The sequence below is a fragment of the Kribbella sp. VKM Ac-2566 genome (assembly GCF_004366005.1).
Classification (GTDB): Bacteria; Actinomycetota; Actinomycetes; order Propionibacteriales; family Kribbellaceae; genus Kribbella; species Kribbella pratensis.
Window position 1 is genome coordinate 567,342 of record NZ_SODT01000012.1, and the last position, 55,023, is coordinate 622,364.

The window sequence follows — 55,023 nt, forward strand, 5'->3', positions numbered from 1 at the left end:
TCACCCGCGCCGAGGAGCGGTTCGTCCCGAAGGGTGTCGTCGGCATCATCTCGCCGTGGAACTACCCGCTGACGATGGCGATCTCCGACGGTCTGCCCGCGATCCTGGCCGGCAACACCGTCGTCCACAAACCCGACAGCCAGACCCCGCTCACCGCACTGCGCGGCATCGAACTGCTGTACGAGGCCGGCCTGCCGCGGGAGGCCTGGCTCGCGGTGAACGGCGACGGCCCGACGGTCGGCGGCGCGCTCATCCAGAACGCCGACTACATCTGCTTCACCGGGTCGACCAAGACCGGCCGGCTGGTGGCGAAGCAGGCCGGCGAGCGGTTGATCGGCTGCAGCCTCGAACTCGGCGGCAAGAACCCGATGCTGGTACTGCGGGACGCCGACATCAACCGAGCGGCAGAGGGCGCCGTACGGGCGTGTTTCGCGAACGCCGGCCAGCTGTGCGTCTCGATGGAGCGGCTGTACGTCGCCGACCAGGTGTACGACGCCTTCGTCACGGCGTTCGTGGACCGGGTGAAGAAGCTCCGCCTCTCGGCCGGCACCGGCTGGGACGTCGACATGGGCTCGCTGATCTCGAAGGCGCAGCTGGAGACGGTGACCCGGCACGTCGAGGACGCCCGTGAGCAGGGCGCCACGGTGCTTGCCGGCGGCAAGGCTCGCCCGGACATCGGCCCGCTCTTCTACGAGCCGACCGTACTGTCCGGTGTCACCCCCGCGATGGAGTGCTTCGACAACGAGACCTTCGGGCCGGTCGTCTCGATCTACCGGTTCTCCGACGAGTCCGAGGCGATCCAGCGCGCGAACGAGGGCGAGTACGGCCTGAACGCGAGCGTCTGGACCCGCGACGGCCGCCGAGGTCGCGCGGTCGCCGCGCAACTGATGGCCGGCACGGTCAACGTCAACGAGGGGTACGGCGCCACGTTCGGCTCGATCGACACGCCGATGGGCGGCATGCGGTCGTCCGGTCTCGGCCGGCGGCAGGGTGTCGAGGGCATCCGCCGGTACGTCGAACCGCAGGCGATCGCCACCCAACGGCTGATCCCGATCGCCGCCTCGCACGGCCTCTCCGACGAGAAGTTCGCGGAACTGATGACCGGTGCCCTGCGGATCCTCAAGAAGATCGGTCGTCCATGACGTTCGACTACGACGTCGTCGTCATCGGGTCCGGCTTCGGCGGGTCGGTTTCGGCCTTGCGGCTGACCGAGAAGGGCTATCGGGTCGCCGTACTCGAGGCCGGTGCCCGGTTCGACGACGCGGGGTTCGCGAAGAACTCGTGGGACAAGAAACGGTTCCTGTTCGCGCCGAAGCTCGGCTGGTACGGCATCCAGCGGATCAGCGCGCTGCGCGACGTGATCATCCTGTCCGGCGCCGGGGTCGGCGGCGGCAGCCTGGTCTACGCGAACACGTTGTACGAACCGCTGCCCGCGTTCTACACCGATCGCCAGTGGGCGCACATCACCGACTGGCAGTCCGAGCTGGCGCCGTACTACGACCAGGCGAAGCGGATGCTCGGCGTCACGACGTACCCCGGATTCACGCCGGCCGACAAGGTGATGAAGCAGGTCGCCGAGGACATGGGCGTGGGGGAGACGTTCCACCCGACACCGGTCGGTGTCTTCTTCGGTGAGCCGGGTGTCGAGGTCGACGACCCGTACTTCGGTGGCGCGGGCCCCCGCCGTACCGGCTGTATCGACTGCGGCGAGTGCATGACGGGCTGCCGGCACAACGCGAAGAACACCCTGACGAAGAACTACCTCTACCTGGCCGAGAAGGCCGGAGCCGAGGTCTACTCGCTGACCACGGTCACGTCGGTCGAGCCGCTGCCGGACGGCGGGTACGCGATCGACACCCGGCGTACGTCGAACAAGAAGGCCACCCGCCGCTTCACCGCGGGACAGGTGATCTTCGCCGCGTCGGCTCTCGGTACGGCGAAGTTGCTGCACCGGCTGCGTGACGAGGGCAAACTGCCCCGGCTGTCGGACCGGCTCGGGGTGCTTACCAGGACGAACTCGGAGTCGCTGCTCGGCGCGATCTCCCGCGACACCGACGTCGACTACAGCCGCGGGGTCGCGATCACGTCGTCGTTCCACCCCGACGACATCACCCACATCGAGCCGGTGCGGTACGGGAAGGGCAGCAACGTGATGTCGCTGCTGCAGACCGTGCTGACCGACGGCGACGGTGACAGGCCGCGCTGGCGGACGTGGTTGCGCGAGCTCGGCGTCCAACGGAAGAACATCCGGAAGCTGTACGACCTGAAGCACTGGTCCGAGCGGACCGTGATCGCGCTGGTGATGCAGACCGCGGACAACTCGATCACGACGTACGGCAAGCGTGACCGGCTGGGCCGGTGGAAGCTCACGTCGAAGCAGGGGCACGGCGCGCCGAACCCGTCCTGGATCCCGGTCGCGAACCAGGTGGTCCGGCGGATGGCGAAGCTGATGAACGGTACGCCGGGCGGCACGATCGGGGAGCCGTTCAACGTACCGATGACCGCGCACTTCATCGGCGGCTGCGCGATCGGCGACTCACCGTCGTCGGGGGTCGTGGATCCGTACCACCGGGTCTACGGGTACGACGGCCTGCACATCGTCGACGGCTCGACCATCTCCGCGAACCTCGGCGTCAACCCGTCCTTGACGATCACCGCCCAGGCCGAGCGGGCGCTCTCGTTCTGGCCGAACAAGGGTGCCGCGGACCCGCGCCCGGCGGTCGGTACGGCGTACCAGCGGATCCAGCCGGTGAAGCCCGAGCACCCGGTCGTCCCGACGGATGCCCCCGGTGCGCTGCGGCTTCCGATCTTCCCGAAGCAGGCTGTGACGGATTCGTAACAGAACAGCGAAGAATTGCGTAAATGAAAAAGCCTCAGCAGTAAGTTGCTGAGGCTTTGTGCAAAGGTCCGGAAAAGGGAGCAGGTCCCTCGGGAACGTTTCCGCCCAAATCGTTTCCCGAGGGACCCACTCAAGCCGGGGTGAGGCGCCCGGCGCTTTGGGATCGGATCGCCAACCATGGCTGGCGACCCGAGCTCTTGGTTACTACCTTACATCCGATTTCCAGGGGCTTCAGGGCTTGTGACCACTCTGCGTGCTGATCGTAATGATCAGCATTTGTAGCTCCTGGTAACCGGGTGGCGGTCTTCCTTGCGGTAACCGCCTCTGCACACATCAACGAGCCCATCTACAGGGGGTTACGAGGTTCCGCAGAAAAACCCAGAAACTTTTTCCGGGAGTGCGGAGAGTGGCGGTGAGGCACTTCGGCCGCAGGTGTTCCACGTGACGCCCGCCGCAGCCCCGCCGTACCTGTCTGACCTACTGTGAGGCCGACCGTCGAGATGAGGCAGGAGAACCATGAGCAAGATCCTGGACGTGGCACGTGAGCAGGTTCTGGAGCAGGGCACGGGGCTGAGCCAGGAGCAATTGGTCGAGGTTCTCACCCTGCCCGACGACCGGCTGCCGGAACTGCTCGCGCTCGCGCACGACGTCCGGGTGAAGTGGTGCGGCGAGGAGGTCGAGGTCGAGGGGATCATCTCGCTGAAGACGGGCGGCTGCCCCGAGGACTGCCACTTCTGCTCCCAGTCCGGCCAGTTCACCTCGCCGGTGCGCGCGGTCTGGCTGAACATCCCCGAGCTCGTCGAGGCCGCCAAGGAGACCGCGAAGACCGGCGCCACCGAGTTCTGCATCGTCGCCGCGGTCCGCGGGCCGGACGAGCGGCTGATGTCGCAGGTGAAGGCCGGCATCGAGGCGATCAACGCCGAGGTCGACATCAACATCGCCTGCTCACTCGGCATGCTGACGCAGGACCAGGTCGACGAGCTGAAGTCGTGGGGCGTGCACCGCTACAACCACAACCTCGAGTCGGCCCGGTCCTACTTCGGCGACGTCGTCACCACGCACTCCTTCGAGGAGCGCTGGGAGACCTGCCTGATGGTGCGCGAGTCCGGGATGGAGCTGTGCTGCGGCGGTCTGGTCGGGATGGGCGAGTCGCTCGAGCAGCGCGCCGAACTCGCCGCGCAGCTCGCCGAGCTCGACCCGCACGAGGTTCCGCTGAACTTCCTCAACCCGCGACCGGGTACGCCGTTCGGCGACCTCGAGATCATGGACGGCAAGGACGCGCTGCGGACCATCGCCGCGTTCCGGCTCGCGATGCCGCGGACGGTCCTGCGGTACGCCGGCGGTCGCGAGCTGACCCTCGGCGACCTCGGCACCCGCGAAGGTCTGCTCGGCGGCATCAACGCGGTGATCGTCGGCAACTACCTGACCACCCTGGGCCGCCCGGCGACTGCCGACCTCGACCTGCTCGCCGAGCTGAAGATGCCGGTGAAGGAACTCCAGAAGACGCTATGAGCTACTGCGGGAGATGCGGGCGCGAGCTGACCGACGGCAGTCACGAGGATTGCCGGCGCGCGCTCGAACTCGAGCCGCCGAGGTACTGCGCGAGCTGCCGCCGCCGCATGATCGTCCAGGTCCACCCCATGGGCTGGTCGGCCCGATGCTCCGTCCACGGGAACCTGACCGCAAGCTGATTGGAACGGTCGTTTGCCCCTGCATGGTCCTACCGTCGTTCCATCATTCGACGCGGGAGGGAAGTGAGCGCGATGGCTTTCGGAAGCAAGAAGGCGGCACGCAGCGATGCGGTGGCGAATGGCGGCAAGCTGACGGGGCGCCAGGCGAGGAAGGCCGCCAAGGAGGCCGTTGCCGGCCGTCTCGGTGAGGACGGGAAGGTTCGCGACACCCGGGGCAAGGTGATCGGCAACTTCGCGGGCCGGACCCCGAGGACGCCGAACGAGCACGGCGTTTGAGGACTGCGCCGGCGTCGGGCCCGGTCCGGCTAGGGTTGGGGGTATGTCCAACGTGCCCCGGCTCCTGGTCGCTCTGTACGGCCCGACGTCGGCGGGTAAGACCGCGGTGTCGGTCGATCTGTGCCTGCGGATCCGGGACGAGCTCGGGCTGCCGCCGATGGTCGTGTCGGCAGACTCGCGGCAGGTGTACCGGTACATGGACATCGGCACCAGCAAGACCACGCCGGAGGAGATGCGCGGGATCCCGCACACGATGATCGACGTCACCGAGCCGGTGCGGAAACTCGAGCTGGAGACGTTCGTCGCGCAGGCGCGGCAGCACATGGACGAGTGCTGGAAGGCGGGTGGCGTCCCGGTCGTGGTCGGCGGCACCAGCGTGTACGTGCGTTCGCTGCTGGAGGGCTGGGAGGTGGACGCGGTTGCCGAGGCGCGGAATGCCGTACGGCGTGACTTCCCGCGCAGCATGGCCGAGGACGCCTACGCGGTACTGAGCCGGCTGGACGCCAAGGCCGCCGCGAAGATCCACGAGAACAACTACGACGCGATCGTGAACGCGCTGGCGCGTGCCATGGGCAACGATCCGGAACGGGCCGTCGCCCCGGCGACCCGGCAGGTCGTGTTCTCCGTCGACCGTTCCGCCGCCGAGATCGACCAGCGGGTCGCCGCGACCTTCGACCGCCAGGTCGAGCTCGGGCTCCGCGACGAGGTCCTCGGACTCGACGAGCGGTACGACGTACTGACGCAGTACCGCCGCCTCGGCCAGAAGTCGCCGAACCAGGTCGTCCACACGCACGGCTACACCGAATGGTTCGACGTCGCGCTGGACCGCGGCAAACCGGTGGAGAACCTGACCGGCGCCGACCTGGACGAGGTCCGCACCCGCGTCGTCGAGCGCATCCAGACCCACACCCGCCGCCAGCGCTCCGCCATCCCCAAACTCACCGGCGTAAAGCCCGCCCGCAACGCCAACGACGCTTTCACCGCAGTCAAGAAGGCCCTCGAGGCCCGGCCGCCGGCCCCGACGGCGGAAAAGAACCCGAAGCAGAAGCCCGCACCGCGACGTCCGAAACCCCAACGCTCCGGAGCGAGCCCCGACGCGGCACGCCGCCGCCGAACATAAAGGGGCCGGGGGCAACCGATTGAACGGTTTCCCCGGCCGCCGGCACGTCGGGTCGGTTGCCCTAGCCCCGGCCGTTGCCCTTCTTCTTCTCGTTCTTCTTCTGGGCGGCGTTCTCGCGTCCGCGACGGGTGTTCGGGTTCGTGGACCGATTCTGGTCGGCCTGCTTCCGGGACGCGCCCCTCTCGTGCCGGGGCGCGTTGCTCGGGCTCTGGTTGTTGGTGTGTTCCTGCGGCTTGCCTTTTTTGCTGAAGGGCATGGTCCCGTTCCTCCTGTCGAAGCCGCCAGACGCGGCGCATGATCGGTTGTGTTTGCAGCAGACGTTCAGAACCGCAGGCTGGTTCCCCGCGGGTTCAAAGGTGTGGCAGGTCAGCGGCCCTGGCCCTGACCCCTCGGCTTGCGGGCCGGGGTCAAGATCGGGAGGTCCCTGGGCGGCGTCGCCTTCGAGCCCTTCTCCGGCTTGGCCTTGGGCTTCTCGTTCTTCGAGTCCTTGCTGCCGTACGGCACCCTGATGCTCCTGTCGACGAGAGCCGCGAAACGCGGCTGATCGGTGTTTGTTCTCCAGCAGACGCTGATCGACGCCGGCCGGTTCCCCGGTGGTTTGAAGCATCGGAAGGCTAACCACGGCTGGGGTTCATCGTGTGTTCGCACAGGGCCGGGGTCGTTCGGGTAGTGACCTGGCACGTCAGCTATCGTTTCGGCGTGGTTGATCTCCCCGCCGTGGACGTGTTGACCAAGCTCGGTAAGGCGAGCTGGTCGCGAACGGAAGCGATGGCGTACGAGATCGCGCAGGAGGGTGTGCGGCAGGCGATCGGGTTCTACGCCCGGCCGATCGAGGCCGAGGAAGCTGCTGCCGAGCCTGATGCCGCCGCGAGCCGGCGGACCGAGCAGGAGGCCTGGGCCGCGCGCGGTCAGGAGCTCACGCCACTGGACAGTCGCGCGATCAAGCGGATCCGCAAAGAAGCCGACGACCTCCTCATCATCGATGACGAAGACGACGATGAGGACGAAGACGACGAGGCCGGTGCGGACGACGACCTCGACGAGGACGACGAAGAAGACGACGAAGACGACGGGACGCTGGAGTAGTCGTGACGAGTCCGTGGGGGATCGGGCCGGCGGGGGCTGATCGGGAACCGCTGGATGCGGGGGAGAGCGCACAGATCTTCCGCGAGCGGATCGTGCCTGACCAGCTCGCCGGGAGGCCGCAGGAGCATCCGGTCGTGGTGTTCGTCGGGGGCCAGCCGGGCGACGGCAAGGCCACGATCACCGCGCTGGTGGCCGCGATCCTGCGCCACCGCGGCCGCCCCGTCGTCCTCAACCCGGCCGCCTACGAGCCGTACCATCCACGCTTCTACCAGCCGATCAGCGACGTACCTCCGACACCGAGCCCCGGCGTCGAGGCCGACGGCCGGCGCTGGTACGCGATGGCAGAGGCGCACGTGATCGAGCAGCGGTACGACGGGATCGTCGAGACCGAGCTCCTCGACCCCGACGCCTTCGCGGACTCGGCCCGGAGATTCAAGGCGGCCGGCTACCAGGTCGAGGTCGCGATCCTTGCGGTGCCCGAGGCCTTCAGTCGCCTCGGCGTGCTCGAGCGGCATCTACGCGCACTGGAGGCCTACGGCTTCGGCAGGCTCGCCCCGCAGAGCGTCCACGATGCCGGCTACGCAGGCGTACTGCGGGCCGCCGAGCTGATCGACGGCGGCGAGTGGGCCGACCGGATCGCCGTACTGCGTCCGGACGGCCAACTGCTCTACGGCAATCAGCGGGCCGCCGCCGGTGAGTGGCAGCGACCGGTCCGGACCGCCGAGGCGATCATGTACGAGCGGGACCGCCCGTGGACCGTGGTGGAGTCGCGGTACTTCCTGGACACCACTTCGCAGGTCGCCCGGATCGGGCTGGCGGCGCCGGTGCAGTGGATCCGGGACGAGTCGGTCGAGGGCGGGAAGACGGTCACTGCGCTGGCTCGCCCGCGATTGCATCCCGACGCGGTGACGTTGCACATCGCAACTGCCGGCACCCAGCAGTAGGAGATGTCGCCCACATCCTGACCACCCGCGCCGTCCTTCGCGGCAAGCAGCGATTACCGTTGGGGATCCTCAGGATGGAGGAGCGCGGTGTCACAGTCGGTCAATGGGTGGCTACAGCGGGACGCGGAGTTGCTTTGGCATCCGTACTCGTCGCTGGCCGAGCCCTCGCCGGTGCGGCTGGTCCGGAGCGCGGACGGCGTATGGCTGCAGCTTGACGACGGTACGGGCGGGACGATCGAGGCGATCGACGCGATGGCGTCCTGGTGGTGCATGATCCACGGCTACCGGAACCCGGTGCTGGACGCCGCATTGAAGCGCCAGGTGGACGAGTTCAGTCACGTGATGTTCGGTGGGCTGACCCACGAGCCGGCGGTCCGGCTGGGCGAGCGGCTCGTGGAGATCACGCCGGAGCCGTTGCGGCACGTGTTCTTCTGCGACTCGGGGTCGGTCTCGGTCGAGGTGGCGATCAAGCTCGCGCTGCAGTACCAGGTTGCGCGCGGCAACCATGGGCGTACGCGGATGCTGACCGTCCGCGGCGGGTACCACGGAGACACGTTCGCGCCGATGAGCGTGTGCGACCCGGTCAACGGGATGCATTCGCTGTTCACCGGCGCGCTCAAGGAGCAGGTGTTCGGACCGCAACCGCCGGCCGGCTTCGACCGGCCGGACACCGATCCGGCGCTGCAGGCCTGGGCCGGCGAGCTGGCGGCACTGGCCGAGCGACATGCGGGTGAGATCGCGGGCATCATCGTCGAGCCGGTCCTGCAGGGAGCCGGTGGGATGTACCCGTACAGCCCCGCCTGCCTGCGCGTTCTCCGCGAGCTCGCCGACCGGCACGGCTTCCTGCTGATCTTCGACGAGATCGCCACCGGGTTCGGCCGCACCGGCACGTTGTTCGCGTCCGAGCACGCGGGCGTCGACCCCGACATCCTGTGCGTCGGCAAGGCGCTGACCGGCGGCTACCTGACGCTGGCCGCGATGCTGTGTACGTCGGACGTCGCGCACACGGTCTCCAATGGACCTGGTGGTGCGTTGATGCACGGGCCCACGTTCATGGCGAACCCGCTCGCGTGTTCGGTCGCGCTCGCGTCGATCGATCTGCTGCTCTCACAGGATTGGGCTTCGCGGGTGGCTGCGATTTCCGCGGGGCTTTCGGCGGGGCTCGCTCCAGCGGCCGAGTTGCCTGCAGTGAAGGACGTACGGGTGCTCGGCGCGGTCGGCGTCGTACAGCTCGGTGGGCCGGTGGACCTGCCGCGGCTGACCGAGGCCGCGTTGCGTCGCGGGGTCTGGGTCCGGCCGTTCCGCGATCTCGTCTACACGATGCCGCCGTACGTCTGCACCGACGCCGACATCGCCACCATCGGCGCGGCAATCACAGGCGCGGTCGAGGAGGCCGGCTGATGTTGGAGGACTGGCTCGCCCCGAAGGCTGCCGCGCTGGAGGCCCGCGGTCTGACCCGGCGGCTCAGGGCGCGGGCCGCGGACGGTGACCTGATCGACCTCGCGGGCAACGACTACCTCGGCCTCGCTCGCGATCCGCGGGTGGTGACGGCCGCGGCCGACGCCGTACGCATCTGGGGAACAGGCTCGACCGCGTCCCGCCTCGTCACCGGTACGACGGAACTTCACGAGGAGCTCGAATCCGCTCTGGCGGCGTACGCCGGGCAAGAGTCCGCGCTGGTGTTCTCGTCCGGATACCTCGCCAACCTCGGCGTCGTCACCGCACTCGGCGGACCGGGAACCTTGCTGGTCTCCGACGAACACGTGCACGCGTCGCTGGTGGACGCCTGCCGCCTAGCGCGGTCCCGGGTCGAGATCGTTCCGCACAACGACGTCGAGGCCGTCGAGAAGATGCTTGCCGAGCGCAACGAGCCGCACGCGGTGGTGATGACGGAGTCGGTGTTCAGTGTGCTCAGCGACGAGGCGCCGCTGCTCGAACTGGCCGCGGTCGCCCGCGCGCACAACGCCGTACTGCTGGTCGACGAGGCCCACGGGTTGGGAGTCAGCGGCAACGGTCACGGCTCCGTGCATGGGGCGGGTCTGGCCGGGCTGGAGCATGTCGTCGTCACCATGACGCTGTCCAAGTCCTTGGCCTCGCAGGGCGGGGTCGTGCTGGGGCCGTCCGTGCTGCGCGAGCACCTCGTCAACCGGGCACGTCCCTTCATCTACGACACCGGTCTGAACCCAGCTGCCTGCGCCGCTGCTCTTGCGGCATTGCAGGTTCTACAGGCCGAGCCCGACCGCCCCGCGGCGATTCACGCGGCCGCGGCGCGGTTGGCGGCTGCGTGTGACGTGCCGCCGTCGCGTGGTGCGGTCGTCTCCGTCCCGATGCCGGGACCGCGCGAGACCGTCCGAGCGGCCGAGCTGTGCCTGCAGAACGGCGTACGCGTGGGGAGTTTCCGGCCGCCGACCGTCCCCGACGGCATCTCTCGGCTCCGGCTCACCGCGCACGCGGGACTGTCGGTCGCCGATCTCGATCGCGCCTGCGCCGTGATCGTCGATGCGATCGGGACGGTTTCATGATCACCTTCGTCACCGGGACCGACACCGAGATCGGCAAGACGATCGTCACGGCCGCGCTCGCGGTGCGCGCCGGCGCGTCGGTCGCGGTCGTCAAGCCGGCCCAGACCGGCGTCGGCCCCGACGAGCCGGGCGACCTCGCCGAGGTCGTCCGCCTCAGCGGCGTGACCGCACTGCATGAAGGCGTCCGGCTGCCCGAACCGCTCGCGCCCACCACCGCCGCCCGGCGTGCCGGGATCCCGCTGCCGTCGGTCGAGGAGTACGCCGCATCGATCGACGACCTGGCCCGGACCTACGACACCGTGCTGGTCGAGGGCGCCGGCGGACTGCTCGTCGGACTCGATGCTGATGGCAACAACCTGGCGGATCTCGCGGAGCACCTGACGTCACCGTTCAGGTTCGTGGTGGTGACACGCGCCGGACTCGGCACGCTGAACCACACCGGGCTGACCGTCGAGGCGCTGCGCGCGCGGGAACTGCCGGTCGAGGGGCTGGTGATCGGGTCGTGGCCGGCCGAGCCGGATCTCGCCGAGAGCTGCAACCTCGAGGATCTTCCGGCGACGACCGGCGTCCCGGTGATCGGGCGGATCCCGGCCGGGGCCGGCGCCTGGAGCCGAGAGGAGTTCCGGGCCGCCGCACCGGGATGGTTCGAGTGACGCCCTCCGCTTCCGGCGACGGGTCGACGGTGGCCGGCTGCCCCGCCCGGTACGACGAGGCGCTCGGGTACTGGGTCGTCGACGACCCGGCGCTGGCGCGGGAGGTGCTGCTCGACCCGCAGACGTTCCGCCCGGACAACGCCGTACTCGCCCACACGCCGCTGTCCGTGAAGGCGCTCCGCGTCCTGTCCGGTGTCGGCTTCGCGCTGCCGCCGACGCTGGCCAACAACGCGGGGGAGTCACACCGCCCGATCCGTGCCGCCGTCGCCCGCTTCTTCAGCCCCGCCCGCGTCGCCGCTGCGGAACCGCTGGCCCGAGAACTCAACGACTCACGAGTCGCGGTTGCCATGAAAGCCCTTGCTGCCGGCCAACAGGTTGACCTGGTGCAGGCGATCGCCGCGGAGCCGCCGGCCCTCGTCGTACTGCACCTGCTCGGCCTGACGGATGTCGACGTACCTGCGCTGAAGGCCTGGAGTCTCGACTCGCTGGAACTGTTCTGGGGCTGGCCCGATGAGGACCGGCAGCTGGAGTTGGCGCACAGCGCGGCCGAGTTCTACGCATGGTTGCGCGCGCGTACGACGGCCGCTCGGAAGGCGCCTGGTGACGACCTGTTTGGTGTGCTGGTCGGTCTGGGACTGACCGATGAAGAGGTGTGCGCGGTCGGCTACTTCTTGCTGATCGCGGGACAGGAAACCACGACCCAGCTCATCTCCACCGCTTTTCAGCGCTGCCTGGACGACCCCGGCACGACAGTGGAACAGGTTCTCCAAGAGGCGTCCTCGGTCCCCACCTGGCGCCGAATCACCGCCGAGCCAACCACCCTGGCGGACGTGGAGCTGCCGGCCGGCGCCCCCATCCTCCTCGGCCTGACCGGCCACGGCGGCCCACCCGACCTAGCTTTCGGCATAGGCATCCACCGCTGCCTGGGCGCCGCCCTAGCCCGAATGGAAACCCAAGTAGCCCTCAACTGCGCCCAGCACCTACTGATCACCGTGCACCTCGCCGAACCCCCACCAATGATCAACCTACTCTCGTTCCGCGCCCCGGCGCGGTTGCTGGTGGCTCCGCGCCACAAGGCGCCGTAAGTTCCGGCTGGCCTGGTCGAGTGGGGAGTTCTACTGGTCCTCTCAGGTAGGTAGGACTCCCCGAACCACCAAGCATCCCTGCGGAACGGTTGAAGTGTCTTCGGGTTGTAACTCTCCGTAACACGGCGGACAACTCGCGTCGCTAGCGTCGGGGTTTGTGAGCTTGTCGACTCGGTGTCGTGTGCGGTTGTGGTTCGGGGTGCATCTGATTTCCGACTACATCGGTGACCAGGCGGGTGCGGCTCGGTACGAGGCTGCGATGCGGCGACGGTTTCCGGGGCTGGAGGTGACCAGCGAGGTCTTGGCGGTGACTGGTCGAGCGGTGGATTACAGCCCTGCTGACCTGCACCGATAGGCTTTGCCAGGTGACGCAGCATGAGTTGGTCCTGGTCGTCGATTTCGGGGCGCAGTACGCGCAGTTGATCGCGCGCCGCGTGCGCGAGGCGAAGGTGTACTCCGAGATCGTGCCGCACTCGATGCCGGTCGAGGAGATGCTGGCGAAGGGGCCGAAGGCGATCATCCTGTCCGGCGGCCCGCAGTCGGTGTACGCCGAGGGCGCGCCGCGGGTCGACTCTGGGCTGTTCGAGGCCGGCGTACCGGCGTTCGGGATCTGCTACGGCTTCCAGGCGATGGCGCAGACGCTCGGCGGCGAGGTCCGGCGTACCGGACTGCGCGAGTTCGGCCGGACGCCGGTCACGGTGAGCGAGGCCGGGACGCTGCTCGCCGACATCCCCGAGGACCTCAACGTGTGGATGTCCCACGGTGACGCGGTGCACGCGCCGCCCGCCGGTTTCGCCGTACTCGCGGCGTCCGAGGGCGCGCCGGTGGCGGCGTTCGAGGATCTGGACCGGCGGCTGGCCGGCGTGCAGTGGCACCCGGAGGTCCTGCACTCGCAGGCCGGGCAGGCCGTGCTCGAGCACTTCCTGTACGAGATCGCCGGCTGCAAGGGCGACTGGACGACGAGCAACGTCGTCGAGGAGCAGGTCGAGCTGATCCGCGAGCAGGTCGGCGACAAGCAGGTGCTGTGCGCGCTGTCCGGCGGCGTCGACTCCGCGGTCGCGGCGGCCCTGGTGCACAAGGCGATCGGCGACCAGCTGACCTGCGTGTACGTCGACCACGGTCTGCAGCGGGCCGGTGAGTCGGAGCAGATCGAGAAGGACTTCGTCGCCGCGATCGGGATCCGGCTCGAGGCGATCGACGCCGAGGACCAGTTCCTGACCGCGCTGGCCGGGGTCACCGACCCGGAGCAGAAGCGGAAGATCGTCGGCCGTGAGTTCATCCGGACCTTCGAGGCGACCGCGCGCAAGGTGGACGCCGAGCGGCACATCGAGTTCCTGGTCCAGGGCACGCTGTACCCGGACGTGGTCGAGTCCGGCGGCGGCGCCGGCGCCGCGAACATCAAGTCGCACCACAACGTCGGCGGGCTGCCCGACGACCTGCAGTTCAGCCTGATCGAACCGCTGCGGACGCTGTTCAAGGACGAGGTCCGCGAGCTCGGCCTGGCGCTCGGCCTGCCGGAGACGATGGTCTACCGCCACCCGTTCCCGGGCCCCGGTCTGAGCATCCGGATCATCGGCGAGGTCACTCGCGAGCGGCTGGACATCCTGCGCGCCGCGGACCTGATCGCCCGCACCGAGCTCACCGCGGCCGGTCTCGACCGCGACATCTGGCAGTTCCCGGTGGTCCTGCTGGCCGACGTACGGTCGGTCGGCGTCCAGGGCGACGGCCGGACGTACGGCCACCCCGTCGTACTGCGTCCGGTCACCAGCGAGGACGCGATGACCGCCGACTGGGCCCGGCTGCCGTACGACGTGATCGAGCGCATCTCGACCCGTATCACCAACGAGGTCGACGAGGTCAACCGTGTGACGCTCGACGTCACCAGCAAGCCCCCGGGCACCATCGAGTGGGAGTAGTTCCGCGTCACGGTGAGTGACCCCGAGGGCTGTTACGGTAGTTCTGTTGCCCGTTGACCACGGCGGGTGACTTTCCTCGGGGGAGGAGTCCGTGGTGTTCCGCGTTCATTTCGAGTGTGCGGATCTGGCGAGGACGACGATCGCGCAGGAGCCCGATCCGTTGTGGGAGGTCCTGCTGGGTCTCCACGTCCTGCAGACCGACTACGAGCCGGAGACTTTCGGCACCTGGCGGGAGCGGGCGAGGGCCCGGCTGAGTGCGCTGGAGCAGGCGCTGCTCGCGGTCGCGCCGCCGGTGGGTTATTCACCGGATTTCCTGACACCGCGTGCCGCGGGTCAAGGGCTCGAGGCGGGACTGGTGGCGGTCGCCGCCACACCGCCCGGTCAGCTGAGATCCGAGCTGAGCAGGTTGTCGGACAGCGTGCGGTTGCCGGCCTGGAGCCGGCGGCTCGCGGCCGGTGAGAACAGCGTAATGACCCGGCTCGTGCACGGGCTGCGGTCGTTCCATCGGACCAAGATCGCGCCGCAGATGCCGATGATCACGCCGGTGATCGAGGCGACGGTTGCCAAGCACAACGGCACCGTCGCCGGCGACGGGTTCGAGTCGCTGATCCCGCAGCTGCACCCGACGCTGCGCTGGGAGGCGCCGGTGCTGTCGGTCGACCTGCCGCACATCGACCGGGATCTGTACCTGAACGGTCGTGGGCTGCGGCTGGTGCCGTCCTTCTTCTGCTGGAGGAAGTACCCGATGATGCTGCTCGATCCGGCGCTGCCACCGGTGCTGGTTTACCCGGTGCGGCACGCCGACCGGGCCGAGGCCGTCGTACGCCACGCTGACCGCGATCGCGCCGTTGCCGATCTGCTCGGGAAGACCAGGGCACGAGTGCTGAAGAGCATCTCGAGCGGCGCATGCTCGACCAGCGTGCTGGCGGCCCGGGCCGGGATCTCACTGGCCTCGGCCAGCGAGCACGCGCGGATCCTGCACAACACCGGCCTGGTCACCACACACCGCATCGGCAGCTCGGTCCGCCACATGCTCAACCCGATCGGCGCCGACGTCCTGACAGGCGCCCGGACCTAAAAATCCTGCAGCTCGACAGGATGTGTCGGCTGATTTCACCTGGTCGGCGGTGCTGCTGAGCGTGGCGGTGCCTGCGCCGGCCGGACACCTCCTGTCGAGCTGCCGATCTGGCTAGGGCTTCATCGCCTGGATGCCGTCGAGGAGGCGGTCGAGGCCGTAGCGGTAGGACTCGGCGGCGGCCTCGCGAGTGGACGACTGGTAGCCGTCCGCGTGCCAGATCGTGGTCATCGCGGGGTGCCGGTCGACGTCGAAGTACGTCTCCCACAGGTCGTTGCGCTCGTACCACCAGGCGTCGTTGGTCTGACCGGTCGCGCGCTCGACCAGTTGACTCTCCGCCTCGAGGCTCGCCGCGGAGTCGACGTACGTCGCGATTGCGAGCGCAGCCGTATTCGTCTCGAGCGCTCCGAGTCCGAGACCGAGCAACGCGGACAGGAGGTACTCGCGGCCGGCCAGCATGCCCGGACCGACCGGCGGGCGGATCGTCGAGACCTGTGACAACCACAGGTGCCGCTGGAACATCGCACGGGTCTGCTGGGAGTACAGCTCGACCTGCTCCCGCCAGTCGTCCGGCCGCGGCTCGCCTGGTCCGGGCAGCTCGCGCTCGCCGAGCACCTGGTCGACCATCAGGTCGAGCAGCTCGTCCTTCGACGGCACGTAGGTGTAGAGCGTCATCGTGCCGACGCCGAGCTCCTTCGCGAGCCCGCCCATGGACGCCGCCGCCAGCCCCTGGTCGTCGGCGAGCTGGATGCCTGTCCGGACGACGTCGTCGACGTTCAGGGACGGCCGCCGGCCGGCCCCCCGCTTCCTCGCTGGTTCGTCGGCGAGCGCGGTCGGCTGGCGGTGGTTGCGCCACAGCAACGCCAGCGTCTTGTCCGGCTGCCCCTCGCCACTCCGCCGCTCGCTCACGGGGCCAACGATAGGCGCTTCCTTGAATTCTCGTATACCCTACGGGAATTCATCGGTGAAAGGAGATGGGGATGACGATCCTGGTGACGGGCGCGACCGCGAGCGTCGGCCGGCTGTTGGTCGACGAGTTGGTGGCAGCGGGCGCGCCGGTGCGGGCGCTGACCAACAAGCCGGCCCGGGCCGCGCTGCCGGACGGCGTGGAGGTCGCCCGCGGGTACCTCGGCAAGCCGGAGACGCTGCCCGCGGCGCTCGCCGGTGTCGACACCGTGTACCTCGCGCCACTTCCGGCGTACGTCGACGACTTCGTCCGCTGCGCGCGGGACGCCGGCGTGCGGCGGGTCGTCGTACTGTCGGGGGAGCCTGCGGACTACGAGGCGCAAGGGGATCCGTCGACGTGGCACTACTACCGGATCGAGCGGGCGATCGAGGCCGGCGGCTTCGACTGGACGTTCCTGCGGCCGGGGCAGTTCATGAACAACACGCTCGACTGGGCTCCGTCGGTCAAGGCCGACGGGGTCGTGCGGGCGCCGTACGCCGGCGCGGTGCAGACGCCGATCGACCTCGCCGACATCGCGGCCGTCGCGCGGGTGGTGCTGCTGTCCGAGGAGTACGGCGGGCAGAAGATCACCATGAGCGGACCGGAGGGGATCACACCGCCGGAACAGGTCGCGTGGATCTCGGAGGCGATCGGGCGGAAGGTGCGGTTCGAGGAACTGACGCCGGACGAGTACGTCGAGGGGCTGGCGCCGGTGATCGGACGTGAGACGGCGCAGTGGCTCCTGGACGGTTTCCGGATGATGGCCGAACACCCGATGAAGCCGGAGCCGGCGGTGCGCGACCTCACCGGCCGGCCGGGTACGACGTACCGCGAATGGGCACGGGCCAACGCAGCGGTCTTCTCCTGAGGCATGATTCGCGATTGTGAAAGAAACTTTGCACGACTACCTCCGTAAGGCCCGCGAGGCGATGGTCTGGAAGCTCGACGGACTCGGCGAGTACGACATCCGCCGGCCGCTGACGCCCAGCGGGACCAACCTCCTCGGCCTGGTCAAGCACCTGTCGATCGTCGAGGCCTGGTACTTCGGGAAGACCTTCGACCGGCCGTTCGCCGAAGAACTGCCGTGGTGGGACGACGACGCCGAACCGAACGTCGAGATGTGGGCGACCGCCGACGAGACGCGCGCCGAGATCGTCGACCGGTACCAGCGGGCGTGCGCGCACGCCGACGCGACGATCGAGGCGCTCGACCTGGACGCGGAGGGCCAGGTGCCGTGGTGGCGCAACCCGACAGTGACGCTGCACGGCATCCTCGTCCACGTCCTCGCCGAAACCAGCCGTCACGCCGGCCATGCCGACATCCTCCGCGAACAACTGGACGGCACGGCAGGCCTGAGCCCGACCAACTCGAACCTCCCCGAACAGGACGTCGCCTGGTGGGCCAATTACCGCAACCGCGTCGAAGAGGCCGCCCGCGCCGCCGTTTGACGGTTGTGGGAACATGTGTTCGACTATGAGGCATGAGGTGGGCCGGGCAGCGGGTTGATGCCGAGACTCCGGGGACGTTACCGGGGCTCGGGTCGATCGCGGGGCTGGTTCGGTCGGTGACGACGCCAGAGTTCCAGGGGATCACGTTCCACGAGGTGCTGGCGCGGTCGGCGCTGAACTCGGTGCCTGGTACGGCGCTGCCGTTCAACTGGACCGTCAATCCGTACCGCGGGTGTTCGCACGCCTGCCGGTACTGCTTCGCGCGGCCGACGCACAAGTACCTCGAGCTCGACACCGGGCTGGACTTCGACCGGCAGATCGTCGTGAAGACGAACGTCGCCGACGTCCTGCGCCGCGAGCTGGCCCGTCCGTCCTGGCGTCACGAACAAGTTGCCCTGGGCACCAACACCGACCCGTACCAGCGCGCCGAGGGGCGCTACCGCCTGATGCCCGGCATCATCGAGGCCCTCGCCGGCTCGGGCACACCATTGTCGATCCTCACCAAGGGCACCCTGCTCCGCCGCGATCTGGCGTTGCTGTCGGCTGCCTCCGCCGAGGTCAATGTCGGCATCGGCCTCTCGCTCGCCCTCGGCGACGAAGCACTCCGGCGCCGCCTCGAACCCGGCGTCCCCTCGGTCCGCGGCCGCCTCGACCTGATCCGAGCCGTCCGCGAGGCCGGTCTCCCGTGCGGCGTGATGGTTGCCCCGGTCCTCCCGTGGCTCACCGATTCCCCTGACCAGCTCGACCACCTGTTGGAGCAACTGTCCGCGGCCGGCGCCACCGGTGTAACCCCTCTCGTCCTGCATCTACGCCCAGGCGTGAAGGACTGGTTCATGCAATGGCTGGCCCACGACCACCCCGACCTCGTCAGCCGCTACACCTCCCTCTACGCCCACGGCTCCAACGCCTCCCCGAGCTACCGCAAAGCCTTCGAAGAAAAGCTCCGCCCCCTACTGGCCAAACACGGCTTCGCCCGAGGCTCCACCCACCGCACCCGACCCATCAACGGCATGCACCCTCCGAAACCGTCCCAGGAGCCGTTGTTCTGATGTACAACCTGGCCTGGGGAGGGTTTCGTGCCGAATCGGGGACAAAATCCTCCCCAACCCGCCGGGGTTCGGCTACGGGAGGGTGAGGATCTGGGGGCCTTCGGGGGTGATGGCTATGGTGTGTTCGGCGTGGGCGCCGCGGGTTCGGTCGGCGGAGCGGAGGGTCCAGCCGTCCTCGTCGATGCTGTAGGTGGATCCGGGGCCGGACCAGAACCAGGGCTCGATCGCGAAGACGTGGCCGGCGCGGAGTTTGAGGCCTCGGCCGGGGCGGCCGCCGTTGGGGATGTGCGGATCCTCGTGCATGCGGCGGCCGACGCCGTGGCCGCCGAAGTCCAGGTTGGTGCCGACGCCGGCCCGGTTCCCGACCTCTCCGATAGCGGCGCCGATGTCGCCGATCCGGTTGCCCTCGACAGCGGCCGCGATCCCCGCGGCGAGCGCCTCTTCGGTCGTCGCGATCAGTTCCAGGTCCTCGGCCCGCGGCGTACCGACGCAGAAGCTGATCGCCGAGTCCGCACACCACCCGTCGACGGAAGCGCCGCAGTCCACGTTGAGCAGGTCGCCGTCGGCGAGCCGCTGATCGGACGGCAGCCCGTGCAGTACGGCGTCGTTCACCGACGTACAGATCACGCCGCTGAACGGCGAGGTCGCGAACCCGGGCTGGTACCCGTCGAACAACGACACCGCCCCGGCGGAACGCAGTACCTCGCGAGCCACCTCGTCGAGTTCACGCAAGGAGACGCCGACCGCGGCCTCCTTCTTCACCGTTGCGAGCGCGGTGCCGACAACCCGCCCGGCTGCGCGCATCTGCTCGATCTGCGCCGGCGTCTTCAACTCGACCATGATTCCTTCTACCACAACCCCAACCAACCGGACCTGCGCGGCGTCTTCAACGACAACAAGGGTTTTGGGGGACGGGAATGGCAGTACGACGACGCGCGGTGCTCGGGGGAATGCTCGCTGGAGCCGCGGCGGTGGCGACCAGCGGATGCATGGCGGACACGTTCGCGGATACGGGCGGTCAGCCTACGAAGAGTGCGCAACCGAAGCAGAGCAAGCCGACCGACAAGGTCACGGTCGTCGCGACCGGCGACGTACTGCTGCACGAACGTCTGTGGACCACCGCGAAACGCGACGGCGACAACGGCCACTGGGACTTCGCGCCGCTGATGAGCAGCGTGAAACCCCTTGTCCAGAAAGCGGATCTCGCGATCGCGCACCTGGAGACACCGCTGGCTCGCGATGGCGGTCCGTACCACGGCTACCCGCTCTTCCAGGGTCCGCCGCAGATCGCCACGGCGCTGAAGCAGACCGGCTACGACCTCTGCACGACCGCGAGCAACCACAGCTTCGACGGCGGCGCGGCCGGCATCGACCGGACGCTCGACACGTTGGACAAGGTCGGACTCAAGCATGCCGGTACGGCGCGATCGCGGGCCGAGGCGGAGCAGATCACGATCGTCGACGTCGGGAGAGTGAAGGTCGCATCGCTGAGTTTCACCTTCGGTTTCAACGGGCTGCTGTACCCGGACGGTGAGACCTGGCGGGCCGGCAAGATCAGCACGAAGACGATCAAGCTGAAGGCCCAGGAGGCTCGCGACCGCGGCGCCGACCTCGTGCTGGTCAGCTGCCACTGGGGTACGGAGTACTCGAACAAGCTCAACGACCAGCAGCGCGAGGTCGCTCCGCAACTGCTTGCCGACAGCAACATCGACCTGGTGATCGGCCACCACGCGCACGTCGTGCAGCCGATGGAGCAGATCGACGGCAAGTGGGTCGCGTACGGACTCGGCAACCTGGTCGCCGCGCATCGCGAACCGAACAGCACCAAGGCCGAAGGTCTGCTGGCCCGCTTCACGTTCACCCGCAGCGGCGACCGCTGGACGACCGCGGCCGAGTACGCACCGCTCCTGATGACCGACGACCTGCCGGTGCGAGTCCTCGATGTCCGACGGGAGCTCGCGAAGGACACACCTCGGCGTAGTCGCCTCGAACTGGCGCAGCGCCGTACGACGGAGACCGTGACAGCATTGGGCGCGACGCCGAAAATGCTTTGAGTCAAGGCGTCGCGGCGGTCTAGGGTCGGGCGCATGATTACGTACTTCGTGATGGTCCGTCGTGCCCGCCTCCGGGCAGGCGAGGGGTGCCTGGGGATGGCATCCGCTCGATAGTCGTTGGGCCCAACGGGTTGTGGACGCGGCCGGGATCACGCCCGGCGAGCTCGTCCTCGACGTCGGGGCCGGACTCGGCGCGCTGACCGCTCCGCTGGTCCGGGCCGGCGCCCGGGTGGTCGCTGTCGAACTCCATCCCGGTCGTGCCGATCGGTTGCGCCGGCGGTTCGCGGACGCGCCGGTGACGGTCGTCCGGGCCGATGCCGGTGATCTGCGCCTGCCGTCGCGGCCGTTCCGGGTGGTGTCGAGTCCGCCGTACAACATCTCTACCTTGTTGCTGAAGCGCTTGCTGTCGCCGGGTTCACGCCTGGTGTCGGCGGATCTGGTGCTGCAGCGGCAGGTGGCGAATCGGTGGGTTCGCGGTGACGCACCCGGGGCGAACCGGTGGTTCCGCCACTACGACCCGTCGCTCGGGCTTCGCCTTCCCCGCAAAGCTTTCACCCCACCGCCGCATGTCGATTCAGCAGTTCTCCTACTACGCAAGCGCTAGAAAGACACCCCGCCCCCTCGCTTCGCTCGGGGGCGGGGGAGGTGTTAGGACCGCCGCCAGCACGGTGGGTCGCCGCGACCGGTCCATCCGTTGCGGTGGGTTGTCGTGACCGGTCCAGGCGTTGCTGTGGCGTGACCGGTGCGTGCGTTGCGGTGGGTCGCCGCGACCGGTCCATCCGTTGCGGTGGGTTGTCGTGACCGGTCCAGGCGTTGCTGTGGCGTGACCGGTGCGTGTGTTGCGGTGGGTTGTCGTGACCGGTGCGTGCGTTGCTGTCAGCCGTGCCAGGAGTTCCACAGGGCGGCGTACGAGCCTTGGCGGGCGACCAACTCGTCGTGACTGCCCAGCTCCGAGATGCGGCCGTCCTCCACCACAGCGACCCGGTCGGCGTCGTGGGCGGTGTAGAGCCGGTGGGCGATCGCGATGACCGTCCGGCCTTCCAGTACGGCGGCCAGCGAGCGCTCCATGTGCCGCGCAGCCCGTGGGTCGATCAGCGACGTCGCCTCGTCGAGGACCAGCGTGTGCGGATCGGCCAGCACCAGCCGCGCCAGTGCCAACTGCTGAGCCTGCGCCGGCGTCAACGCAAGCTGTCCGGACCCGACGCGAGTGTCGAGCCCGTCCGGCAGCGCCTCTGCCCACTCACGTGCGTCCACTGCACCGAGCGCGTCGAGCAGCTGCGCGTCCGTCGCGGACGGACGAGCCATCGAGAGGTTGTCCCGCAGCGTTCCGACGAAGACGTGGTGCTCCTGGGTAACCAGGGCGACCCGCTTGCGCAGCTCGTCCAGCGGCAGCTCCGTCATCCCCACACCGCCGACCGTCACCGAACCGGTCCGCGGCGGATGGATGCCCGCGACCAACCGACCCAGCGTCGACTTGCCCGCACCGGACGGCCCGACCATCGCGATCCGTTCGCCCGGCTGGATCGTCAGGTCGACACCATGCAGCACGTCGCGGCCCTCGACGTACGAGAACCGAACGTCCTTCGCCTCGACCAGCTCACCGGAAGGCGCGCGCCCCGACGGCGTCCGGTCGTCCGGTACGTCGCTGATGCCGAGCAGCCGCGCGAACGCCGCACCGCCGGACTGGAGCTCGTCCAGCCAGGACAGCAACCGGTCGACCGGGTCGAGCAGCTGGTTCACGTACAGGACGGCGGCTGTCACGGCGCCGAGCGAGGCGTGACCGTTGAGGTGCATCCAGCCGCCGAACAGCAGCGTTACCACGAGCGGCACGAAGTACCCGAGCTCGGCGGCCGGGAAGTAGACCGTGCGCAGGAAGAGCGTGTACCGCTCGGCCAAATAGCTTCCGCGGATGTCCGCATCACCGCGCCGCACACGGTCGTCGTACCGGCGCAGAGCCTCGACCGTCCGCGCGCCTTCGACCGTCTCCGCGAGGGAGCTGGTCATCTGCGCGTACGCCGCGTTCTCGCGGAGGTACCCGTCCTTGGCGCGGCGCAGGTACCACTTCGTGCTCAGCCACAGCAGTGGGACCATCGCGACCATCGGCACCAGCACCCAGACGCCGACCAGCAGCGTGGCGACCACGGTGAAGATCACGGTGACGAACGCGATGATCGTCTCCGGTACGGCGAACCGCACGGTGCGGGACAGTGTGTCGACGTCCCGCGACGTCCGCGACAGCAGGTCGCCGGTGCCGGCCCGCTCGACCGTGCCGATCGGGAGCGCGAGCGCGTTGTCGACGAACTCCTCGCGCAGCTCGGCCAGCACCTGCTCGCCCAGCGCGAACGACCGGTACCGCGCCCAGCGGGTCAGCAGCGACTGCGCGACGATGAACCCGGCGATCACGATGATCACCAGGTCGACCTTGGCCGCGGTCGTGCCGTTCTGTACGCCCTGCACCAGGTTGCCGATCAGCCGTGGCGCCGCGAGCCCGCTCACCGCCGCGAGCCCGTGCAGCACCAGCGCGATCGTCAGGCTGCGCGGGTGCCGCCGGGCCAGTCGCCGGGCATGCCGCCGAACCTCGGCCGGCCCGGCCACGGGCAGGATCTGCCTCATCGGAGGGCCTCCTCTTCTTCGGTCTGGCGGGTGACGGTCGTGCGGTACTGCGGTGTGCTCTCGAGCAGCTCGCGGTGCTTGCCGGTGGCAACGACACGGCCGCCGGCGACGAAGATCACCTCGTCGACGCGGTCCAGCAGCAGCGGGCTCGCGGTCAGTACGACGGTGCTGCGGCCGGACCGGTGGTCGCGCAGCCGGTCCGCGATCCGCGCCTCGGTGTGCGCGTCCACGGCCGAGGTCGGCTCGACCAGGACGAGCACGGACGGATCCGCGAGCAGTGCGCGTACCAGAACCAGTCGCTGGCGCTGTCCGCCGGAGAACGAGCGGCCCTTCTCCTCCACCTCCGAGTCGAGCGCGTCCGGCAGCGCGTCGAGCACGTCCTCGGCGGACGCCGTACGGAGCGCGGCCATCAGTTCTTCGTCAGTACGGCGACCTGATGGGTCCAGTTCCGTGCGCAACACACCGGTGAACAGCTGGGAGCCCGTGTCACTCACCAGGATCCGCTCCCGGACGTCTGCCCGCGTAGCACTGGCCAGCGTCACACCGCCGTACCTGACCTCACTGGCGTCGTCGTACCGACCTAGGCGGTCTGCGAGCTTGTCGTAGCGTTCTGGCTCCGCGGAGACGATTGCGGTGAGCAGCCCGTCGCGTGCGCGGACGCCCGAGACCGGGTCGACCAGGTCGCCGTGGTCCGGCAGCCGCACCGGTGTCGCCGGGTCGACGATGTCGGTCTCCAGCTTCAGCACCCGGATGACCCGGCCCGCTGCGACGAGTCCACGCATCAACTGGTTGGCGAACTCGGTCGCCGTACGCAGTGGGAGCACGAGGAACGTCGCATACCCGTAGAACGCGACCAGTGAGCCGGCACTGAGGTCACCGCGCAGAGCGAAGTGCGCACCCAGGCCGACCACCAGCACGACGAAGATGCCAGGCAACAGGACCTGCGCCGCGTCCAGCACGGACTGGATGCCGGCCACCCGTACGCCGGCCTTCCGCACCTGCTGCGACTCGCTCCGGTAGCGCCGCGAGAACGACTCCTCGCCGCCGATGCCGCGCAGGACCCGCAGTCCGGCCACGATGTCCGAGCCCAGCGAGTTCAGCTCGCCGACGGCCTCGCGCTGCGCGGACTGCCGCTTGTGCAGCGGCCGCAGCATCGGACCCAGGCAGAACACCATGACCGGTACGCCGATGAGCACGACAAGGCCGAGCACGGTCGACGACGACAGCAGGATCACCGCGACCACCGCGAACGCGACGATCGCGCCCGCGAACCGGGCCGAGACCTCCATCAGGTTCCCGATGTACGCGAGGTCGCCCGCGCCGACGCTGACCACCTCGCCGGTGGCCAGGTGCTTGGGCAGCGTCGCGCCGAGATCGGCCGATTTCCGCGTCACCACCTGCACCGTCCGATACGCCGCGGTCAGCCAGTTGGTGACCGCGAACCGGTGCCGCATGATGCCTGCCGTCGCCTGCACCACGCCGACCGCGAACAGCAGCGCGGTCCAGCGCAGCAGCCGCTCGCCGTCGCGCGCCGCGATGCCCTCGTCGATCGCCCGCCCGAGAATCGCCGGGACGAAGGCCTGCGCCGCCATCCACAGGATGCCGAACGCCATCCCGCCCGCGAGCGTGCGTGCCTGACCGCCCGCGACCCACCACAGGTAGCGAGCCGGCGAGCGATGGTTCGGGACGCCGGGATCGGCGAGCGGCAGTTGTCTCATAGCCTTCTCAGGCTAGGTGCCGCCTCCGACAGTTGCATGCGAATTAATCGCACCTATGGACCCCCCGAACCGGCACCATCTACGCCATGACGAGGGGACGGGGCTGGCTGCTCGCGTACGGCGCGCTGACGGCGGCGCATCTGGTGACGATCGGGATCGGCGAGACGTGGTCCCAGGCGATCGCCAAGGTGCTGTTGATGCCGACGCTGGCCGTCTGGGCGCGGCTGAACGGCGGTCCGGTCACGTTGCTGGTCGCACTGGCCGCGTCACTCGCCGGTGACTTCCTGCTGCAGATCGACCACTTGCTACCGGGCATGCTGGCGTTCGGCGTGGCACATGCCTGTTACGTGGTGCTGTACGCACGTCGTGCGCGCCGACGGTCCCTGGTCGTGCTGGCGGCGTACGGCGTGGTCTGGGCGGGCGCACTGGTCCTGCTGTGGCCTGGTCTGGGGGACAACCGGATCCCAGTGGCGGTGTACTCGCTGCTGGTCACTGCCACGGCTGTCACGAGCGGGTGGAACGGTTGGCAGGCCGGACTGGGCGGTGCACTGTTCCTGATCTCGGACGGGCTCATCGGCGCGGGTCTGGCGGGGCATGACTTCGCGGCACGCGGCTATCTGGTGATGGCGACGTACTGCGTCGCGCAGTATCTGCTGGCCGGCAATCTGCTGCCGGGGGCGAAGCACACGCGGTGACGGTGACGGTCGGTAGACCTTCACCTTGCGTTGGGCAACGGGTTCCCGCCGGGTCATGTCCGGCCCCTGTCCTGGATCCATGTTGGTGATCGCGCATCGGGGAGCGAGTGGCTACCGCCCGGAACACACGCCGGCGGCCTACCGGCTGGCCGCGGCGCAGGGCGCCGACTACCTGGAACCCGACCTGGTCGCCACTCTCGACGGCGTCCTGGTCTGCCGGCACGAGAACGAGATCTCCGGTACGACGAACGTCGCGGAGCACCCGGTGTTCGCCGACCGGAGGATCACCAAGATCGTCGACGGGACCGCCGTCACCGGCTGGTTCGTCGAGGACTTCACGTTCGCCGAGCTGCGGACGCTCCGGGCCCGGGAGCGGATGCCCGCGCTCCGGGCGGGCAACACGGCGTACGACGGGCTGGAGGAGATCCCCACCTTCGACGAGGTGGTCGCGCTCGCGCGCCGGGAGTCGGCGCGGCTGGGACGGCCGATCGGGGTACTGCCGGAGATCAAGCATCCGACATACTTCCGGCGGCTCGGCCTGCCGCTGGAGGAGCTGCTCACCGAGCGCATCCTGGCGCTCGGGCTGCGTCCGGACGAGATCATGATCCAGTCGTTCGAGCCGACGAGCCTGCGGCGGCTGTCGGTGATGACGCGAGTGCCGCTGGTGCAGCTGGTCGACTCCGGGAGCGCGCCGAACGACTTCCTGCGGACCGGTGACGGGCGTACGTACGCCGACCTGATCGAGCCTCGGGGGCTCCGGGAGATCGCGACGTACGCGCAGGTGCTGGCGCCGTGCAAGGACCTGGTCGTGCCGCGGAGCGCGGACGGTTGCCTCGGGGAACCCACCCGCCTGGTCGACCACGCCCACCGCGCCGGTCTGGGCGTCCAGGTCTGGACGTTCCGCGCCGAGCGCCGCTTCCTGCCGACCGGGACCGACCTCCCGACCGAACTGACCCGCTTCGCCGCCCTGGGCCTCCAGGGCATCTTCGCCGACCACCCGGACCAGGCCGTCGCAGCACTCCGCACATCGGTGCTGAACGTCTAGCAAGCAGCAGCGGGGTGCCCGCTGCTTGCGGTCACCCCGCTGGGGGAGCTGCGCCCGGTGTGGGCGCAGGGACCGTCACGCTGCCGGGGGCTTGTTGTTGGTGTCGTCGTAGAGGCGGGAGGCGATGTCGTTCTCGGTGGTGTCCTGGGTCTGGTTCTGGTTGACCGACTGCTGGACGTTCTGCCAGACCGCCTTGCCGTCGGATTCCGGCATCACGATCCAGGCGACCGCGTAGCCGATCATTGCGGCGCCGCCGGTGATCAGGGTGAGGCCGACCCAGCCGAGGCGGACCAGGGTCACGTCGACGTTCAGGTAGTCGGCGATGCCGCCGGACACGCCGGAGAGCATCCGCTGGTTGGCGGAACGACGGAGGACCTTGCCGGACAGGTTCTGGAACGGTGCGTTGGAGTTCGTCATGGCTCTACTCTCCCGCTCCGGGGCCTTGCGCCACATCAGGATCGGTACCGACCGACCCCTGAGCCGACCCCGACGACTTTCGTGGAACCCACCGCGTCCCCCAGCCTGTCTCTAAGGGTGAGGAGGGGATGAGGAGGGGTATGGACGAGTTCACCGAGTACGTCACCGCACGCTGGCCCACGCTGGTGCGGTCCGCGGTTCTGCTCGGCTGTACGCCGTCCGAAGCCGAGGACCTCGTCCAGTCCGCGCTGGAGCGCTGCCTGCTCAAGTGGAACCGGGTACGGGCAGCCGAGGACCGTGACGCCTACGTGCACCGCGTACTGGTCAACTGCTTCCGCTCCTCCCGCAGACGTCGCTGGCACGGCGAGCTGCCGTCCGCGTCGCTCCCGGAGTCCCCGAGCGGTGACCAGACGGCAGGGGTCGACGACACGGACGCCGTGATGCGCGCACTCGACCGCCTGCCTGGCGACCAGCGCACAGCCGTCGTACTGCGGTACTACGCGCACCTGAGCGAGCAGCAGATGGCGTCCGTACTGGGTGTCGCCCCGGGAACGGTCAAGAGCCGACTGTCCCGCGCGGTGAAGGCCCTGGCACAGGACCCACACCTGACAGAACTGCGAGAACCCCGATGATCGAGACCAAACTGACCGAGTTGCTGGAAGACACCGCCGACCACACCCCGGTCGGCCCACCGCCACTGGCCGCCGTCCGGGCCGGAGCCGCCCGCCGACGCAGACGTCGTACTGCGGGAATCACCGGGGTGACCGTGGTAGCTGTGGGTGCAGTGATCGCCGGCTCGAGCCTGCTGACCTCGCCCACGCAGACTGCTCCGGTCACCTCACCGACCCCAGTCCCGCCACCGCCGGCGATGCGCCTGGTCGGCTTCGGCCACGCAGCCATCGCCATCCCGGCCGCCTGGCCGACCAACAAGAGCAGCTGCGGCACGCCGTACCAGGACACCGTTCAGATAGACGATCCCAGCGCAGTGCACCTCTGTAAGTCGGATCGGCCGAAGGGTGTCGAGAGCGTGCAGCTGACCGGTGTGCCGCCGAGCCTCGGCTACCACGCCGACGAGACGATCCTGGTCGACGGGGTGCGGGCTGAGCGTCAGCGAACGAGCTGCATGGGCGGCTGGCAGGGCACCAGGGTGTGCATCGGCGCCGTGGGTATTCCGTCGCTCAAGGTGTGGTTCTACGCCGAGTCGTCCACGAGCGCCGAGGACGTCGATCGGATCCTGGACCGGATCCAGATCCTGCGGGACCGGTCCGGTGTTCCCAGCTACTCGTCTCTCGGAGGCGCGCCAACGGGACCGCTCGCACGCAGCTACACGCCTTTGCTGACGGCCGCGGGACTGAAGGTGCAGTACAAGCGGGTGATGTCGCCCAGCTATCCGGACGGCACCATCCTCGGCGTCTCGCCCGCTGTCGGGACGCTGCTGCCCGTCGGCTCGACGGTGACGGTGACGGTTGCGGGCTGAGGAAAGTGTCGGTGGGGCCGCCTAGCGTGCTGGGTATGGACGTGCAGGCGGTGGTGAAGGTGATGGCGGGGTTGCCGGGCGCCGAGGAGCAGGAGGGGTGGGCGGGGCAGCCGGTCTTCAAGGTCCGCAACAAGAGCTTCGCGTACCTGTCCGAGGACCAGACCCGCCTGCACCTGAAGGCACTCCGCGAGGAGCAGGAGGCGCTCGTCGCGGAGAACCCCGAGGTCTACGCCCCGTCCTGGGCGAGCGGCCGCTTTGCCTGGCTCCTCATCCAGGTAGACCTCGCCGACGAGGAAGAGCTCCGCGAACTGGTCACAGAAGCCTGGCGCCTCACCGCCCCGAAGTACCTGATCGCCCAGCTAACCAGCTGAACCACGGCGGACCAGCACCCACTGCGGGCTGGTGCGGCTGACTTCGGTGAAGCCGGCGTCGAGGTAGACGGACAGCGGGCCGCGATACAAGTCGGCGGACGGGATGCGGCCGGCGATCGTGGTGTCGACGGCGCAGGCCTCGACCGTGCGGGCGCCGTGGGAGCGGGCCAGGTCGAGGGCGCCGTGGACCAGCTCTCCGGCGATGCCCTGGCGGCGGTGCCCTACCGGTACGACGAAGCACGTGATCACCCAGGCGTCCGGGTGGTCCGTGCGCCAGTTGGGTGAGGCGAGCACCCGCGGGTACGACGTACGCGGTCCGACGGCGCACCAGCCGACCGGGGCGTTCCCGTCGTACGCGAGAACGCCGGGCGGTTGCTCGTCGTCGCAGACCTGACTCCTGAGGGCCTCGCGGTTGTTCTCCGGGCTGCTGCCGGACCACGCCTTGCCGCGGAGGCGGAAGTACTGGCAGAAGCAGCGGGACGGGTCGCCGCGCTCGCCCATGACGGTCGCGACGTCGGGCCAGGAGTCCGGTCCGGCCGGGCGTACGTGCACCATAGGAGCACCGTAGCCCGGGGGCTGGCTTGCACTCGATTGGGTCGAGTGCTAATACTTGGTTAGCACTCCATGGGTGAGAGTGATAATGCTCGCGCCCGGTGGAGTGTGCAAGAAGACGGCCTCGATGAGGTGCCGGAGCGCGGCGGGACATGAGCGTCGCGGGTCGGTGCCGTCCGTCGCGGGCATCCCGGCCGGCTGAACCACCAATGACTCGACGCGGGAGGACTCGCGGAGAATGCCCAAGCTGATTGCTTTCGATGAAGAGGCGCGCCGCGGCCTCGAGCGGGGAATGAACACCCTCGCCGACGCCGTCAAGGTGACGCTCGGCCCGAAGGGCCGCAACGTCGTTCTGGAGAAGAAGTGGGGCGCCCCCACGATCACCAACGACGGCGTCTCCATCGCCAAGGAGATCGAGCTCGAGGACCCGTACGAGAAGATCGGGGCCGAGCTCGTCAAGGAAGTTGCCAAGAAGACCGACGACGTCGCGGGTGACGGTACGACCACCGCCACCGTGCTGGCTCAGGCTCTCGTCCGCGAGGGGCTGCGCAACGTCGCCGCCGGCGCCAACCCGATGGGCCTGAAGAAGGGCATCGAGAAGGCGACCGAGGCCGTCAGCGAGCAGTTGCTGGCGCTGGCCAAGCCGGTCGAGACCCGCGAGCAGATCGCGGCGACCGCGTCCATCTCGGCCGCGGACACCCAGGTCGGCTCGATCATCGCCGAGGCGATGGACAAGGTCGGCAAGGAAGGTGTCATCACCGTCGAGGAGAGCAACACCTTCGGCCTCGAGCTCGAGCTCACCGAGGGTATGCGCTTCGACAAGGGCTACATCTCGCCGTACTTCGTGACCGACACGGACCGGATGGAGGCCGTCCTCGACGACCCGTACATCCTGGTCGTGAACAGCAAGATCGGCAGCATCAAGGACCTGGTCCCGGTGCTGGAGAAGGTCATGCAGACCGGCAAGCCGCTGGCGATCATCGCCGAGGACGTCGAGGGCGAAGCCCTGGCCACCCTGGTCGTGAACAAGATCAAGGGCACCTTCAAGGCCGTCGCCGTCAAGGCGCCGGGCTTCGGTGACCGCCGCAAGGCCATGCTGGTCGACATCGCCGTCCTCACCGGCGGCGAGGTGATCTCCGAGGAGGTCGGCCTCAAGCTCGACACCGTCGACCTGGAGCTGCTCGGCCAGGCCCGCAAGATCGTCGTCACCAAGGACGAGACGACCATCGTCGAGGGCTCGGGCGACGCGGACCAGATCACCGGCCGGGTGAACCAGATCCGTGCCGAGATCGAGAAGTCGGACTCCGACTACGACCGCGAGAAGCTGCAGGAGCGCCTGGCCAAGCTGGCCGGCGGTGTTGCGGTCATCAAGGTCGGCGCGGCCACCGAGGTCGAGCTGAAGGAGCGCAAGCACCGCATCGAGGACGCCGTTCGCAACGCGAAGGCGGCCGTCGAGGAGGGCATCGTCGCCGGTGGCGGCGTGGCCCTGCTGCAGGCGTCCGTGGTGGCGTTCGAGAAGCTGGAGCTCGACGGTGACGAGGCGACCGGTGCGGAGATCGTGCGCAAGGCCGTCGAGGCGCCGCTGAAGCAGATCGCAGTGAACGCCGGCCTCGAGGGCGGCGTCGTGGTGGAGAAGGTTCGCAACCTCGAGCCGGGTCACGGTCTGAACGCCGCGACCGGTGAGTACGTCGACCTGATCGCCACCGGCATCATCGACCCGGCCAAGGTAACGCGCTCGGCGCTGCAGAACGCGGCGTCCATCGCGGCCCTGTTCCTCACCACCGAGGCCGTCATCGCCGACAAGCCGGAGAAGGCAGCAGCCGCTCCGGGCGGCGCGCCAGACATGGGCGGCATGGACTTCTGATTCAGAAGTAGTCCAACAGCACACAGCAAGAACAAAAGGTCCCGGGCCAACGCCCGGGACCTTTTGTGTTGTAGGGATGGGAGGCCAACAGCACGCAGTACGCCAAGAGGTCCCGGGGCCTCTTGCGTCTGTGCGGGCGTTGAAAAGGAACGGGTGGCGGTGCACCGGTTATTAGTTGTTCAACGGCACCGGCGCGCGGGCGCTGCCCCGACTCTCGGCGGTCAGGTGCCGGTGATCAGGTGGTGGGCGAGCACCGGAGAGAACGTGCGCGTTGGGAGGTCCGGGGTCAGGCCGCAGGGGCCGTCGGACTCGCCTGGCGTACGCAGCCACAGGTGGAGGTCCACGGGGGCGGAGGTGCGCGCTGGGGGAGTGCCGAGTTTGCGGGCGGGTGGGTTGCAGGAGCTGCCGTCGGAGCCGTTGCCGTTGCGGCTGGTGTCGATGACGTAGTGGGTGCCGCCGCCGAGGGCCTGCAGGATCTCGGTGCCGCGGGACACCGACTGCTCGGTGGTGAAGTAGTTCGCGGTGTTCAGGGCGAACCCGCGGACCTTGCCGATGTCCGCGAGCCGCAGCCTGCGCGCCATCTCCTTCGCGTCACCGGACGTCACGTTCCCGGCGTCGAGGTACGTCCACGTGTTCGGGTTCTTGGCCGCGAACACGCCGACGGCGTACTTCAGCAGCGCGAGCCGCCCGTCCCACTCCGGCGTCGGGTAGCAGTCGAGCCGCGCCAGCGCGTCCGGCTCGAGAACCACGACCGCCGGCCGCGTCCCGATCCCGGCCGACACAGCCGCGATCCAGGTCCGGTACGCCGCGTCCGTCGCGGCCCCGCCACCGATCCCGCACTGGCGTCCCGGGAGGTTGTCCGTCACCAGCACCGGCAACTTGTCCGCGGTGTCCGCTGCCGTCGTGTACGCCGTGACGCCCGCCTTCACGTCCCCGCTCCAGGCGCCGACCCACCGCGCCGACGCCTGCGCGGCGATCTTCGACGCAAGTTCGGTGTCCTCCGGATGCCGCCGTACGTAAGCGACCGCGGGCGAGGCCGGGTCGACGTAGAACCCGGTGGTGAGCTTCAACGGATCGCCGGTCGCCTCGGCCAGCCCGGAATCGGGCCGGCCGAAGACGAGCAGCGCGGCGGTCAGCACAAGGAAGGCAACAACCGGACGCGTGGTCGGCATCGTGAAGGATCCTCCTGATCACTCAACGTGCCGACGACATTACTCGCAGCCAGATCAACTGTCTTCGTCGACCTCGCAGAACGAGGAGTAGTGGTCGCCGGTGTAGTAGACGTGGTCGGGCGTGGTCATCGCGCCGCCGCCGACCAGCCGGCGGGCGCCGCGGTCGGGTGAGCCGGGCGTGATCACGGTGTACTCGTGGTAGTACCCGCTGGACTCGTCCGGGAGGATGCCCTCCCGGTTGGAGAAGACGGTGCCGTCCTGGTCGTACGGGAACGGTCCGCCCGAGTGGATGAGGTCGAGGGTGTCGGCGGCCTGCGACGGCAGCGAGCTGAGCGCGCAGGTGTCGATCGCGGTGACGTACGGCGAGGCGACGTACGACGACCTGTGCGAAGGGGTCGGGGCGGCGTAGGCCGTGGAGCCGAAGGCTGCGGTAGCAGCGAGGGTCACGGCGGCGATGAGGGTTCTCATGCCCGGAGGCTTCCCGCCCGCAACGACGCCGGTACATCCCAGCTGTGAATAACAGGTGGACTATGACCCCGCCGTACCCCTAAAGTCTGGCCCGGCGAGAGAGATCCCGGAGCGGAAGGAGCCACCGATGAACACACTGACTTGTTTCCCGGCGTGCCCGATCCGCTCGCACAGCTCGCACTGAGCGGAGTGGCGCGCCTCCTGCTGGAGGATCTGTGACCATCCGCAACACCGTCGAGGCAGACCTCGACACCATCCTTGCTCTGATCGAGCAGAAGTCCGTCAACACCGTCACCGTCGAGCGGTACCGCGAGTACGTTGCCCGCGGCTACTACAAGCACGACTGGAACTGGGTCGTCGAGGAGAACGGCACGATCCAGGCCCTCGTGATCTGGTGGGGCGTCCCGGGCGAGACCCACCCGTACAGCATCGACGGCCTCTACTACCGCGGTGACGGAGACCCCGTCCCGGTGTGGACCGAGCTGCTGAAGTACGCCGTCGCGTCCCGGCCGGCCGACGCGGAGCCGCCGGAGTACCACTTCTTCCTGGACAGCGACTGGCAAGACAATCCGGACGTCGTCGCTGCGCTGCAGGCCCGGAGCGCAGCGGCAGCCGCTGTCGGGATGACCGGGATCACCGATCGGCTGCGTTACGAGTGGAGGCCGGCGTACGGCCTGCCGGAACGGTCCACCCGGCTGAAGTTCGAGCCGGCCGACGACGAGGCGTTCGTCGACGTGTTCATGCGGGTCAGCCAGGGCAGCCTGGACTCCGGGACCGCGCGGGAGATCGCGCGACTCGGCGCCGAGGCCGCGGCGCGGGAAGAGCTGGCGATCTACAAGTCGATGCCGGGTGACCGGGACTGGTGGCGGCTCGCGTACAACGGTGACGGCGAGCTGGTCGGGTTCGAGATCCCGTCGGCCAACGCGGGCGGGCCGGTCGTCGGATACCTCGGAGTCGTGCCGGAGCACCGCGCGCAGGGGCTGAGCGACGACCTGCTGGCCGAGATCACGCATCAGCTGGCGGAGACCGGCGCCGAGGACATCCGGGCCGACACCGACTTCGGCAACGTGCCGATGGCGAAGAGTTTCGAGCGCCAGGGGTACCGCAAGTTCGCCGTACGCCGAGTTCTCGCCTTCCCGGCGAACTGAGCGCGAGGTAGAGACGCGCACGCCCCGAATCCCTATGCTCCCTGACATGTCAGAGAGGTTCGGGGGAGCGGGGCGATGCGTGACATCGCTTTGATCCTGCATGTCCTGGCCGGAGTCCTCGCGGTGGTGTTCGGCCCGGTGGCGATCGTGCTCACGCTGCGTCGCCGCGGGCTGAACTGGGCGGGCGAGGTCTACCACTGGACGCTCGCGCTGGTCTGCCTGACCGCGCTCGTGATGGTCCCGTACGACTGGGGCCGGCTCTGGTACTTCTGGCCGATCACGATCGCGACGTACCTGTTCGTGTACCTCGGCCAGCGCGCGGCCGAGGCGCCAGGAGGACTCTGGTACCGCGGCGTCCTGCGCGGGTACGGCGGCGGCTGGGTAGCCCTGTGGACCGCGATCACGGTCGTGTCCCTGCCGCACCAGTGGTGGGCCTGGCTGCTCCCGATCGTGATCGGTTCGGCTGTGATCGAGTGGCTGTGCTTCAACCCGTCGCCGAGCTGGACCCGACAGGCCCAGCCCGGCGCGACACCCTAGGCCTGCCCGGCCTGCTCTTCGGGGGTTGCCTTGCGGACCACGAGACGGGTCCAGGCACCGACGTAGACGCGGTCGTCGGGGTTCAGCTCCTGGCGCTGGCCCGGGACGATCGGGGTCTCCGGGAGCGGTCCGGCGGCGGACGCGACGTACGTGCCGTTGGAGGACTGCAGGTCCTCCACCCACCAGCGCTGGCCGTCGGTGGTCAGCTGGGCCTGCCGGCGGCTGACGCCGGTATCGTCGCCACAGTCGATCTCGGGTGAGATGCCGCGGCTACGGGACGGCCGGCCGATCAGCAGGCTCTTCTCGGTCAGCGGGATCACCGTCGGCAACCCCGGTGACGGACACGGGTCGTCGCTCTGCTGTACGGCGTACCAGTCCGGGTCGACCCAGCGCTCGACGACCCACTCGGCCAGCGCGGCCGGTGCCGACGGGGTCGCCGGGGGTGTCGCCGGAGCCGGACCGGAGGACAGGTCGAGCGACGAGGCCGGCCGCGGCATGGTGCCGGTGGTGAAGTCGTAGCCGCAGCTCTCGCAGAACAGAGCGTCCGCTGAGGCCGCATCGGAGCAGTTCGGGCACAACTGTCCCGCTGGAGCCGCACCGGAGGCAGCAGGTGTGGCCGAGGTATCGGGAGCAGCTGCGGCGGGCGCCGCCGACGCAGCGGGATCCGCGCTGCCCGCGGGTGTCCCGGCGGGGATCGGGAGGCCGCAGACGTCGCAGTAGTCGGTGGAGGTGGAGGGGTGTCCGCTAGGACAGTTCACGGTCATTTCCGCACCCGGGTGGTCTTGGTGGAGGCCGTGTCGAGCGCCATCTCATCGGCTTTCTCGACCGTCCGCTTCAGCCGCACCGTACCCGTATCCTGGTCGTCGATCTCGACAACCTTCCGCAGCCGCGTCGTCGCCTCTTCGTTGCCGGTCTGAGCCGCGAGCTGGACCGCGCGACCGAGCTTGGTGGTCGCCGTCGCCGTGTCGCCGACGGCCTTCGCGGCCAGACCGTCCTGGATCGCCTGCGCCAGCTCGGTCTGTCCGGTGTAGTGCGCGACCTCCGGGCTGATCCGGGTGGTGAGGGCCTCGTCCGCGGACCACAGCGCCTTCACCAGGCCCTGCGCGACGGTTTCGTTGCCCAGCACCAGCTGCACGCGCGCCGCGAGCTGCTCCTGCCCGACCGCCTTCGCGGCCAGCCGGATCGCCACGTGGTAGTCCCGGGACTCGTCACCCCACGACCCGGTCGGGTACGACCCCGTCAACGGGTTGATCGCCGTACGCCGGGACGTCAGGTCCTCGACCGTCGGAGCGACCTGCCGGACGAACAGCACCTCCGCACCCTGCGGCGCCCACACGCGCAGATCGGCCTGCGCGACACCACGGCCCATCGCGTTCTGGATCAGCTTGGAGAACTCGGCGGCCAGCTGGTCCGGCGCCGGGATGATGTCGACGGTGCCGAGCAGGGCCTGCGCGATCCGGCGTACCTCGTCGACCTGCCAGGCCACGCCGACGCCGCGGGTGTCGCACTGGAACTGGCCGGTCACCGCCTCGATCGTCTGGGTCAGCGCCTCCGGCGTCTCGTGCTGGTTCTCGCCGTCGGTCAGCAGGATGGCGTGCTTCTGCGTCAGCGACGGCACGGTGGCGAACACCCGCGACGCGAGCCGCAGCCACGTGCCCATCGCGGTCCCGCCGTCGGCGTAGAACCGGGACACGGCGTCCTTGGCGGCCTGCCGGGTGTACGGGTCCATCTTGACCATCACCGGCTCCGCGGACGGCGGGAACGCCAGCTGCGCGCGGTCGTTGCCGGAGATCACCGCGAACCAGACACCGTCGAGGATCTGGTCGAGCGCGGTCTGCGCGGCGTAGGCGGCCGCCTGGACACCGTCGCGACCCATCGAGCCGGAGGTGTCGACGATGATGATCTCGCCCGCGTCGCCGCTGCCGGACTGCCCTGCGGCGCCGGCACCGGTGCAGGTCACCGTGACGATGGCGTGCACGTCGGTCCCGCCGTCCGGCAGGAACTCGTTCTGGTAAACGGAGGCGGTGAAGTCAGCCATCTCGGGTCCCTCTCCTTAAATGCGTGCGAGCGCGACGGTGATGTTGTCCTGACCGCCCTGGGCGTTGGCCCAGTCAACCAGGGCGGACGCCGTGGCCAAGGGCTCGCCGCCCTTGTCCGCAGCAGTCTGACGTACGAGGTCGGCCAACGGTGCCGCCTCGGAGCAGTAGTTCCAGAGGCCGTCCGAGCAGACCAGCAGCCAGCCCGGCCCGCTCACCTGCTGCGTCGTGGTCCGTGGCGTGTGGTCCGGTGCGTCCTTGCCGAGCCAGCGGGTGATCGCGTGCGCGTGCGGACCGGACTCGGCCTCCTCACGGGAGACCCCGGTGGAGATCAGCTCGGCTGCCCACGAGTCGTCGACCGTCAGCGCGACCGGCTCGCCCGCGTCCGGGAACCAGTACGCGCGGCTGTCGCCGACACTGCCCGCCACCAGCATGCCGTTCTCCAGGACGGCTGCGACGAACGTGCAGGACGCCGGGTTCGGGCTGTCCGGACTCGTGTTCTCGAGTACGGCGTCACTCGCCGCGTCGGCCGCCGCCTTGAGCCGGGCGCCGATCGCGCTCGCCCGCGACGACTCGGTGCCCAGGCCCTGCGCGTGACCGGCTTCGAGCACCTCACGCGCTGCCCGGGCGGCCGCGAGCGAGGCGACGTCGGAGTCGAGTGACGAGCTGACGCCGTCGCACACCACCAGCAGTGCCCGGCTGCCCGGCTCGGCGTCCGCGGCGATCGCCATCGCGTCCTCGTTGCGGCTGTGCCGGATGCCGCGGTCGCAGACCCCGGCCACCCACGGAGCAGGCTGCTCCTCGAAGTGGTCGCGCGGCTTGGCCGCCTTGGTGCCACAGGTCTCGCAGTACCCGTCCGCGCCGACGGTGCCGCCGCACGACCTGCACGGGCCGGCGGCCGCAGCCTCCGGGCCGGCCACCGCGCCGATCTCCACGGTCGGCTCGGTGTCGGTGTCCAGTGCCGGTGAGGTCGGGGCGGTCCCCGGCTTCAGCTCGGCGCCGCAGGCCTCGCAGAACAGGTCCGCCTCGGACACCGCCCCGCCGCAGCTGGGGCAGACCGTGTCGGTCGTACTCGTCATCGCAACGTCCATCCTCGAACCTCGTTGGCCTGGTCGACCATGGCGATCCGTTCCCGCCGGGTCTGCGCCTGGTCGGCCAGCAGCCGGTAGGTGGCCTCGAGCCCGTCCCGCAGGGAGGTCTCGGTGGCTGCCCGTCCGTCGATCCGCAGAGCTTCCTGCGGACCGGACTGCTGGACCTCGGCGAGCGCGGTCCGGAACACGTTCGCGGCCAGGTTGGCCCGGTCGACCGGGTCGATGGTCAGCGTCGCGATGCTGTCCATCGCCTGGGCGAGCGCGGGAAGGCCACGCCCCGATCCTGCCAGCACACCGGCTCGCAGGCGACGGGCCCGCACGTACTCGCCGCTGGTCCGCGGCACCAGGTCGAGCGCGTTGAGCGCACCGTCCGCGTCGTTGCGCGAGGTCCTGATGTTGGTCAGGCCGAACGCCGAGGCCGCGATGTAGTTGGCATCGGTGCGCGCACAGGTGAGGTAGAGGCCCTCGGCAACGTCGAACTCACCACTGTGCTCACAGGCGATCGCCAGCGCCAGTTTCGGCGCCAGCTCACCCGGCACCTGGCCGTAGACGGCGTTGAACGCGGACTGCGCCGTTGCCGAGTCGCCACGGGCCAGGGCGACCAGTCCGGCCATCCAGACCGCACGCCACTCCCACGGGTCTTCGTTGAGCAGGTCGGCCACCGCGGTGTCGACCATGTCGTAGCGCTCCGGTCCGACCTCCAGCGCCGCCTCTGCGACCTCCAGCAGCGTCTGCGGCGACTGCTCCGGCGCGTCGACCAGCAACTCGAGCCGCTTCACGGGGTCCGGCACGCTGACCGTCTTGAGCCAGCCGGCCATCTTGTCGCTGTCGTCCGGTGCCAGCGACGGCAGCTGCTGCCACGGCTGGGCCGCCTCACCCAGTCCGGCGGCCCTGTCACCCGGCGTCCCGAACAGGAGCGACGACGCCGAGTGCTGTGCGGCCTTGACGCCCTGCTTGTCGGCGACGACCTCACGCAGTACGCCGAGCAGCTGCACGCGGAACTCGTCGGCGGACTGGAACCGGTCCGCGGGATCCTTCGCGCACGCCTTGGCCAGCAGGCGGTACACCGAGTCGTACTTCTGGAAGAGCGGTACCTCGGCCACCGGCGGCAGCGTGTCGACGTACCGGCTCTGGTAACCGCGGAACTCCATCGCGAGCACGCACAGCGTCCGGCCGAGCGTGTAGATGTCGGAGGCGACCGACGGTCCGACCTCGGCGATCTCGGGTGCCTGGAAGCCGACCGTGCCGTAGATCGCCGAGTCCGGGTCGTCGATCCGCCGGACACCGCCGAGGTCGATCAGCTTGACCGCGTCACCGACCTGGATGATGTTGTCCGGCTTGAAGTCGCAGTACACCAGTCCGAGATCGTGCAGGTAGGAGAACGCCGGCAGGATCTCCAGCAGGTACGCGATCGCCTGGTCGATCGGCAGCGCGTCGTACTGACCGTTGTTGGCGGCCATCCGCTCCTTGAGCAGGGTCTTCAGCGAGGTGCCGCCGACGTACTCCATGACGATGTAGCCGGCGCCGTCGTGGGTGACGAAGTTGTAGATCTCGACGATCAGCGGGTGCTCGACGCGGGCCAGGAACTGCTGCTCCGCGATCGCCGCCGCGACCGCGTCCGGGTCCTCGGAGTTCAGCAGGCCCTTCAGGACCACCCAGCGGTTGGACACGTTCTGGTCCTGGGCCAGGTAGATCCAGCCGAAGCCACCGTGCGCGAGGCAGCCGCGGACCAGGTACTGCCCGCCGACCAGGTCGCCGTCCTGCAGCTTCGGCGAGAACGAGAACCGGTTGCGGCAGTTCGGGCAGAAACCCTCGGTCCGGCCGGGCTGGCCGTTGCGGGAGCGGCCGACCGGGTGGCCGCAGTTCGGGCAGTTCCGGCGGTCCTCCGGGACCATCGGGTTGGCCAGGATCGCCTTGCTCGCGTCGATCGCCGGGATCGTCGGCACGTGGGTCAGTCCGGCGCCGAGCCGCGCGCCGCGCAGCCGGGTGGACGACGTACCGAGTTTGCGGGTCAGCTTCGAGCCGGCCTGCGCCGCCCGCGCCGAGCCGAGTGGCGTGGAGGCCAGCCGGTTGGAGGCGCGGGAGACGGTCGACACCGTGCTCAGCGCGTCCGGCTCGGCAGCCGTCGCGGTGCCGCCGTCCGGCGCGGGCGAGCCGCACACGTCGCAGTACCCGTCGACGTAGGTCCCCGTGCAGCCCGGCTGTGTGCACGCACCAGTCGCAGGAGCAGCAGCCGGCGCGGCGGCACTCGCCGCGGCGGGGGAGCCGCAGACGTCGCAGTACCCGTCCACGATGGAGCCGGTACAGCCCGGCTGGGTGCAGGCGGTGTTGGTCGTCATTTCGTCCCTTCCAGGTAGGCCTGGTAGGCCGCTACCAGTGCGCCGAGGCGAGCCAGGTCCACCGGCTCGGTCTCGATCACCGCTCGGCCGCGCCGGTACAGCTCGGCGAGATCTTCGTTGCCTGGGGCAACACTTGCCGCCTTGACCTGATAGGCGTCCAGCAGTTGGGCCAGCTCGTCACGTCGTTGCAGAGCAGCGCCGTACGCCGCCTGCGCCTGACCGAGCGCCCGCCGTACGGCGTCCAACCGGGTCAGGTACTTCTCCAGCTCGGCAGGGGTGTTCGGCACCGGCCCCAGCGCAGTCACATCCGGTACGGCGAGACGCGGGGCCGGACTGACCGTGGCGACAGCCTTGTCCGCCAACGCGCGCACCGCCTTTCCTTGAGCTTCCAGCTCGCTGCGTACGGTGCGGGCCCGGGCAACGTCGGCGGCGCGTTCCTTACGGGTGGCGGCGCCGACGATCAGATCCCGCTCTGTGCGCGCCGCGTCAATGTCCAGCGGGCCGATCAGCCCGCCGATGTCGGCACCGCGTTTGTTGCGTTCGGCAAGATCCGTCAGCCGGCGGTCGAGATCGTGATGCTTGGCGAGGGCGTCGTTGCGGACGTTCGCCGGCTCCTGCTTGACCAGGTCGCTGATCCGCTCCACCTGCGCGCGCAACTGCCGCAGCCGGGCGGCCATGTCGGCGTCGCCGGGTTGGAGATCGAGCTTCGCGCGCAGGCTGGAAGCCAGCGCGTCCGACAGTTTGCAGGCCTCGGGCAACGAAACGGGGAGCGAACCACCGGCGCCGCCGGCGTCCAGGCCGCCCCAGATCAGCGTGGAGATCCGCTCGGTCTCGGTCTGCCCGACCCGGCCGGAGTCCCAGGTGACCAGGATCAACTCGTACCGGTCCGAGACCGCCTTCCAGACCGTCATGCTGAGCACGATGTCGGCATTGAGGGCATCCCCGTCGGGCGAGTGCAGGGCGGCCTGATCCAGCTCGTCCAGCTCCGCCTTCCGCCGATCCCGCCACTCCCCGAGCGCACCGAGGTAGGACAGCAGCTCCGCAGCCGGAACACTGCTCCCCATCCGCCCCGGCGGCGCCGGCGCCGAAACAATCGGCGTACGAACGGTCATCGGCCGTAGGCGGGCGTCGGCGGGGCCTTCAACTCGCCCAGGTCAGTGCCGAGCCACGCGTTGTAGGACTTCATCCACTCGCTCAGACCTCCAGCGGCAGGAGGCGTCTTCATCTGGGCGAGAACGCCGTTGACGAACCGGACGAAGTCGATGTTCTTCTTGTTGATCCCCAGGCCGTACGGCTCATCGCTGATCCGCTCGGTCAGCACCTTCGCGTACGGATCTTGCGCAGCGTCGCCGGCGAGGACCGTGTCGTCACCGCTGATCCCGTCCGCCTTGCCCTGCTGGAACAGCACCAGACACCCGGTGTCGGTGTCGGCCGTGACCGGCTTGATCTTCGGGTTCGCCTTCTTCAGGTTGTCCAGGCTGGTCGAGCCGGCCGGTGCGCAGATCGTCTGGCCGGACAGGTCGGCGAGCTTGGTGGCTGTCGAGTCGCGCTGCACCAGCGTCTTCTGGCCGGAGCGGTAGTACTCCGCCGAGAACGCGATCCGCTTCCAGCGCTCGCAGTTGATCGTCATGTTCCGGGCGACGATGTCGACGCTGTTGTTCTCCAGCGATGGGATGCGCTGCGGGCTGGAAATCACCCGGAGCTCGAGGTGACCGACCTCGGTGCCGAAGATCGCCCTCGCGACCGCTTTGACCATGTCGATGTCGAAGCCCTCGATGTGCCCGCTGATCGGGTTCCGGGAACCGAGGTGCAGGCTGTCCGCCGAGACACCGGCGATCAGCCGGCCGCGAGCCTGGATCTTCTTCATCGTCGAACTGGCCGGCATCTGCATCGGCGCTGGCAGCGTAGGTTCGGGCTCGTAGGACTTCAGCTCGGCGGCCTTCTCGGCTGCCGAGCACGGCTGCGTCGCCGCAGGTGCGGCGGACGAGGCCGGCGCCTGAGGTTCTGGCGGGATCTGGGTGGTGGTGTAGTTGGCGTTGCCGCAGGCGGTGAGGAGTAGGGCGGTGGTGGCGGCGAGTGGGATCAGTTTCTTCATCGGTACTCCTCCAGACGCTGCGACATGCCCCAGGCGACCAGCAGTGCGGCCAGGATGCCGAGCGGTACGCCGAGCCAGCCGATCGGCGGAAGACCGTCGCGCGCATCCTTCAGTTCGCTCTGCACCCCGGTACTCGTCCGGGTCAGCTGCTGGTTGGACGAGGAGTCGAAGGCGTTGAACGTATCGACCGAGCTGTTGGTCTCGTCCTTGCCGACGGCCATCGCGACGGCACCGTCCCAGTTGCCCTGCTTCGCGTCGGTCTGCCGCACCTTGTCGTGGACCGACTTGTAGGCGGTCCACAGCTGCTGCAGGTTGCCGCCGTTGCCGCCGACCTTGCCCAGTTGCTCGTCGACCTGGGCAGCCGCGGCGGTGTACGCCTTGTCGAAGGCGTCGCCGGAGCCGCGTGCGATCAAGGTCAGGCTCTCGTTCGAGCGAGCGTCGTACGCCGCGATCCGGGCGCGGGACAGCGCCAGGGTCCGCTCGTACTCGGAACTCCGGGTGTCCTTCGCGGAGTTCGACGCGCCGGCGAGTGAGACCCCGCCGACGACGGTGGTCAGCAGAACGAGAGCGGCGCCGGCCGCGATCGGGACGTTGAGGTAGCGGTGCGTACGGCGGGCCAGCCAGCGCAGTGTGATCGCGAAGACCGCCAGGCTGAGCAGACCCCCGACGAGGATCCAGATGGTGCCCTGGCTGATCCCGTCGAACTCGGTGTCGACGCGCTTCTCGTTCGCCTCGACCAGCGCCTTCACCAGCGGCAGCGAGTCGTCCTGCAGCACCGAGTTCGCGTCCTTCAGGTACTGCGAACCGATCGGGAGACCTTGGCGGTTGTTGGCACGGGCCTGCTCGATCAGGCCGCCGTACGTGATCAGCGTCTTGTTGAGTGCGCCGAGCACGTCGCGGTCCGCGGGCTGCGCGGTCGCGGCCTCGGCGATCAGCCCGGCGGCCGCGGCCAGCGAGTTGACGAAGTGCGCACGCTGCTCCGGCGGCTCGAGACCGCCGACCAGGAACGCGTTGGTGGCGTCGGCGTTCGCGCTGACCAGGTTGGTGTGGATCGCCTGGATGCGAACCAGTTGGGCGGTGTTCGCCTGCGCCCGGTCGAGGGCGCCGTCGGACTGACTGAAGCCCTGCGCGGCGGCCAGGCCGAACACCACACTCATCGCGGCGGCCAGGATCAGGAACGCGCGCATCCGGCCCGGCGTACCTTCGAACCACTGCGCGACGGCGCCGCGGGGGCCGGCGGTCCTGGCGTTCGGCGCCTGCAGCGTCGTACCCGGCGGTGGGGCCGTCGGCACGGTCGCGGGCGGCGCACTCTGCGTCTGGGTCACGCCTCTTCTCCTTGTTCGATCTCCGTGACGTCCGAAGTACCGGCTGTCGCCGGCTCTTCGGGATCAACGGCGTCGGCGGGCTGCTCGGTGAGGTCCTCGGCGAGGATCTGACGCAGCTGGGTCGTCGTGGGAGCCGGTACGTCGCGGAGCCGCCAGGCGTGCCGCCCGATCGCGGCCTCCAGCACGTTGCGCGCGAACCGTCCGTTGCCGAACGAGCTGTCCCGCGGAGTCGCGGCGAGCACCTCGTGGAACTTCTCCACCGCCTCCGGAACCAGTTCGTAGTCCGCGGCCTCGGCGAGCCCGGTGAGAATGTCGGTGAGTTCGTCGTCGCTGTAGTTCTCGAACTCGATCGTGGTCCGGAACCGGCTGGCCAGTCCGGGGTTCGCGGCGATGAACACTTCCATCGGCTCGGGGTATCCGGCAACGATCACGACCAGGTCGTCGCGCCGGTCCTCCATCTCCTTGACCAGCGTGTCGACGGCTTCTCGCCCGTACTGGTCGGCGCCCCGGTCGCCCGCGGTCAGGCTGTACGCCTCGTCGATGAACAGCACGCCGCCCGCCGCGGAGGCGACCACCTCGGCGGTCTTCGTCGCGGTCTGTCCGAGATACCCGGCGACGAGCTCGGAGCGGTCGACCTCCACCAGTTGCCCCTTCGACAGCAGGCCGAGCGCCTTGTAGATCCCGCTCACCAGCCGCGCGACGGTCGTCTTACCGGTGCCCGGATTCCCCACGAACACCAGGTGCCGCGTGATCGTCGGGCTCTTCAGGCCCGCCTCGGTCCGCAACTTCTCAACCCGCAGTACGGCGACCTGCCGGTGCACCTCGCGCTTGACCCGAGCCAGCCCGGTCAGCTCGTCGAGCTCAGCCAGCAACTCCTCAACCGTCTTGGCCGGCTCTTCCGCTGCCGCCGCGTCTTCCTGCGGTGCTTCCTGGGTCTTCGGCTGAGGGGTCGATGCAACCTGCAGCGGACGGGCACCAGCAGCTTGTAGCTGGGCAGCAGCTGCCACCGACGCGTTACCGACGACCCGCATCGTGGGCTCACCCAACGTGCAGGCTGCGGATGCAACCTCCGCCAGAGCTTCGGCGTACGCCGTCTTCTCTGCCGAGCCGTTGGCGATCAGCTCGGTCAGGACAGCCGTCGGGGCGCCGCGCCAACGCCGTCCGCGGACGGCGGCGTCGAAGAAGTCCTGCGTCGTCGCGCCCTCGAACGCCTTGCCCCAGTCGGCGGGCGCACCGGGTGCCGACTCGGCCAGTGCGGCGGCCAGCGACAGCGCCTCCGACCGGGCCCGATCGTCGGCGACACCGGCGCGGCCGGCGACCACGAGCAGCTCGGACAACGCCTGCTGCAGAGACTTTCCCCCCGCGCCGCTCATGACCCTCCTCGTCCAGGTGGTGGTGCCAGTGGTCCCGCCGGTCCCAGGTCGGGCGGCGGGGTCGACTCGGTCGGGCCGAGGGCCAAGCCTCCGCCGGTGGAGCCGGTGCCGAACTTCTCCTGCAGGAACCTGCCGTGGGCGATCAGCGCCGCCGCGTCGGCGCGGTTCACCGCGTCGAAGACCTTGTCCATCGTCGCGGCCAAGAGGTCCAACTGGTCGATCAGGATCATCAGCGACGTCTTGCCGCGGTCCACCGGACGCGTGTCGGCCCACTGCCGCGGCAGCCGCAGGTACCCGCCGATCGCCTCCGGCAGGTAGTCGGTCGCCGTCGCCATCACGGAGTACGCCTGCACGCTGCCGCCCAGGTTCCCGAGCCGCGGGATGGTTTCCCGGACGACGCGAACCACCCGGGCGACCCGCGAGGCGACGACGGCCGGTACGGCGCCGCCCGCGACCAGCTGCTCGACGCGGACCAGCGCCGCCAGCAGGTCGTCGTTCGTCGGCGGCCGGGGGATCGGGGCAGGCTCGGGCTCCTCCTTGCGACCGGTCAGCCGCGCAAAGAAGTCGCCGAGCGCCATGCAGTCCCCCGTCTCTCGCTCTCAGATGGTGGTGGTGTGGATCAGCGATCGAGGTTGAGGTCGAGGCTGCCGTGGACGACCTGCTGGTTCTGCTGGGCGACCCGTTCCAGATACGTGCGGGACTTGGTCACCTCGTTCTCCAGCGTGCCGATCGTCGCGGCCATGTTGTCCAGCGCCTCGCCCTTGAACGTGTCGATCGCGTCCATGGTCGCGTAGATGTTCGCGAACGCGGCCTGCAGCTGCGGCAGCCCGATCGTCGCCGACGCGGCCTGCTGCTGGATCGCCACCGAGTTGTCGCGCAGCATCTCCGAGGTGCGCTCGATCATCCCGCTGGTGGTCGTGTTCAGTGCGGTGATCTGGTCCAGCACGAGCTTCTGGTTACCGAGTGCCTGCGCGACGATGACCGCCGTACGCAGCGCCGAGACCGTGGTCGTGGACGCCCGGTCGACGCCCTTGATCAGCTCGATGTTGTTCTTGATCACGATGTCGATGGCCAGGTAGTTCTGGATCGACACGGCCAGCTGCGTGAGCAGGTCCTGGTGCTTCTGCCGGACGTAGAACAGCACGTCCTCGCGGAATGCCTTCGCCTTCTCCGGGTTGGTCACCTCCAGCTCCGCGATCGCTGCGGACAGCCGCGCGTCCAGGCGCTCGGCGACGTACACGTACTGGTTCAGCCGCGTCATCGCGTCCCAGAGCTGCTGCTTCTCCAGGTTCAGCGCGGCGTTGTCCTTACCGAGCTCGTCCTGACCGTTGCGCAGCGCGTGCAGGATGCCCTCGAGGTGGCTCTGCGCGGTCTGGTACTTGCGGAAGTAGTCCTCGATCTTGTCCCCGAACGGGATCATCCCGAGGAGCTTCTTCACCCCCGTGGCTTCCTTCGGGTCCAGGTCCTCGACCGTACGGCGCAGCTCGAGCAGGGTCTTGCCGACGGTCGAACCCTCCGACAGGCCGCCTTCCTGCAGCGCCCGCACCGGCGACTGGAGCAGCCGGTTCGAGCTCTCGGCCGCGGCGCGGATGTCGACGTCGCCCATGCTGCGCACGTCACCGGCCTTCGACGCGAACTCCGGCGAGCGGGGCTCGGCTGCCATCAGCGCCGTCAGGAAGGTGTCCACCTTGCTGTCGAGCCCTGGCAAGGCGGCCGGGTCGACGGCCGGAGCCATACTCGGCGCGGCAGTCTCGGCCACCGGCTGTGACGGCGGCGGTGCGGTCAGTATCAGACCCGGCGCGGTGGCCGTCGGCGGCTGCAGCGGTGCCGCAGCGGGCTGCGCGGCAGCGGGCTGAGCAGCGGTGTTGTCGGCTTCAGTCATCGTGTTCCCCTCCGAGAGGCGCCCCTGGATACCTCCGTGACGCGCACACAATCTACGCGGTTCCAGGTCTTCCTGGTCACGCTGTTGCCTACTCGTTGTTAGCTGCGGCGATAGCTGACAAAGGAGAAGCCCTCCCGGGGGTCGCGGGCGGTCTCGGTCCAGGTGGTCGGGTCGAGTTCCGGGAAGGTGACGTCGCCGTCGGGGGACTGGTCGACCTCGGTGAGTTCGAGGGTGTCGGCGTACGGGAGGGCCTGGCGGTAGATCTCGCCGCCGCCGGCGACGTACAGCGTGCCGTCGTACTTCAGGGCCTCTTCGAGGGAGTACGTGATGTCGACGCCATCCGCGGACCAGCCGGGTTGCCGGGTGACGACGACGGTACGGCGGCCCGGGAGCGGGCGGCCGATCGAGTCGTAGGTCTTGCGGCCCATCACGAGGGTGTGGCCGAGGGTGAGCTGCTTGAACCGTTGCAGGTCCTCGCGGATCCGCCAGGGCAGATCGTTGTCCCGCCCGATCACACCGTTCCGTCCGACCGCGGCGATCAGGATGATGCTCATACCGCGATGGGGGCCTTGATCCCGGGATGCGGGTCGTAGCCGATCAGTTCGACGTCGGCGATCTCGTAGCCGTCGATCGAGTCACGCTTCGCGAGTCGGAGGGTCGGCAGCGGACGCGGCTCGCGGGTGAGCTGCAGGCGGGCCTGGTCCAGATGGTTCAGGTACAGGTGCGCGTCGCCGAGCGTGTGCACGAAGTCACCGACCTCGAGCCCGGTCTGCTGCGCGACCATGTGGGTGAGCAGCGCGTACGACGCGATGTTGAACGGCACGCCCAGGAAGACGTCGGCCGACCGCTGGTACAGCTGGCAGGAGAGCCGGCCGTCCGCGACGTAGAACTGGAACATGGTGTGACACGGCGGCAACGCCATGTCGTCCACGTCGGCCACGTTCCACGCGTTCACGATGTGCCGGCGGGAGTCCGGGTTGTTCTTGATCGACGCGATCAGGTTGGCGATCTGGTCCACGTGCCGCCCGTCGGGCGTCGGCCAGGACCGCCACTGGTAGCCGTAGACGGGACCGAGCTCACCGTTCTCGTCGGCCCACTCGTCCCAGATCGAGATGTTGTTCTCGTGCAGCCACTTGACGTTCGTCGAGCCGCTGAGGAACCAGATCAGCTCCCCGATCACCGACCGCAGATGCAGCTTCTTCGTCGTCACGGCCGGGAAACCCTGGCTGAGGTCGTACCGCGACTGGTACCCGAACACGCTCAACGTGCCCGTCCCGGTCCGGTCCCCCTTCTCCACCCCGTTGTCCAACACATGCCGAAGAAGATCCAGGTACTGCTGCATGGTGCCAACCTACAGCCCTGGCAGACTCGCCGTGTGGAACAAGTGCTCACACTCGTCGTGCGAGTCGAGAAGAAGACGCGGCCGTCCCAGACCGACGCGCTGGAGACGGCGGCGCGGGCGGTGCTCGCGATCCTCGCCGACGAGCGGTCGTACGGCGAGGGTGAGTGGGCGCCGGCGATGGCCGCGTGGCAGGACAACCGCATCCGCAAGATCACCAAGCGCGCCCGGGGAATCGAGTGGCGCCGCGCCGAGGCGTTGCCGGGGATCACGGTGCGTGGGACGGGTGTCGGATCACTGGAGGCTGTGGCCGAGGTTCGGGTGTTTCCGCCGACATTGGTGGACGACGTACCTCCTGAGCTGTTCAAGCTGCAGGTCACCGGCACCGACTTCGAGGACACTGCCGACCTTCCGCCGCTCGAACCCCGCGTGCCGGTCCTGTGGCTCAACCCCACCCTCGAGATGTCCAGTGGCAAGGCGATGGCGCAGTGTGGGCATGCGGCGCAGCTGGCGTGGTGGGCCTTGTCGTCAGCGGGGAGGAAGGAGTGGGCGGCGGCCGACTTCGCGCTGGCGGTGCGGACCGCCGGCCGCGCCCAGTGGCAGGAACTGCTGGCCACGCGTCTCCCGGTGGTGCAGGACGCCGGCTTCACCGAGGTGGCTCCCGGCTCCCGCACCGTGATCGCCGATCATCCTTTGCTGACGCGGTAGTGCAGGTGGGTGACTCGGTCGCCCTCGATGACCTTCGGGTTGTCCAGCAGGAGTTGGTCCCCGGCGTAGTCCCCGAAGAAGCGCTTGCCGGTTCCGAAGATCACCGGGACGAGGTTGTACGAGAGTTCGTCGACCAGGCCGGCCCGCAAGGCCTGGCCGGTCAGGTTCCCCGCGGCCAGCGAGATGTCACGGTCGCCGGCGAGTTCCTGGGCCTTCGCGACGGCCTCCTCGATCCCGCTCACGAAGGCGTACGGCGCATCCGGGAACGGCCAGTCGGTCGGTGGCCGGTGCGTGACGACAACGACGTGCTCGCCGAACGGCGGGACACCTTCCCAGCCGTTGGTGATGTCGAACAGATGCCGGCCGCACAGCACCACGCCGACCTTGCCCCAGGCGGTGTTGATGTAGTCCGCGCTCGCCTGGCTGACATGGAACGGCCGGCCCGGATCGGTCCCGTACAGCTCGACCGGGCCGTTGTTGTACCAGTCGAACAGCGGTCCGACCTCGTCCTCGGTGGTTGCGACGAAGCCGTCGAGCGACACGACGGCAGATGCGATGACCTTTCCCATGACTACTTCACCGTCCGGTATGTGAGGTGCTGGGCCGCCGGAGTCGAGACGGCCTCGATCAGTTCGAGCGCGTACGCCGGCGCGGCCTCGGCGGGGAACAACCGGGTTCCGCCTCCTAGTACGACGGGAGCCAGGTGCAAACGCAGTACGTCGGCCAGTCCTTCGGCGAGCACCGCGTGGCAGATCTGCCCGCCGCCCATCACGTAAACATCCTTGCTGCCGGCAACTTCTGTCGCCTGTGCGATCGCCTCCGCCGGGCTGCCCACGAACCGGAACCGGTCGCCCAGGCGAGTCTTGGCGGGCGGCGTGTGCGTGACGACGAAGACCGGCGGGTTGATCTCACCGGTCGGCTTCGCGCCGTACCCCATCTCGTCGCTCCAGCCGTCCGGGGCGTCGATCACGTCGAACAGGTTCCGGCCCTGGACGACCGCACCGGTCGATTCGAAGGCGGCGTCCAGGACGGCGCGGTCCGCGTCGGTGCCGTGGAAGACCCAGTCGTGCACGGCCTCGCCGCCGTCACCGAGCCCGTTGCCGATGCCGGCGTTGGGCCCGGTGACGTAGCCGTCCAGCGACACCGAGATGTCGACAACGACCTGGCTCATGATCAGCTCTCCTTCGCGACCAGCTCGGCCAGGCGATCCATCGAGTCGTGGATGCCGTGCTCCATGCCGTGCTCGATCGACTGGTCGCGGGCCTCGACGGACGGGAACACCGACTGCTGGTGCAGGCGGACGCCCTTCTCGGTCGGCTCGAGCGTCATCTTCTCCAGGCAGACCTCGCCCGGCGCGCCTTCCCACTCGAAGGTCTGGATGACCAGCTTGTCCTGCTCCACGGCGTGGAAGACGCCGCGGAACGCGTACTCGCCGGACTCGTCGCGGTGGATGTAGCGGTACTTCCCACCGGTCCGTACGTCGTACTCCTCGACGGTCGCGTCGAGCTCCCGCGGACCGAGCCACTCGGACACCAGCTCGCGGTCGGTCATGACCCGGAAGAGCTGCGCCGGTGTGGCCGCGAACTCGCGCGTCACCTCGACGAACGGGGTGCCGGCCGGGGTGTTGATAACGGTTCCAGTCATTGATCCTGCTCCTTGTCTCTCACTCACTGCTCGTTCGTCTTGTTCAGCAGCGCGTCCATGCGGCGGAAGCGGCGTTCGGTTTCGAGCCGGTACTCGTCGATCCAGCTCGTCAGTGCTTCGAGGGCGGCCGGCACCAGGTGGCACGGGCGGCGCTGGCCGTCCCGAGTCCGGGTGATCAGCCCGGCGGCCTCGAGCACCTGGATGTGCCGCGACACTGCCTGCTTGGTGATCGGGAACGGGTCGGCCAGTTCGTTCACAGTGGCCGGGCCGCGCGACAGCCGCGCGATCATCGCTCGCCGGACCGGGTCCGCCAGTGCCGCGAACGACCGGTCGAGCTGATCATCGTCAACCATCATCTTTATCAACCATCCCCTTGATCAACCGATACGTTGACTATAGGCAGAGGCGTCCGCGATCGTCAAGGGGGTCACACCAGAAACCCCCGGCGCGGCTGGTGCCGTGCCGGGGGTCGCGCAGTACGTCAGATCGTCTCGAAGGCCGCCATCATCGCCATGTCCTCGTGCTCGAGGTTGTGGCAATGGATCAGGTACTTGCCCTTGTGGGCGCTGAACTTGACGAGGACCTCGACGACCTCGGCCGGGCGGATGTCGACCGTGTCCTTCCAGCCGTGGTCGTACGCCGACAGCTTGTTGCTCCCGCCGCGGGTGAGGACCTGGAACGGCGCGAGGTGGACGTGCACCGGGTGGTGGACGTCGGTGACGAACGACCAGATCTCGTACTGGTCCAGCTTCACCTGCGCCTGCATCACCGCGGGATCGAACGCCTTCCCGTTGATCGTCCAGCCCCGGTGGCCTCCGGCGTCACCCCGCCGGAACCGCCACTCCCGCCGTACGACACCGGCCGGCCGGGGTGTCACGGCGTACGACGAGAGCGTCGCCGGGATGCTCGTGTCGTCGGGTGCCTTGCGGGCGATCTTGAAGCGCAGTACGCCGGAGTTGCTGTCCAGCTTGTTGACGACCGTGACCTCGTCGCCGGGCTGGTACTGCGAGAAGTCCACGATCACGTCGAACCGCTCGGCGGGCGCGATCACCAGCGTCTTGTGCTCGACCGGTTTGTCGAGGAGTCCGCCGTCACTGCCGATCTGCACGAACTTCGCGGGGCCCTTGTCGAAGGCGAGCTCGTACCGTCGGGCGTTGGCGGCGTTGAGAATGCGGAAGCGGTACCGGACCGCGTCCACCTCGTGCACCGGCCACGGTGCGCCGTTCACCAGCGTGACGTCGGCGACGACACCTTCCATGTACGCCGACTCGACGCCGGGACCGTCCTTCGCGGCGGGGTACAAGAACGACCCGTCCGCGTCGAACGCCCGGTCCGCGATGACGAGCGGGATCTCCCGATCGCCCTTCGGCAGCGGGAGGTTCTCCTCCTCGTCGTCGCGGATGATGTGCAGGCCGAACAGTCCGCGGTAGACCTGTGGTGCGGTGTAGTCCATCGTGTGGTCGTGGTACCAGAGGGTCGCCGCGCGTTGCATGTTCGGGTACGTGTAGGTGCGCTTGCCCATCGTCATGTCGCCGCCGGACATGTGGTGTCCGCCGTGCTGACCGTTCGCGGGCATGATCAGGTCGAGTGGCCAGCCGTCACTCGGCGCGGGGGTGTGGCCGCCGTGCAGGTGGACCACCGTCGACACGTCGAGCTGGTTGACCTGCTCGACCACGGTGGTGCGACCGCTGCGTACGTCGAACGTGGGGCCGGGCAGCAGGCCGTCGTACCCCATCACCTCGGTCTTCAGGCCGGGGAGGATCTCCAGGCTCGCCTTCTGCTGGACGACCCGGTAGTAGTCGGCCTTTGCGTCGGAGCGGGTCGGCTTCTTGACCGGCGGGATCGGCAGCGGGACCTGGAACGGCGTGGGCAGTTTCGCCTTGCTGCGCAGGAGTTCTCCGGCCTGTGCAGGCTTGGCCTCCTGGCCACAGCCGCTGAGCGCCAGCGTGGCGCCGGCGACACCTATGAATCCGCGGCGGGACATCTTCATCGTTTCGCCTCCCGGCGGCTCAGACGTGCGGTGCGACGGAAGGACCAGACCGTCATCCAGCAGACGGTGCCGACGATCGCGGTCCCGAGCGGGACGTGGACGGCGAAGTTCTGCAGGTAACCGAAGGTGAGTTGGACGAACTCGGCGACGACCAGGAGCACGGAGACCAGCGCCGGCCAGATCCGGCCGCGGCCGGCGAGCGTGTAGCAGGCGGCCGCGACGGTCTGGAGGAGTGCGATCATCCAGATGGTGCCGCCGACCGTGCTGTGCACGCTCGTCATCGCGTCGACGTTGCCGGACAGGAAGTAGCCTGCCGCGATCGGCTGAGCGATCACGAACGCGGTGTGCAGAATCAGCGTGATCCGCAGGACGTGCAGGCTGGCGCGCGGCCGACGTACCTTGGCCGCCGGCTGAGGTTCGAGGGTGATCATGCGGTGACCACCTGCCGCTTGTTGACCCAGAACGCGAAGGCGACCGCGGCCGCGACCAGCGCGATGCCCAGCGGGACGTGGATCGCCAGCTGACGGCTGTAACCCATGGCGATCTGGAAGACCTCGCCCGCCATGATCAGCAGACTCGCCGCCGGCGCGGTCCAGCGGCCGCCGGTCCGCCACCAGATCGTTGCCAGTAGCAATTGTGCGAGTCCGAGGAAGGCCAGGGCCAGCCCGATCGGCTCGTGCATCCGCATGCCGGCGGGGGAGCCGTCGAGGTAGACGCCCGCGAACACCGGTTGCAGGCAGATCGCCAGTGCATGGACTCCGGCCGTCGCCCGGAGCGCGTTCAAGACCTTCATGTAGACAGACAATAGTAGTCTGGCTACATGTAGGGCAATCAGGTATTATCCGGAGGGGTCAGGTGAGGTGCCCCAGGGGTGCGACGGAGATGCCGGCGCGTTCGCAGACCCACTGCGGGTCAGGGCCGAGCTCCGGCTCGATGCGGAGCTCGTGGTCGTGCAGGTCGTCGCAGGCGGTGCAGCGCGGCCAGCGGACCCCGGAGTCGACCAGGCGGTCCTGGACGTCCTGCGCGACCAGGCCGGCGATGTGTTCGGCACCGTCCGGCCACTGGTCCAGCCACCACTGACGTCCGGCGACGGCGTCCTCCAGCAAGGACACCATCACCGCGTCGTCGAAGCCGCGCGCGGCGAGGTCGTGCAGCACCATCGCCCGCGCCGTCAGCAACACCCCTGGCTCGTTCATCGCCCTTCAGAGTGCCAGACAGCTCCGACAAATCCACGCGGCGAGCTCTTTGAGTCCCCACCAACCAGGTTTCCGCCGTGGATTTGGCTGGTGGGTGCTCAAAGTGGGTCAGTTGGCTGGGGTTGGGCAGGTGGGGGTCGGGTCGATGCGGTTGGCGAGGCGGAGTTCGCGTTCGGCGACGGTGCGCAGTACGGCGCTGATCCGGGCGCGGACCGTGAAGACGCGACGCGGGCGGGGTTCGTCGTACGGCTGCTGGGGAGCGTCCGGGAGCGCCGAATGGGCGAGGGTGAGGGCGTTCTCGACGGCGGTGTTGCCGGCAATGAAGTACGTCATGGTTCTGCTCCCTCCTGAGAGCGTGCTTGATCGACCCGGGAACCGAGTGGTCCCAGGGAGGTGTGTGGAGTTGTCAGTGCTTGGGAGCCGGTCCGCTGCTCGAGCGGACGATCAGCTGCGTCGGCATCAATAGCTGGCGTTCGGTGACGGCCGGGTCGAGCAGGATGCGGCCGACCGCGCGCCCTTTGTCCTTGATCGGCTGCCGGACGGTCGTCAGCCCGGCCGCCGACGCGGCGGGGATGTCGTCGAATCCGGCCAGGGTCAGATCGCGACCCGGGGTCAGCCCCCGGACCTTCATCGCCTCCAGCGCGCCGAGCGCCTGCACGTCGCTCAGTCCGACGATCGCCGTCGGCCGGTTCTGCGAGTCGAGCACGAACTCCGCGCCCCGCAACCCGGAGGCGAACGCGTTGTGGCCACCGGAGACGATCCGCAGCCGCGCGTCCGGCATCGCCTTCTGCAGGCCCCGGATCCGCAGCTCGCAGTCGGTGTACCCGACCTCGTCGAGCGTCAGCTCCACCGGCTGGCCGCCGGCTGCCTGCGCGTTGTCGACCAGTACGACGACCTCGCGGTGACCGAGCCGGGTCAGGTGCTCGCCCAGTTGCGCGGCCGCCTCGACCTCGTCGATCGCGACCCAGGACAGGTCCGGGTGATCGCCCCGATCGGTCGACACCGCGGGGATCCCGCGGTTGGCGAGGATCTCGAGTGCCGGATGACCGCCCGGCACACAGAAGATCGCCGCCCCGTCGATCGCGGCCTGCTGTACGGCGTTGCTGCCGCCGGCGATGTCCGTGGAACTGAGCGGCATCAGCAGCAGGCTGGTGGCGAACTCCTCGGCGACCTCGGCGAGCCCGGCCAGGAAGCCGACCGCGTACGGGTCCGAGAAGGCGTAGG

The 55,023-nt window shown here is 69.1% G+C and carries 59 protein-coding genes (2 of these 59 running past the window's edge); 27 read left to right on the plus strand and 32 right to left on the minus strand.

Annotation, left to right across the window (positions count from 1 at the left end):
* The 5 genes from EV647_RS29830 to EV647_RS29855 form a co-directional block, all read left to right on the plus strand.
* On the plus strand, positions 1-1,142 hold the 3' portion of the coding sequence (locus EV647_RS29830) for a succinic semialdehyde dehydrogenase (protein WP_134008767.1). It extends 451 nt beyond the left edge of the window; only the last 1,142 of its 1,593 coding nucleotides appear in the window; its start codon lies beyond the left edge, outside the window; it ends in the stop codon at positions 1,140-1,142.
* The gene (locus EV647_RS29835; protein ID WP_134008770.1) at positions 1,139-2,839 is read left to right on the plus strand and encodes a GMC oxidoreductase; all 1,701 of its coding nucleotides are present in this window, start codon (positions 1,139-1,141) and stop codon (positions 2,837-2,839) included. Before EV647_RS29830 ends, EV647_RS29835 begins: the two co-directional genes overlap by 4 nt.
* A 516-nt stretch (positions 2,840-3,355) precedes the next feature.
* Positions 3,356-4,351 carry a biotin synthase BioB gene (bioB, locus tag EV647_RS29840; protein ID WP_134008773.1) on the plus strand — a complete coding sequence of 332 codons (996 nt, stop codon included), beginning with the start codon at positions 3,356-3,358 and terminating at the stop codon, positions 4,349-4,351.
* A 251-nt stretch (positions 4,352-4,602) separates the two neighbouring features.
* On the plus strand, positions 4,603-4,806 hold the full coding sequence (locus EV647_RS29850) for a hypothetical protein (protein ID WP_134008779.1): 204 nt from the start codon (positions 4,603-4,605) through the stop codon (positions 4,804-4,806).
* Positions 4,807-4,849: 43 nt separating this feature from the next.
* Positions 4,850-5,926 carry a hypothetical protein gene (locus EV647_RS29855; RefSeq protein ID WP_134008782.1) on the plus strand — a complete coding sequence of 359 codons (1,077 nt, stop codon included), beginning with the start codon at positions 4,850-4,852 and terminating at the stop codon, positions 5,924-5,926.
* Between the two features lie 61 nt (positions 5,927-5,987).
* Here the strand turns inward: EV647_RS29855 and EV647_RS29860 are convergent, their stop codons facing one another.
* Together EV647_RS29860 and EV647_RS42210 are read right to left on the minus strand one after the other, a co-directional pair.
* The gene (locus EV647_RS29860) at positions 5,988-6,182 is read right to left on the minus strand and encodes a hypothetical protein (RefSeq protein ID WP_134008785.1); all 195 of its coding nucleotides are present in this window, start codon (positions 6,180-6,182) and stop codon (positions 5,988-5,990) included.
* A gap of 110 nt (positions 6,183-6,292) precedes the next feature.
* Positions 6,293-6,430, minus strand: a complete 138-nt coding sequence (locus tag EV647_RS42210) for a hypothetical protein (RefSeq protein ID WP_166680039.1) — start codon at positions 6,428-6,430, stop codon at positions 6,293-6,295.
* A gap of 195 nt (positions 6,431-6,625) precedes the next feature.
* On the opposite strand from EV647_RS42210, the gene EV647_RS29865 reads away from it, so the two are divergent.
* The 8 genes from EV647_RS29865 (at position 6,626) to EV647_RS29905 (ending at position 15,210) form a co-directional block, all read left to right on the plus strand.
* The gene (locus EV647_RS29865) at positions 6,626-7,012 is read left to right on the plus strand and encodes a hypothetical protein (RefSeq protein WP_134008787.1); all 387 of its coding nucleotides are present in this window, start codon (positions 6,626-6,628) and stop codon (positions 7,010-7,012) included.
* Between the two features lie 2 nt (positions 7,013-7,014).
* Complete coding sequence (locus tag EV647_RS29870; RefSeq protein ID WP_134008789.1) at positions 7,015-7,956, plus strand: zeta toxin family protein; 942 nt, start codon at positions 7,015-7,017, stop codon at positions 7,954-7,956.
* Between the two features lie 87 nt (positions 7,957-8,043).
* Positions 8,044-9,357, plus strand: coding sequence for an adenosylmethionine--8-amino-7-oxononanoate transaminase (locus EV647_RS29875; protein WP_134008792.1), 1,314 nt, complete (start codon positions 8,044-8,046; stop codon positions 9,355-9,357).
* Entirely contained in the window at positions 9,357-10,478 is a 1,122-nt protein-coding gene (locus tag EV647_RS29880; RefSeq protein WP_134008795.1) for an 8-amino-7-oxononanoate synthase, read from the plus strand. Before EV647_RS29875 ends, EV647_RS29880 begins: the two co-directional genes overlap by 1 nt.
* Positions 10,475-11,131, plus strand: coding sequence for a dethiobiotin synthase (bioD, locus tag EV647_RS29885; RefSeq protein ID WP_134008799.1), 657 nt, complete (start codon positions 10,475-10,477; stop codon positions 11,129-11,131). Before EV647_RS29880 ends, bioD begins: the two co-directional genes overlap by 4 nt.
* Positions 11,128-12,216 carry a cytochrome P450 gene (locus EV647_RS29890; protein WP_202876353.1) on the plus strand — a complete coding sequence of 363 codons (1,089 nt, stop codon included), beginning with the start codon at positions 11,128-11,130 and terminating at the stop codon, positions 12,214-12,216. The genes bioD and EV647_RS29890 overlap by 4 nt, the downstream gene beginning before the upstream one ends.
* 365 nt (positions 12,217-12,581) lie before the next feature.
* The gene (guaA, locus tag EV647_RS29900; protein ID WP_134008802.1) at positions 12,582-14,132 is read left to right on the plus strand and encodes a glutamine-hydrolyzing GMP synthase; all 1,551 of its coding nucleotides are present in this window, start codon (positions 12,582-12,584) and stop codon (positions 14,130-14,132) included.
* Between the two features lie 94 nt (positions 14,133-14,226).
* Positions 14,227-15,210 carry a helix-turn-helix transcriptional regulator gene (locus tag EV647_RS29905; RefSeq protein ID WP_134008804.1) on the plus strand — a complete coding sequence of 328 codons (984 nt, stop codon included), beginning with the start codon at positions 14,227-14,229 and terminating at the stop codon, positions 15,208-15,210.
* Between the two features lie 111 nt (positions 15,211-15,321).
* Here the strand turns inward: EV647_RS29905 and EV647_RS29910 are convergent, their stop codons facing one another.
* Positions 15,322-16,116 (minus strand): TetR/AcrR family transcriptional regulator, encoded by a 795-nt coding sequence (locus tag EV647_RS29910; protein ID WP_134008806.1) that lies wholly within the window; start codon positions 16,114-16,116, stop codon positions 15,322-15,324.
* A gap of 71 nt (positions 16,117-16,187) precedes the next feature.
* Between EV647_RS29910 and EV647_RS29915 the strand changes: the two genes are divergently transcribed.
* The 3 genes from EV647_RS29915 to EV647_RS29925 are packed head-to-tail and all read left to right on the plus strand — an operon-like array spanning position 16,188 to position 18,650.
* Positions 16,188-17,021, plus strand: a complete 834-nt coding sequence (locus EV647_RS29915) for an NAD(P)H-binding protein (protein WP_134008808.1) — start codon at positions 16,188-16,190, stop codon at positions 17,019-17,021.
* A gap of 16 nt (positions 17,022-17,037) precedes the next feature.
* Positions 17,038-17,601, plus strand: a complete 564-nt coding sequence (locus EV647_RS29920) for a DinB family protein (protein WP_238156656.1) — start codon at positions 17,038-17,040, stop codon at positions 17,599-17,601.
* A gap of 32 nt (positions 17,602-17,633) precedes the next feature.
* Positions 17,634-18,650: an Rv2578c family radical SAM protein gene (locus tag EV647_RS29925; RefSeq protein ID WP_134008810.1), complete on the plus strand. Its 1,017-nt coding sequence runs from the start codon at positions 17,634-17,636 to the stop codon at positions 18,648-18,650.
* Positions 18,651-18,722: 72 nt separating this feature from the next.
* Here the strand turns inward: EV647_RS29925 and map are convergent, their stop codons facing one another.
* Entirely contained in the window at positions 18,723-19,490 is a 768-nt protein-coding gene (map, locus tag EV647_RS29930; protein ID WP_134008812.1) for a type I methionyl aminopeptidase, read from the minus strand.
* 77 nt (positions 19,491-19,567) lie between these two features.
* Here map and EV647_RS29935 point away from each other — a divergent pair, with 77 nt between their 5' ends.
* The gene (locus EV647_RS29935) at positions 19,568-20,704 is read left to right on the plus strand and encodes a CapA family protein (RefSeq protein WP_238177454.1); all 1,137 of its coding nucleotides are present in this window, start codon (positions 19,568-19,570) and stop codon (positions 20,702-20,704) included.
* Positions 20,705-20,765: 61 nt separating this feature from the next.
* Positions 20,766-21,308 carry an rRNA adenine N(6)-methyltransferase family protein gene (locus tag EV647_RS29940; RefSeq protein WP_134008814.1) on the plus strand — a complete coding sequence of 181 codons (543 nt, stop codon included), beginning with the start codon at positions 20,766-20,768 and terminating at the stop codon, positions 21,306-21,308.
* Positions 21,309-21,580: 272 nt separating this feature from the next.
* On the opposite strand, the gene EV647_RS29945 is transcribed toward EV647_RS29940, so the two are convergent.
* Both EV647_RS29945 and EV647_RS29950 read right to left on the minus strand, forming a co-directional pair.
* Positions 21,581-23,317 (minus strand): ABC transporter ATP-binding protein, encoded by a 1,737-nt coding sequence (locus tag EV647_RS29945; protein ID WP_134008816.1) that lies wholly within the window; start codon positions 23,315-23,317, stop codon positions 21,581-21,583.
* Positions 23,314-25,035 (minus strand): ABC transporter ATP-binding protein, encoded by a 1,722-nt coding sequence (locus EV647_RS29950; RefSeq protein ID WP_134008817.1) that lies wholly within the window; start codon positions 25,033-25,035, stop codon positions 23,314-23,316. The genes EV647_RS29945 and EV647_RS29950 overlap by 4 nt, the downstream gene beginning before the upstream one ends.
* 86 nt (positions 25,036-25,121) lie before the next feature.
* On the opposite strand from EV647_RS29950, the gene EV647_RS29955 reads away from it, so the two are divergent.
* Together EV647_RS29955 and EV647_RS29960 are read left to right on the plus strand one after the other, a co-directional pair.
* On the plus strand, positions 25,122-25,730 hold the full coding sequence (locus tag EV647_RS29955) for a lysoplasmalogenase (protein ID WP_134008818.1): 609 nt from the start codon (positions 25,122-25,124) through the stop codon (positions 25,728-25,730).
* A 79-nt stretch (positions 25,731-25,809) separates the two neighbouring features.
* A complete protein-coding gene (locus EV647_RS29960) occupies positions 25,810-26,775 on the plus strand; it encodes a glycerophosphodiester phosphodiesterase (protein WP_134008820.1) in 966 nt (321 codons plus the stop codon).
* A 75-nt stretch (positions 26,776-26,850) separates the two neighbouring features.
* On the opposite strand, the gene EV647_RS29965 is transcribed toward EV647_RS29960, so the two are convergent.
* Positions 26,851-27,192 (minus strand): PspC domain-containing protein, encoded by a 342-nt coding sequence (locus EV647_RS29965; RefSeq protein WP_134008822.1) that lies wholly within the window; start codon positions 27,190-27,192, stop codon positions 26,851-26,853.
* 140 nt (positions 27,193-27,332) lie between these two features.
* Here EV647_RS29965 and EV647_RS29970 point away from each other — a divergent pair, with 140 nt between their 5' ends.
* The 3 genes from EV647_RS29970 to EV647_RS29980 are packed head-to-tail and all read left to right on the plus strand — an operon-like array spanning position 27,333 to position 29,040.
* Positions 27,333-27,824, plus strand: a complete 492-nt coding sequence (locus EV647_RS29970; protein ID WP_202876354.1) for a SigE family RNA polymerase sigma factor — start codon at positions 27,333-27,335, stop codon at positions 27,822-27,824.
* On the plus strand, positions 27,821-28,669 hold the full coding sequence (locus EV647_RS29975) for a PASTA domain-containing protein (protein WP_134008826.1): 849 nt from the start codon (positions 27,821-27,823) through the stop codon (positions 28,667-28,669). The genes EV647_RS29970 and EV647_RS29975 overlap by 4 nt, the downstream gene beginning before the upstream one ends.
* A gap of 35 nt (positions 28,670-28,704) precedes the next feature.
* Positions 28,705-29,040, plus strand: a complete 336-nt coding sequence (locus EV647_RS29980; protein ID WP_134008828.1) for an MmcQ/YjbR family DNA-binding protein — start codon at positions 28,705-28,707, stop codon at positions 29,038-29,040.
* Here the strand turns inward: EV647_RS29980 and EV647_RS29985 are convergent.
* Complete coding sequence (locus EV647_RS29985; protein ID WP_134008830.1) at positions 29,029-29,595, minus strand: GNAT family N-acetyltransferase; 567 nt, start codon at positions 29,593-29,595, stop codon at positions 29,029-29,031. The genes EV647_RS29980 and EV647_RS29985 overlap by 12 nt on opposite strands.
* Before the next feature lie 235 nt (positions 29,596-29,830).
* Here EV647_RS29985 and groL point away from each other — a divergent pair, with 235 nt between their 5' ends.
* Positions 29,831-31,456 carry a chaperonin GroEL gene (groL, locus tag EV647_RS29990; RefSeq protein WP_134008832.1) on the plus strand — a complete coding sequence of 542 codons (1,626 nt, stop codon included), beginning with the start codon at positions 29,831-29,833 and terminating at the stop codon, positions 31,454-31,456.
* Between the two features lie 221 nt (positions 31,457-31,677).
* Here the strand turns inward: groL and EV647_RS29995 are convergent, their stop codons facing one another.
* Together EV647_RS29995 and EV647_RS30000 are read right to left on the minus strand one after the other, a co-directional pair.
* Positions 31,678-32,628, minus strand: a complete 951-nt coding sequence (locus tag EV647_RS29995) for a glycoside hydrolase family 6 protein (RefSeq protein WP_134008834.1) — start codon at positions 32,626-32,628, stop codon at positions 31,678-31,680.
* 54 nt (positions 32,629-32,682) lie between these two features.
* Positions 32,683-33,096 carry a ribonuclease domain-containing protein gene (locus EV647_RS30000; RefSeq protein ID WP_134008836.1) on the minus strand — a complete coding sequence of 138 codons (414 nt, stop codon included), beginning with the start codon at positions 33,094-33,096 and terminating at the stop codon, positions 32,683-32,685.
* Between the two features lie 215 nt (positions 33,097-33,311).
* On the opposite strand from EV647_RS30000, the gene EV647_RS30005 reads away from it, so the two are divergent.
* Complete coding sequence (locus tag EV647_RS30005) at positions 33,312-34,244, plus strand: GNAT family N-acetyltransferase (protein ID WP_134008838.1); 933 nt, start codon at positions 33,312-33,314, stop codon at positions 34,242-34,244.
* Positions 34,245-34,319: 75 nt separating this feature from the next.
* Complete coding sequence (locus tag EV647_RS30010) at positions 34,320-34,781, plus strand: hypothetical protein (RefSeq protein ID WP_134008840.1); 462 nt, start codon at positions 34,320-34,322, stop codon at positions 34,779-34,781.
* Here EV647_RS30010 and EV647_RS30015 read toward each other — a convergent pair.
* From EV647_RS30015 to EV647_RS30070, 12 genes are all read right to left on the minus strand, one after another.
* On the minus strand, positions 34,778-35,545 hold the full coding sequence (locus EV647_RS30015; RefSeq protein ID WP_134008842.1) for an FHA domain-containing protein: 768 nt from the start codon (positions 35,543-35,545) through the stop codon (positions 34,778-34,780). The two genes, EV647_RS30010 and EV647_RS30015, sit on opposite strands and share 4 nt — an antisense overlap.
* Positions 35,542-36,819 carry a VWA domain-containing protein gene (locus EV647_RS30020; protein ID WP_134008844.1) on the minus strand — a complete coding sequence of 426 codons (1,278 nt, stop codon included), beginning with the start codon at positions 36,817-36,819 and terminating at the stop codon, positions 35,542-35,544. The genes EV647_RS30015 and EV647_RS30020 overlap by 4 nt, the downstream gene beginning before the upstream one ends.
* A gap of 15 nt (positions 36,820-36,834) precedes the next feature.
* Complete coding sequence (locus EV647_RS30025; protein WP_134008846.1) at positions 36,835-37,908, minus strand: PP2C family serine/threonine-protein phosphatase; 1,074 nt, start codon at positions 37,906-37,908, stop codon at positions 36,835-36,837.
* Entirely contained in the window at positions 37,893-40,247 is a 2,355-nt protein-coding gene (locus EV647_RS30030; protein ID WP_134008848.1) for a serine/threonine-protein kinase, read from the minus strand. Before EV647_RS30030 ends, EV647_RS30025 begins: the two co-directional genes overlap by 16 nt.
* A complete protein-coding gene (locus EV647_RS30035) occupies positions 40,244-41,359 on the minus strand; it encodes a hypothetical protein (protein ID WP_134008850.1) in 1,116 nt (371 codons plus the stop codon). Before EV647_RS30035 ends, EV647_RS30030 begins: the two co-directional genes overlap by 4 nt.
* Positions 41,356-42,342, minus strand: coding sequence for a glutamate ABC transporter substrate-binding protein (locus EV647_RS30040; protein ID WP_134008852.1), 987 nt, complete (start codon positions 42,340-42,342; stop codon positions 41,356-41,358). The genes EV647_RS30035 and EV647_RS30040 overlap by 4 nt, the downstream gene beginning before the upstream one ends.
* Complete coding sequence (locus tag EV647_RS30045; protein ID WP_134008854.1) at positions 42,339-43,667, minus strand: hypothetical protein; 1,329 nt, start codon at positions 43,665-43,667, stop codon at positions 42,339-42,341. Before EV647_RS30045 ends, EV647_RS30040 begins: the two co-directional genes overlap by 4 nt.
* Positions 43,664-45,040, minus strand: coding sequence for an AAA family ATPase (locus EV647_RS30050; protein ID WP_134008856.1), 1,377 nt, complete (start codon positions 45,038-45,040; stop codon positions 43,664-43,666). Before EV647_RS30050 ends, EV647_RS30045 begins: the two co-directional genes overlap by 4 nt.
* A complete protein-coding gene (locus EV647_RS30055; RefSeq protein WP_134008858.1) occupies positions 45,037-45,618 on the minus strand; it encodes a hypothetical protein in 582 nt (193 codons plus the stop codon). The genes EV647_RS30050 and EV647_RS30055 overlap by 4 nt, the downstream gene beginning before the upstream one ends.
* 41 nt (positions 45,619-45,659) lie before the next feature.
* Complete coding sequence (locus tag EV647_RS30060) at positions 45,660-46,922, minus strand: toxic anion resistance protein (RefSeq protein ID WP_134008860.1); 1,263 nt, start codon at positions 46,920-46,922, stop codon at positions 45,660-45,662.
* 98 nt (positions 46,923-47,020) lie between these two features.
* Positions 47,021-47,476: a dihydrofolate reductase gene (locus EV647_RS30065; RefSeq protein ID WP_134008862.1), complete on the minus strand. Its 456-nt coding sequence runs from the start codon at positions 47,474-47,476 to the stop codon at positions 47,021-47,023.
* Entirely contained in the window at positions 47,473-48,264 is a 792-nt protein-coding gene (locus EV647_RS30070; RefSeq protein ID WP_134008864.1) for a thymidylate synthase, read from the minus strand. The genes EV647_RS30065 and EV647_RS30070 overlap by 4 nt, the downstream gene beginning before the upstream one ends.
* A 33-nt stretch (positions 48,265-48,297) precedes the next feature.
* Between EV647_RS30070 and EV647_RS30075 the strand changes: the two genes are divergently transcribed.
* On the plus strand, positions 48,298-48,969 hold the full coding sequence (locus EV647_RS30075; RefSeq protein WP_238177455.1) for an aminoacyl-tRNA hydrolase: 672 nt from the start codon (positions 48,298-48,300) through the stop codon (positions 48,967-48,969).
* On the opposite strand, the gene EV647_RS30080 is transcribed toward EV647_RS30075, so the two are convergent.
* The 10 genes from EV647_RS30080 to EV647_RS30125 form a co-directional block, all read right to left on the minus strand.
* Positions 48,948-49,538, minus strand: coding sequence for a dihydrofolate reductase family protein (locus EV647_RS30080; RefSeq protein ID WP_134008868.1), 591 nt, complete (start codon positions 49,536-49,538; stop codon positions 48,948-48,950). The genes EV647_RS30075 and EV647_RS30080 overlap by 22 nt on opposite strands.
* A gap of 2 nt (positions 49,539-49,540) precedes the next feature.
* Complete coding sequence (locus EV647_RS30085; RefSeq protein WP_134008870.1) at positions 49,541-50,140, minus strand: dihydrofolate reductase family protein; 600 nt, start codon at positions 50,138-50,140, stop codon at positions 49,541-49,543.
* Between the two features lie 2 nt (positions 50,141-50,142).
* Entirely contained in the window at positions 50,143-50,613 is a 471-nt protein-coding gene (locus tag EV647_RS30090) for an SRPBCC domain-containing protein (RefSeq protein ID WP_134008872.1), read from the minus strand.
* A 23-nt stretch (positions 50,614-50,636) separates the two neighbouring features.
* Entirely contained in the window at positions 50,637-50,969 is a 333-nt protein-coding gene (locus tag EV647_RS30095) for a helix-turn-helix transcriptional regulator (RefSeq protein WP_134008874.1), read from the minus strand.
* A gap of 125 nt (positions 50,970-51,094) precedes the next feature.
* Positions 51,095-52,603, minus strand: coding sequence for a multicopper oxidase family protein (locus EV647_RS30100; RefSeq protein WP_134008876.1), 1,509 nt, complete (start codon positions 52,601-52,603; stop codon positions 51,095-51,097).
* Positions 52,600-53,034 (minus strand): hypothetical protein, encoded by a 435-nt coding sequence (locus EV647_RS30105; RefSeq protein ID WP_134008878.1) that lies wholly within the window; start codon positions 53,032-53,034, stop codon positions 52,600-52,602. Before EV647_RS30105 ends, EV647_RS30100 begins: the two co-directional genes overlap by 4 nt.
* The gene (locus tag EV647_RS30110) at positions 53,031-53,396 is read right to left on the minus strand and encodes a hypothetical protein (protein WP_134008880.1); all 366 of its coding nucleotides are present in this window, start codon (positions 53,394-53,396) and stop codon (positions 53,031-53,033) included. Before EV647_RS30110 ends, EV647_RS30105 begins: the two co-directional genes overlap by 4 nt.
* 58 nt (positions 53,397-53,454) lie before the next feature.
* On the minus strand, positions 53,455-53,799 hold the full coding sequence (locus EV647_RS30115) for a hypothetical protein (RefSeq protein ID WP_133782362.1): 345 nt from the start codon (positions 53,797-53,799) through the stop codon (positions 53,455-53,457).
* Between the two features lie 108 nt (positions 53,800-53,907).
* Positions 53,908-54,132 (minus strand): hypothetical protein, encoded by a 225-nt coding sequence (locus EV647_RS30120; protein ID WP_134008882.1) that lies wholly within the window; start codon positions 54,130-54,132, stop codon positions 53,908-53,910.
* 73 nt (positions 54,133-54,205) lie between these two features.
* Positions 54,206-55,023, minus strand: the 3' portion of a protein-coding gene (locus EV647_RS30125) for a LacI family DNA-binding transcriptional regulator (protein WP_134009171.1). Its footprint extends 220 nt past the window's final position; 818 of the gene's 1,038 nt are visible here — the last part of the coding sequence; the start codon falls outside the window, past its right edge; it ends in the stop codon at positions 54,206-54,208.

Excerpts from the sequence above, each read along its gene's own strand:
- EV647_RS30120 (WP_134008882.1), bottom strand. The coding sequence starts at position 54,132 with ATGACGTACTTCATTGCCGGCAACACCGCCGTCGAGAACGCCCTCACC.
- EV647_RS29860 (WP_134008785.1), bottom strand. The coding sequence starts at position 6,182 with ATGCCCTTCAGCAAAAAAGGCAAGCCGCAGGAACACACCAACAACCAG.
- EV647_RS29915 (WP_134008808.1), top strand. The coding sequence starts at position 16,188 with ATGACGATCCTGGTGACGGGCGCGACCGCGAGCGTCGGCCGGCTGTTG.
- EV647_RS29945 (WP_134008816.1), bottom strand. The coding sequence starts at position 23,317 with ATGAGGCAGATCCTGCCCGTGGCCGGGCCGGCCGAGGTTCGGCGGCAT.
- groL (WP_134008832.1), top strand. The coding sequence starts at position 29,831 with ATGCCCAAGCTGATTGCTTTCGATGAAGAGGCGCGCCGCGGCCTCGAG.
- EV647_RS30050 (WP_134008856.1), bottom strand. The coding sequence starts at position 45,040 with ATGAGCGGCGCGGGGGGAAAGTCTCTGCAGCAGGCGTTGTCCGAGCTG.
- bioD (WP_134008799.1), top strand. The coding sequence starts at position 10,475 with ATGATCACCTTCGTCACCGGGACCGACACCGAGATCGGCAAGACGATC.
- EV647_RS30105 (WP_134008878.1), bottom strand. The coding sequence starts at position 53,034 with ATGATCACCCTCGAACCTCAGCCGGCGGCCAAGGTACGTCGGCCGCGC.
- EV647_RS29975 (WP_134008826.1), top strand. The coding sequence starts at position 27,821 with ATGATCGAGACCAAACTGACCGAGTTGCTGGAAGACACCGCCGACCAC.
- EV647_RS30030 (WP_134008848.1), bottom strand. The coding sequence starts at position 40,247 with ATGACGACCAACACCGCCTGCACCCAGCCGGGCTGTACCGGCTCCATC.
- EV647_RS29970 (WP_202876354.1), top strand. The coding sequence starts at position 27,333 with ATGGACGAGTTCACCGAGTACGTCACCGCACGCTGGCCCACGCTGGTG.
- EV647_RS30080 (WP_134008868.1), bottom strand. The coding sequence starts at position 49,538 with ATGGGAAAGGTCATCGCATCTGCCGTCGTGTCGCTCGACGGCTTCGTC.
- EV647_RS30060 (WP_134008860.1), bottom strand. The coding sequence starts at position 46,922 with ATGACTGAAGCCGACAACACCGCTGCTCAGCCCGCTGCCGCGCAGCCC.
- EV647_RS29835 (WP_134008770.1), top strand. The coding sequence starts at position 1,139 with ATGACGTTCGACTACGACGTCGTCGTCATCGGGTCCGGCTTCGGCGGG.
- EV647_RS30015 (WP_134008842.1), bottom strand. The coding sequence starts at position 35,545 with ATGACCGTGAACTGTCCTAGCGGACACCCCTCCACCTCCACCGACTAC.
- EV647_RS30090 (WP_134008872.1), bottom strand. The coding sequence starts at position 50,613 with ATGACTGGAACCGTTATCAACACCCCGGCCGGCACCCCGTTCGTCGAG.
- EV647_RS30070 (WP_134008864.1), bottom strand. The coding sequence starts at position 48,264 with ATGCAGCAGTACCTGGATCTTCTTCGGCATGTGTTGGACAACGGGGTG.
- EV647_RS29995 (WP_134008834.1), bottom strand. The coding sequence starts at position 32,628 with ATGCCGACCACGCGTCCGGTTGTTGCCTTCCTTGTGCTGACCGCCGCG.
- EV647_RS29880 (WP_134008795.1), top strand. The coding sequence starts at position 9,357 with ATGTTGGAGGACTGGCTCGCCCCGAAGGCTGCCGCGCTGGAGGCCCGC.
- EV647_RS29925 (WP_134008810.1), top strand. The coding sequence starts at position 17,634 with ATGAGGTGGGCCGGGCAGCGGGTTGATGCCGAGACTCCGGGGACGTTA.
- EV647_RS30020 (WP_134008844.1), bottom strand. The coding sequence starts at position 36,819 with ATGGCTGACTTCACCGCCTCCGTTTACCAGAACGAGTTCCTGCCGGAC.
- EV647_RS30055 (WP_134008858.1), bottom strand. The coding sequence starts at position 45,618 with ATGGCGCTCGGCGACTTCTTTGCGCGGCTGACCGGTCGCAAGGAGGAG.
- EV647_RS29950 (WP_134008817.1), bottom strand. The coding sequence starts at position 25,035 with ATGAGACAACTGCCGCTCGCCGATCCCGGCGTCCCGAACCATCGCTCG.
- EV647_RS30065 (WP_134008862.1), bottom strand. The coding sequence starts at position 47,476 with ATGAGCATCATCCTGATCGCCGCGGTCGGACGGAACGGTGTGATCGGG.
- EV647_RS30115 (WP_133782362.1), bottom strand. The coding sequence starts at position 53,799 with ATGAACGAGCCAGGGGTGTTGCTGACGGCGCGGGCGATGGTGCTGCAC.
- EV647_RS29960 (WP_134008820.1), top strand. The coding sequence starts at position 25,810 with ATGTTGGTGATCGCGCATCGGGGAGCGAGTGGCTACCGCCCGGAACAC.
- EV647_RS29985 (WP_134008830.1), bottom strand. The coding sequence starts at position 29,595 with ATGGTGCACGTACGCCCGGCCGGACCGGACTCCTGGCCCGACGTCGCG.
- EV647_RS30100 (WP_134008876.1), bottom strand. The coding sequence starts at position 52,603 with ATGAAGATGTCCCGCCGCGGATTCATAGGTGTCGCCGGCGCCACGCTG.
- EV647_RS29855 (WP_134008782.1), top strand. The coding sequence starts at position 4,850 with ATGTCCAACGTGCCCCGGCTCCTGGTCGCTCTGTACGGCCCGACGTCG.
- EV647_RS30000 (WP_134008836.1), bottom strand. The coding sequence starts at position 33,096 with ATGAGAACCCTCATCGCCGCCGTGACCCTCGCTGCTACCGCAGCCTTC.
- EV647_RS29980 (WP_134008828.1), top strand. The coding sequence starts at position 28,705 with ATGGACGTGCAGGCGGTGGTGAAGGTGATGGCGGGGTTGCCGGGCGCC.
- EV647_RS29965 (WP_134008822.1), bottom strand. The coding sequence starts at position 27,192 with ATGACGAACTCCAACGCACCGTTCCAGAACCTGTCCGGCAAGGTCCTC.
- EV647_RS29955 (WP_134008818.1), top strand. The coding sequence starts at position 25,122 with ATGACGAGGGGACGGGGCTGGCTGCTCGCGTACGGCGCGCTGACGGCG.
- EV647_RS30025 (WP_134008846.1), bottom strand. The coding sequence starts at position 37,908 with ATGGACGTTGCGATGACGAGTACGACCGACACGGTCTGCCCCAGCTGC.
- EV647_RS30040 (WP_134008852.1), bottom strand. The coding sequence starts at position 42,342 with ATGAAGAAACTGATCCCACTCGCCGCCACCACCGCCCTACTCCTCACC.
- EV647_RS30110 (WP_134008880.1), bottom strand. The coding sequence starts at position 53,396 with ATGAAGGTCTTGAACGCGCTCCGGGCGACGGCCGGAGTCCATGCACTG.
- EV647_RS30035 (WP_134008850.1), bottom strand. The coding sequence starts at position 41,359 with ATGACCGTTCGTACGCCGATTGTTTCGGCGCCGGCGCCGCCGGGGCGG.
- map (WP_134008812.1), bottom strand. The coding sequence starts at position 19,490 with ATGGTCGAGTTGAAGACGCCGGCGCAGATCGAGCAGATGCGCGCAGCC.
- EV647_RS30085 (WP_134008870.1), bottom strand. The coding sequence starts at position 50,140 with ATGAGCCAGGTCGTTGTCGACATCTCGGTGTCGCTGGACGGCTACGTC.
- bioB (WP_134008773.1), top strand. The coding sequence starts at position 3,356 with ATGAGCAAGATCCTGGACGTGGCACGTGAGCAGGTTCTGGAGCAGGGC.
- EV647_RS29850 (WP_134008779.1), top strand. The coding sequence starts at position 4,603 with ATGGCTTTCGGAAGCAAGAAGGCGGCACGCAGCGATGCGGTGGCGAAT.
- EV647_RS30095 (WP_134008874.1), bottom strand. The coding sequence starts at position 50,969 with ATGATGGTTGACGATGATCAGCTCGACCGGTCGTTCGCGGCACTGGCG.
- EV647_RS30010 (WP_134008840.1), top strand. The coding sequence starts at position 34,320 with ATGCGTGACATCGCTTTGATCCTGCATGTCCTGGCCGGAGTCCTCGCG.
- EV647_RS29935 (WP_238177454.1), top strand. The coding sequence starts at position 19,568 with ATGGCAGTACGACGACGCGCGGTGCTCGGGGGAATGCTCGCTGGAGCC.